47 protein-coding genes (1 of these 47 running past the window's edge) are annotated in these 47,049 nt (G+C 66.1%); 25 read left to right on the top strand and 22 right to left on the bottom strand.

The window, feature by feature from the left end:
- Positions 1 to 33 precede the first annotated feature (33 nt).
- Entirely contained in the window at positions 34 to 906 is an 873-nt protein-coding gene (locus tag ACU0DV_RS22805; protein WP_446243022.1) for an NAD(P)-dependent oxidoreductase, read from the bottom strand.
- A 104-nt stretch (positions 907 to 1,010) separates the two neighbouring features.
- On the opposite strand from ACU0DV_RS22805, the gene ACU0DV_RS22800 reads away from it, so the two are divergent.
- A complete protein-coding gene (locus ACU0DV_RS22800; protein ID WP_446243021.1) occupies positions 1,011 to 3,479 on the top strand; it encodes a penicillin acylase family protein in 2,469 nt (822 codons plus the stop codon).
- Positions 3,476 to 4,381 carry an aminoglycoside phosphotransferase family protein gene (locus ACU0DV_RS22795; protein ID WP_446243020.1) on the top strand — a complete coding sequence of 302 codons (906 nt, stop codon included), beginning with the start codon at positions 3,476 to 3,478 and terminating at the stop codon, positions 4,379 to 4,381. Before ACU0DV_RS22800 ends, ACU0DV_RS22795 begins: the two co-directional genes overlap by 4 nt.
- Before the next feature lie 284 nt (positions 4,382 to 4,665).
- Here ACU0DV_RS22795 and hflX read toward each other — a convergent pair whose 3' ends face one another.
- From hflX to dusB, 10 genes are all read right to left on the bottom strand, one after another.
- Positions 4,666 to 5,919 carry a GTPase HflX gene (gene hflX / locus ACU0DV_RS22790; RefSeq protein ID WP_198521785.1) on the bottom strand — a complete coding sequence of 418 codons (1,254 nt, stop codon included), beginning with the start codon at positions 5,917 to 5,919 and terminating at the stop codon, positions 4,666 to 4,668.
- Positions 5,920 to 5,936: 17 nt separating this feature from the next.
- Positions 5,937 to 6,173 (bottom strand): RNA chaperone Hfq, encoded by a 237-nt coding sequence (gene hfq / locus ACU0DV_RS22785; RefSeq protein WP_005860899.1) that lies wholly within the window; start codon positions 6,171 to 6,173, stop codon positions 5,937 to 5,939.
- A 127-nt stretch (positions 6,174 to 6,300) separates the two neighbouring features.
- Positions 6,301 to 7,809, bottom strand: coding sequence for a TrkH family potassium uptake protein (locus tag ACU0DV_RS22780; protein WP_100930731.1), 1,509 nt, complete (start codon positions 7,807 to 7,809; stop codon positions 6,301 to 6,303).
- Between the two features lie 57 nt (positions 7,810 to 7,866).
- Complete coding sequence (trkA, locus tag ACU0DV_RS22775; protein ID WP_100930732.1) at positions 7,867 to 9,243, bottom strand: Trk system potassium transporter TrkA; 1,377 nt, start codon at positions 9,241 to 9,243, stop codon at positions 7,867 to 7,869.
- 125 nt (positions 9,244 to 9,368) lie between these two features.
- The gene (locus tag ACU0DV_RS22770) at positions 9,369 to 9,977 is read right to left on the bottom strand and encodes a hypothetical protein (RefSeq protein WP_446243018.1); all 609 of its coding nucleotides are present in this window, start codon (positions 9,975 to 9,977) and stop codon (positions 9,369 to 9,371) included.
- Between the two features lie 31 nt (positions 9,978 to 10,008).
- Positions 10,009 to 11,427, bottom strand: a complete 1,419-nt coding sequence (ntrX, locus tag ACU0DV_RS22765; RefSeq protein WP_100930734.1) for a nitrogen assimilation response regulator NtrX — start codon at positions 11,425 to 11,427, stop codon at positions 10,009 to 10,011.
- Positions 11,424 to 13,625, bottom strand: a complete 2,202-nt coding sequence (locus ACU0DV_RS22760) for an ATP-binding protein (protein ID WP_446243017.1) — start codon at positions 13,623 to 13,625, stop codon at positions 11,424 to 11,426. The genes ntrX and ACU0DV_RS22760 overlap by 4 nt, the downstream gene beginning before the upstream one ends.
- 228 nt (positions 13,626 to 13,853) lie before the next feature.
- Positions 13,854 to 15,224: a response regulator gene (locus ACU0DV_RS22755; protein WP_100930736.1), complete on the bottom strand. Its 1,371-nt coding sequence runs from the start codon at positions 15,222 to 15,224 to the stop codon at positions 13,854 to 13,856.
- Positions 15,224 to 16,309, bottom strand: coding sequence for a two-component system sensor histidine kinase NtrB (locus ACU0DV_RS22750; protein ID WP_100930737.1), 1,086 nt, complete (start codon positions 16,307 to 16,309; stop codon positions 15,224 to 15,226). The genes ACU0DV_RS22755 and ACU0DV_RS22750 overlap by 1 nt, the downstream gene beginning before the upstream one ends.
- Positions 16,309 to 17,292: a tRNA dihydrouridine synthase DusB gene (dusB, locus tag ACU0DV_RS22745; RefSeq protein ID WP_446243016.1), complete on the bottom strand. Its 984-nt coding sequence runs from the start codon at positions 17,290 to 17,292 to the stop codon at positions 16,309 to 16,311. Before dusB ends, ACU0DV_RS22750 begins: the two co-directional genes overlap by 1 nt.
- Positions 17,293 to 17,491: 199 nt before the next feature.
- Between dusB and ACU0DV_RS22740 the strand changes: the two genes are divergently transcribed.
- The 4 genes from ACU0DV_RS22740 (at position 17,492) to ACU0DV_RS22725 (ending at position 20,963) form a co-directional block, all read left to right on the top strand.
- Positions 17,492 to 18,622, top strand: a complete 1,131-nt coding sequence (locus tag ACU0DV_RS22740) for a bifunctional 2-C-methyl-D-erythritol 4-phosphate cytidylyltransferase/2-C-methyl-D-erythritol 2,4-cyclodiphosphate synthase (RefSeq protein WP_446243015.1) — start codon at positions 17,492 to 17,494, stop codon at positions 18,620 to 18,622.
- Positions 18,619 to 19,101, top strand: a complete 483-nt coding sequence (locus ACU0DV_RS22735; RefSeq protein WP_100930740.1) for a phosphatidylglycerophosphatase A family protein — start codon at positions 18,619 to 18,621, stop codon at positions 19,099 to 19,101. Before ACU0DV_RS22740 ends, ACU0DV_RS22735 begins: the two co-directional genes overlap by 4 nt.
- Positions 19,098 to 19,565: a CinA family protein gene (locus ACU0DV_RS22730; protein ID WP_446243014.1), complete on the top strand. Its 468-nt coding sequence runs from the start codon at positions 19,098 to 19,100 to the stop codon at positions 19,563 to 19,565. Before ACU0DV_RS22735 ends, ACU0DV_RS22730 begins: the two co-directional genes overlap by 4 nt.
- Before the next feature lie 219 nt (positions 19,566 to 19,784).
- Positions 19,785 to 20,963 (top strand): ammonium transporter, encoded by a 1,179-nt coding sequence (locus ACU0DV_RS22725; RefSeq protein ID WP_446243013.1) that lies wholly within the window; start codon positions 19,785 to 19,787, stop codon positions 20,961 to 20,963.
- A gap of 45 nt (positions 20,964 to 21,008) precedes the next feature.
- Here ACU0DV_RS22725 and ACU0DV_RS22720 read toward each other — a convergent pair whose 3' ends face one another.
- The 4 genes from ACU0DV_RS22720 to ACU0DV_RS22705 all read right to left on the bottom strand — a co-directional run bounded on the left by ACU0DV_RS22720 (position 21,009) and on the right by ACU0DV_RS22705 (position 23,954).
- Positions 21,009 to 22,274: an MmgE/PrpD family protein gene (locus ACU0DV_RS22720; protein ID WP_446243012.1), complete on the bottom strand. Its 1,266-nt coding sequence runs from the start codon at positions 22,272 to 22,274 to the stop codon at positions 21,009 to 21,011.
- Between the two features lie 67 nt (positions 22,275 to 22,341).
- Positions 22,342 to 22,887 (bottom strand): hypothetical protein, encoded by a 546-nt coding sequence (locus tag ACU0DV_RS22715; protein WP_446243011.1) that lies wholly within the window; start codon positions 22,885 to 22,887, stop codon positions 22,342 to 22,344.
- A gap of 143 nt (positions 22,888 to 23,030) precedes the next feature.
- Positions 23,031 to 23,393, bottom strand: coding sequence for a hypothetical protein (locus tag ACU0DV_RS22710; RefSeq protein WP_446243010.1), 363 nt, complete (start codon positions 23,391 to 23,393; stop codon positions 23,031 to 23,033).
- Positions 23,394 to 23,510: 117 nt separating this feature from the next.
- A complete protein-coding gene (locus ACU0DV_RS22705) occupies positions 23,511 to 23,954 on the bottom strand; it encodes a type II toxin-antitoxin system RatA family toxin (protein ID WP_100930746.1) in 444 nt (147 codons plus the stop codon).
- A gap of 81 nt (positions 23,955 to 24,035) precedes the next feature.
- Here ACU0DV_RS22705 and hpt point away from each other — a divergent pair, with 81 nt between their 5' ends.
- The 3 genes from hpt (at position 24,036) to ACU0DV_RS22690 (ending at position 26,060) form a co-directional block, all read left to right on the top strand.
- Complete coding sequence (gene hpt, locus ACU0DV_RS22700) at positions 24,036 to 24,593, top strand: hypoxanthine phosphoribosyltransferase (RefSeq protein WP_446243009.1); 558 nt, start codon at positions 24,036 to 24,038, stop codon at positions 24,591 to 24,593.
- Positions 24,594 to 24,737: 144 nt separating this feature from the next.
- On the top strand, positions 24,738 to 25,190 hold the full coding sequence (locus ACU0DV_RS22695; RefSeq protein ID WP_100930748.1) for a c-type cytochrome: 453 nt from the start codon (positions 24,738 to 24,740) through the stop codon (positions 25,188 to 25,190).
- Positions 25,191 to 26,060, top strand: coding sequence for a c-type cytochrome (locus ACU0DV_RS22690; RefSeq protein ID WP_446243008.1), 870 nt, complete (start codon positions 25,191 to 25,193; stop codon positions 26,058 to 26,060).
- Between the two features lie 122 nt (positions 26,061 to 26,182).
- Here ACU0DV_RS22690 and lipA read toward each other — a convergent pair whose 3' ends face one another.
- A complete protein-coding gene (gene lipA / locus ACU0DV_RS22685) occupies positions 26,183 to 27,133 on the bottom strand; it encodes a lipoyl synthase (protein ID WP_100930750.1) in 951 nt (316 codons plus the stop codon).
- A gap of 209 nt (positions 27,134 to 27,342) precedes the next feature.
- Between lipA and ACU0DV_RS22680 the strand changes: the two genes are divergently transcribed.
- Positions 27,343 to 28,833 (top strand): catalase, encoded by a 1,491-nt coding sequence (locus ACU0DV_RS22680; protein WP_446243007.1) that lies wholly within the window; start codon positions 27,343 to 27,345, stop codon positions 28,831 to 28,833.
- A gap of 91 nt (positions 28,834 to 28,924) precedes the next feature.
- On the opposite strand, the gene ACU0DV_RS22675 is transcribed toward ACU0DV_RS22680, so the two are convergent.
- Positions 28,925 to 30,040, bottom strand: coding sequence for a DUF6456 domain-containing protein (locus ACU0DV_RS22675; protein ID WP_446243006.1), 1,116 nt, complete (start codon positions 30,038 to 30,040; stop codon positions 28,925 to 28,927).
- A gap of 244 nt (positions 30,041 to 30,284) precedes the next feature.
- On the opposite strand from ACU0DV_RS22675, the gene ACU0DV_RS22670 reads away from it, so the two are divergent.
- Entirely contained in the window at positions 30,285 to 30,605 is a 321-nt protein-coding gene (locus ACU0DV_RS22670) for a DUF6477 family protein (RefSeq protein WP_446243005.1), read from the top strand.
- Between the two features lie 39 nt (positions 30,606 to 30,644).
- Here ACU0DV_RS22670 and ACU0DV_RS22665 read toward each other — a convergent pair whose 3' ends face one another.
- The 3 genes from ACU0DV_RS22665 to ACU0DV_RS22655 all read right to left on the bottom strand — a co-directional run bounded on the left by ACU0DV_RS22665 (position 30,645) and on the right by ACU0DV_RS22655 (position 33,201).
- Complete coding sequence (locus ACU0DV_RS22665) at positions 30,645 to 32,192, bottom strand: trimethylamine methyltransferase family protein (RefSeq protein WP_446243004.1); 1,548 nt, start codon at positions 32,190 to 32,192, stop codon at positions 30,645 to 30,647.
- A 377-nt stretch (positions 32,193 to 32,569) separates the two neighbouring features.
- Positions 32,570 to 32,866: a hypothetical protein gene (locus ACU0DV_RS22660; protein WP_446243003.1), complete on the bottom strand. Its 297-nt coding sequence runs from the start codon at positions 32,864 to 32,866 to the stop codon at positions 32,570 to 32,572.
- Positions 32,863 to 33,201: a Lin0512 family protein gene (locus ACU0DV_RS22655; RefSeq protein WP_446243002.1), complete on the bottom strand. Its 339-nt coding sequence runs from the start codon at positions 33,199 to 33,201 to the stop codon at positions 32,863 to 32,865. Before ACU0DV_RS22655 ends, ACU0DV_RS22660 begins: the two co-directional genes overlap by 4 nt.
- Before the next feature lie 52 nt (positions 33,202 to 33,253).
- On the opposite strand from ACU0DV_RS22655, the gene guaA reads away from it, so the two are divergent.
- From guaA to bmt, 4 genes are all read left to right on the top strand, one after another.
- A complete protein-coding gene (gene guaA / locus ACU0DV_RS22650) occupies positions 33,254 to 34,825 on the top strand; it encodes a glutamine-hydrolyzing GMP synthase (protein WP_370315974.1) in 1,572 nt (523 codons plus the stop codon).
- A gap of 115 nt (positions 34,826 to 34,940) precedes the next feature.
- On the top strand, positions 34,941 to 35,333 hold the full coding sequence (locus ACU0DV_RS22645) for a hypothetical protein (protein ID WP_283983180.1): 393 nt from the start codon (positions 34,941 to 34,943) through the stop codon (positions 35,331 to 35,333).
- Between the two features lie 6 nt (positions 35,334 to 35,339).
- A complete protein-coding gene (locus ACU0DV_RS22640) occupies positions 35,340 to 35,966 on the top strand; it encodes a YdcF family protein (RefSeq protein ID WP_446243001.1) in 627 nt (208 codons plus the stop codon).
- Positions 35,967 to 36,075: 109 nt separating this feature from the next.
- On the top strand, positions 36,076 to 37,092 hold the full coding sequence (bmt, locus tag ACU0DV_RS22635; RefSeq protein ID WP_100930760.1) for a betaine--homocysteine S-methyltransferase: 1,017 nt from the start codon (positions 36,076 to 36,078) through the stop codon (positions 37,090 to 37,092).
- A 47-nt stretch (positions 37,093 to 37,139) separates the two neighbouring features.
- Here the strand turns inward: bmt and ACU0DV_RS22630 are convergent, their stop codons facing one another.
- Complete coding sequence (locus ACU0DV_RS22630) at positions 37,140 to 38,225, bottom strand: PA0069 family radical SAM protein (protein WP_446243000.1); 1,086 nt, start codon at positions 38,223 to 38,225, stop codon at positions 37,140 to 37,142.
- A 179-nt stretch (positions 38,226 to 38,404) separates the two neighbouring features.
- Between ACU0DV_RS22630 and ACU0DV_RS22625 the strand changes: the two genes are divergently transcribed.
- The 3 genes from ACU0DV_RS22625 to ACU0DV_RS22615 all read left to right on the top strand — a co-directional run bounded on the left by ACU0DV_RS22625 (position 38,405) and on the right by ACU0DV_RS22615 (position 40,143).
- Positions 38,405 to 39,109, top strand: coding sequence for a corrinoid protein (locus ACU0DV_RS22625; protein WP_100930762.1), 705 nt, complete (start codon positions 38,405 to 38,407; stop codon positions 39,107 to 39,109).
- Positions 39,110 to 39,341: 232 nt separating this feature from the next.
- A complete protein-coding gene (locus tag ACU0DV_RS22620) occupies positions 39,342 to 39,518 on the top strand; it encodes a hypothetical protein (RefSeq protein ID WP_198521788.1) in 177 nt (58 codons plus the stop codon).
- Positions 39,496 to 40,143 (top strand): DUF1638 domain-containing protein, encoded by a 648-nt coding sequence (locus tag ACU0DV_RS22615; RefSeq protein ID WP_446242999.1) that lies wholly within the window; start codon positions 39,496 to 39,498, stop codon positions 40,141 to 40,143. Before ACU0DV_RS22620 ends, ACU0DV_RS22615 begins: the two co-directional genes overlap by 23 nt.
- Before the next feature lie 18 nt (positions 40,144 to 40,161).
- Here the strand turns inward: ACU0DV_RS22615 and ACU0DV_RS22610 are convergent, their stop codons facing one another.
- A complete protein-coding gene (locus ACU0DV_RS22610) occupies positions 40,162 to 41,592 on the bottom strand; it encodes a divergent polysaccharide deacetylase family protein (protein ID WP_446242998.1) in 1,431 nt (476 codons plus the stop codon).
- A 190-nt stretch (positions 41,593 to 41,782) separates the two neighbouring features.
- Here ACU0DV_RS22610 and ACU0DV_RS22605 point away from each other — a divergent pair, with 190 nt between their 5' ends.
- From ACU0DV_RS22605 to lexA, 7 genes are all read left to right on the top strand, one after another.
- Positions 41,783 to 42,364, top strand: a complete 582-nt coding sequence (locus ACU0DV_RS22605) for an anthranilate synthase component II (protein ID WP_283983175.1) — start codon at positions 41,783 to 41,785, stop codon at positions 42,362 to 42,364.
- Entirely contained in the window at positions 42,361 to 43,380 is a 1,020-nt protein-coding gene (gene trpD / locus ACU0DV_RS22600; protein WP_446242997.1) for an anthranilate phosphoribosyltransferase, read from the top strand. Before ACU0DV_RS22605 ends, trpD begins: the two co-directional genes overlap by 4 nt.
- Complete coding sequence (locus ACU0DV_RS22595; protein ID WP_446242996.1) at positions 43,377 to 44,021, top strand: uracil-DNA glycosylase; 645 nt, start codon at positions 43,377 to 43,379, stop codon at positions 44,019 to 44,021. The genes trpD and ACU0DV_RS22595 overlap by 4 nt, the downstream gene beginning before the upstream one ends.
- On the top strand, positions 44,018 to 44,821 hold the full coding sequence (trpC, locus tag ACU0DV_RS22590; protein ID WP_446242995.1) for an indole-3-glycerol phosphate synthase TrpC: 804 nt from the start codon (positions 44,018 to 44,020) through the stop codon (positions 44,819 to 44,821). Before ACU0DV_RS22595 ends, trpC begins: the two co-directional genes overlap by 4 nt.
- 8 nt (positions 44,822 to 44,829) lie before the next feature.
- Positions 44,830 to 45,306: a cyclic pyranopterin monophosphate synthase MoaC gene (moaC, locus tag ACU0DV_RS22585; protein WP_446242994.1), complete on the top strand. Its 477-nt coding sequence runs from the start codon at positions 44,830 to 44,832 to the stop codon at positions 45,304 to 45,306.
- The gene (locus ACU0DV_RS22580; protein ID WP_446242993.1) at positions 45,303 to 46,472 is read left to right on the top strand and encodes a molybdopterin molybdotransferase MoeA; all 1,170 of its coding nucleotides are present in this window, start codon (positions 45,303 to 45,305) and stop codon (positions 46,470 to 46,472) included. Before moaC ends, ACU0DV_RS22580 begins: the two co-directional genes overlap by 4 nt.
- Positions 46,473 to 46,592: 120 nt before the next feature.
- Positions 46,593 to 47,049 carry the 5' portion of a transcriptional repressor LexA gene (gene lexA / locus ACU0DV_RS22575; protein ID WP_446242992.1) on the top strand. It continues 239 nt past the right edge of the window, so only the first 457 of its 696 coding nucleotides appear in the window; it begins with the start codon at positions 46,593 to 46,595; the stop codon falls past the right edge of the window.

The following is a 47,049-nucleotide window of genomic DNA, read 5'->3' as shown; positions in this document are numbered from 1 at the left end:
CGGGTCGGCGGGCCGGAGGCCCGGCGAAAGCCCTCAGCCCAGCTTGCGCAGCCGCGCAAAGAGCGACGACGTGTCCCAGCGGCCGCCGCCCATGTTCTGCACGTCCTTGTAGAACTGGTCGACCAGCGCCGTCACCGGCAGGGAGGCGCCGTTTTCCTCCGCCGTCTTCAGGCAGATGGCCAGGTCCTTGCGCATCCAGTCGGTGGCAAAGCCGTGTTCGAAGTGACCGTCGAGCATCGTCTTGTAGCGGTTGACCATCTGCCAGGATCCCGCCGCGCCGCCGCCGATGACGTCGACCACGTCGCGCCCGTCGAGACCCGCCTTCTCGGCAAAGTGCAGCCCTTCGGAAAGGCCCTGCACCAGCCCCGCGATGCAGATCTGGTTCACCATCTTGCAAAGCTGGCCCGAGCCGCTCTCGCCCAGCCGTTTGCAGAGCTTGGAATAGGCGTCGATGACCGTCTCCGCCTCGGCGTAGGCGTCTTCCTCGCCGCCGCACATCACCACGAGCTGGCCGTTCTCGGCCCCGGCCTGCCCGCCGGAGATCGGCGCGTCGACGAAGGCCACGTTCTTCTCTGCCGCCGCGGCGTGCAGTTCGCGGGTGACCTGGGCGGACACGGTGGTGTGATCGACGAAGATGCTGCCCGCGTCTATCCCGGCAAAGGCGCCGTCATCGCCAAGGCAGACCGAGCGCAGGTCGTCGTCGTTGCCGACGCAGGACATCACGAGGGTCGCGCCCTTCGCCGCCTCGCGCGGGGTCGGCGCCCATGCACCGCCATGTTCCGCGGCCCATTTCTCTGCCTTGGCGGCGGTGCGGTTGTAGACCGTCACCTCGTGCCCGGCCTTCGCCAGGTGTCCCGCCATGGGGTATCCCATCACCCCCAGACCCAGAAATGCAACTTTTGCCATGCTCAGCCTCCATTCGCCGGTCGCGGAGCCGCCCCTTGGCAAGCGCCGCCGGTCAAGTTAAGTCCCGTCCCGGTCCACGTAACCCGAAACGGCAGGAGAAGGAAATGGCCACACTGTTCCGCTGGCTCCTCCGTCTGACCACCGCGCTGCTGATCGTTGCGCTGGTCGGGATCCTGCTGGTCCGCCATCTCGCCGTGCGCTCCCTGCCCGAGTACGACAAGACCCGGCCCACCGCCGGGATCACCGCCGACATCGAGATCGTGCGCGACAACAACGCCGTGCCGCACATCATGGCGCTGTCGGACCGTGACGCCTTCTTCGGGCTGGGCTACGTGCACGCGCAGGACCGCCTCTGGCAGATGATGCTGCTGCGGCGCACCGCGCAGGGCCGCCTGTCCGAGATCTTCGGGTCGAGGACCGTGCGCACCGACACGCTCTTGCGGCGGCTCGACCTCTACGCGCTCTCGGTCGCCTCGGTCCAGCACCAGGACCCGCGCACCCTCGACGCGCTCGAGGCCTATGCCGCCGGCGTCAACGCCCGCATCTCCGAGATCAACGCCGAGGCGCTGGGGCGCGGCGCGCCGGAGTTCTTCCTCTTCGACGCGAACCTACCGCCATGGCAGCCCGCCGACAGCATCGCCATCGTCAAGCTGATGGCCCTGCAACTGACCGGCCACATCGGCGAGGAGGTGCTGCGCGCCCGCACCTCCCTGATGCTCGACGACGACACGCGCCTTTCCGACATCCTGCCCGACATCCCCGGGGAAGCCATCGCCGCGCTGCCGGAATACGCCTCGCTCTTCCCCGACAGCGACCTGCCGCGCTACGCCGCAGCCACCACCCCGCCCGACCCGTTCCTGCCCGCTGTCCCGCTGCGCGGGCTTGCCGGCGCGTCGAACGCCTGGGCCGCGGCGCCGGACCGCTCCGCCTCCCGCGGGACGCTGCTGGCCAACGACCCGCACCTCGGGCTGACCGCGCCCTCCGTCTGGTACCTCGCGCGGATGCAGCTCCAGTCCGGCGGGGTCATCGGCGGCTCGATCCCCGGCATCCCCGCGATCATGGTCGGCCGGTCCGAGCACATCGCCTTCGGCCTCACCTCCTCCTACCTCGACGACCAGGACCTGCACATCGAGCAGGTGAACCCCGACAATCCCGAAGAGGTGCTGACCCCCGAGGGCTACAAGCCCTTCCGCACCCGCAAGTCGATCATCGACATCAAGGACGAAGCGCCGATCACCATCACCCTGCGCTTCACCGAGAACGGCCCCGTCCTGCCCGGCTCGCAGTACGACCTCGAAACCATCACGCCGCCGGGGCACGTCGTCTCGCTCAACTGGACCGCGCTCTCGGCCGAGGACACCTCGATCTCCGCCGCCGTCGGCCTGATGATGGCGCAGGACGTCTCCGAGGCGATCGAGGTCTCGCGCGCCTATGTCGCCCCCTCGCAGAACCTCACCCTGATCGACGACACCACCGTCGCCATGAAGCTGGTGGGCCAGATGCCCCGCCGCGACCCCAATCATCAAAGCCAGGGCCGCCTGCCCTCGCCCGGCTGGATCGCGGCGAATCGCTGGCAGGGCATGCTGCCCTATTCGCAGAACCCCGAATTCCTCGCCCCGCGCGGCGGCATCGTCGGCAACACCAACAACAAGACCGTCGACCGGCCCTTCCCCGACCACGTCTCCTTCGACTGGGGCGACAGCCAGCGCATCCAGCGCTGGAAGACGCTGATGCAGGGCCGCAAGGTGCACACCCGCGACAGCTTCATCGAGGCGCAGCTCGACACCGTGTCGCCCGCCGCCCGCACGCTCCTGCCGCTCATCGGCCGCGACCTCTGGTACACCACCGAGGCCGCCCCCGAGGGCACGCCCGAACGCCGCCGCCAGCGGGCGCTGGCGCTCCTCGCCGAATGGAACGGCGAGATGAACGAACACATGCCGGAACCGCTGATCTACGCCGCATGGCTGCGCGCGCTGCAGGAACGGCTGATCCGCGACAACCTCGGCCCGCTCGCCGACGAATACACCCACGTGGAGCCGCTCTTCATCGAGCGTGTCTTTCGCAACATCGACGGCGCGGCGTGGTGGTGCGACGTGATCCGCTCCGCCAAGATCGAAAGCTGCTCCGACATCGCGCGGCTGGCGCTGGACGACGCGCTGATCTGGATCGACGAAACCTACGGCACCCAGCTCGAGGCGCTGCGCTGGGGCGACGCCCACGTGGCGATCCACCGTCACACGGTGCTGGGCGACATCCCCCTCGTGCGGACCTTCGTGAACATCCGCCAGAACACCTCTGGCGGCGACTTCACCCTGCAGCGCGGGCGCACCGCGGGCACCGGGCCCGAACCCTTCGCCAACGTGCACGCGGCGGGGTATCGCGGCGTCTACGACTTCGCCGACCCCGACAGCTCGGTCTTCATCATGTCGACCGGGCAATCGGGCCACCCGCTCTCGCGCCATTACGACGACCTTGGGCAGCTCTGGCGGCGCGGCGAATACATCCCCATGTCGCTCGACATCAACCTCGCGCGCGCCGCGGCCACCGGCATCACCCGGCTCGTGAAGCCGTGATCTCCCCGGCGGAGGCGGAGCCCGGGGCCGCAGCCGCGCTCAGGGCCATGGGCCTGCGTGACACCCTCCGGCCGCTCCGCCCGGACGCCCCGCCGGGACAGGCGCAGCTCTTCCGCGCAGGCACATTGCTGGTAAAGGTCTACAGCCCCGAGGCCGCCGACCGCGCGCTGCGGCAGGCCACCCGGCAACAGGCTCTGGCAGAGGCGATGGCCGACGGCCTGCACCGCGTGCCCCCTGTGCTGCACGCCGCAGACGCCACCCTCGTGATGCCATGGATCGACGGGACCGACCTCGCCACGCTGCACGGCGCAGGCACCGACACCGGCACGCTTGCCGGTCGCTGGCTCGACCGCTTCCACGGCCTCACCCGCCGCCGTTTTCCCTTCCGTCCGGCGGGCCACGTCAACTGGCTCGACCGGCTGGTGGAGCAGGCGCAGGCAGGCGACCGGACCATCCCCGACCTGCCCGCCTTCACCGACGCCGTCCGCCGGACGCAGGCCATGGCCGACGCCGCGCGCAAACAGAAGGCCACCCGCGCCGTCACCCACCGCGACATGACGCTCTCGAACCTCCTGCACGACGGCAGCGTCACATGGGGCATCGACGTGGAGAACAGGCGCGAGGACGAGCCACTGCGCGATCTCTTCACCCTCGCGCTCGACCTCGCCACTCTGCCCGTCCCGCGCGGCCCGGGCACGCTGGTCGCGGCCTACGGCGACACGCACACCGCGCCGCCGGTGCATGCCTTCCTGCAACGCTGCTTCTGTCACTGGGTCTGGGCCAACACGCCCCCCGCGCCCTCCCGCAGACAGGCGGCCCGGCTGGCCGCCGCGCGCAGCCACCTCGAGACCGGGCAGCCGGTCTTCACGCAGGTGCCGGGGGCCGGTGCGGCGTTTTCGTAGGGTGGGCGTTCCGGCCCCACGGGCCGGGTTGGCCACCATCCCCCGCCGCGCCCGATTGCCGCGTTAACCACGTTTTCCGACGCCCGGGGGCAAAAGGTTACCAACCGGCCGGTTCGGACCCCCGAAACGGCCGGTTCACCCCTTACAGGCCGGAAACCTTGCTGAAAAAACCGGAAATCGTTGTGGGGCTGCCGCGGCTGTCCCACAAGACCTGCGCGTTGCATCGTCCCCGCGCGGCGTCTTAACCCCGCCGCGCGCACCGTTAAGAATGTCAGGGTTAACGCCTAGAGCTGACCGAAACGCGCCCGGTCGCGCGCCGACCATGTCACGGTCACCTCGTAGCCGTCGTCGGTCTGGTGCTCTTCCTCGACCAGCCCCTTCTCGAACAGCCACGCCCGCTTGCGTCCCTCGTCGAAGCCAAGCGTCAGCGCATCCGTCCGGCGCTCTTCGCCAAGCGCCTCCGTCACCGCGTCGAGGAAGCCGTCCAGCCCCTCTCCGGTCACGGCCGAGACCGCGAAAATGCTCTTGTCCCGGTCCGCGCGGGCTTCGGTCGCGACTTTAACGTCGCCTTCCAACCGATCGATCTTGTTCCACAATTCGATTTGCGGCGTATCCTCGTCGACGCCCAGTCCGGTGAGGATCGTGCGCACGTCCTCGGCCTGCGCCTCGGTCTCCGGATGGGAGATGTCGCGCACGTGCACGATCACATCGGCGGCCAGGACCTCCTCCAGCGTGGCCCGGAAGGCCGCCACCAGTTCGGTCGGCAGGTCGCTGATGAAACCCACCGTGTCCGACAGGATCACATCTGCGCCCGTGGGCAGGCGCACCGCCCGCATGGTCGGGTCGAGCGTGGCGAAAAGCATGTCCTTCGCCATCACCTCTGCACCCGTCAAACGGTTGAAAAGGGTGGATTTTCCGGCGTTCGTATAGCCCACCAGCGCGACGATCGGATAAGGCACCTTGGCCCGCGCCTTGCGGTGCAGCTCACGGGTTTTGACCACCTTGTCGAGCTGCCTACGCAGCCGCACCAACTGCTCGTCGATGGCCCTCCGGTCCGCCTCGATCTGCGTCTCGCCCGGACCGCCGACGAATCCCAGCCCGCCCCGCTGCCGTTCGAGGTGGGTCCAGGCCCTGACCAGCCGAGTCCGCTGGTAGCTGAGCGCCGCCATCTCCACCTGCAGCACGCCTTCCCGCGTCGCCGCACGGTCGCTGAAGATCTCGAGGATCAGACCCGTCCGGTCCAGCAGCTTGACCTTCCACTCGCGTTCCAGGTTGCGCTGCTGCACGGGCGTCACCGGGCCGTCGACCAGCACCAGCTCCACCTCGTTTTCGAGGATCAACTCCTTGAGTTCGCTGATCTTTCCCGAACCGAACAGCATGCCGGGATGCGGGTCGCGCAAGGGCACGACGGTTTCCCCCACGACCTCCAGGTCGGGGAGCGCGCGCGCCAGCGACACCGCCTCCTCCAGCGCCATTTCGGGATCGCGACGCCGGTCCGGAGTACGGATGTTCGGATGCAGAACCCAGGCGCGGGTCAAATGAGGGTCATGTTCCCTCAGTTGTCTTCCCCGTCGTAGAGGTTGATCGGCTGACCCGGCATGATCGTGGAGATCGCGTGCTTGTACACAAGCTGCGACTGCCCGTCCCGGCGCAGCAGGACGCAGAAGTTGTCGAACCAGGTGATGACACCCTGCAACTTCACGCCGTTGATCAGGAACACCGTCACCGGCACCTTCGTCTTGCGAACGTGGTTGAGGAATGCGTCCTGAAGGTTCTGTCTGTCGGAAGCCATTGGTTTGCCTTTGTTCTTGCCTTTGGCCCGTCCCTCGGGGCCGCCCACACCTTCGGGAGTATGCGTTGCCACCTCCGGAGTTTCCAGACGCAATTTCAAGGTTTTTCGCACCCGCGGTGCCTCTGTGTCATCCACGCCAACTCTCCGGGCTAAGCATCACGATCACGGCCAGCAGTTCAAGCCGGCCAAGCACCATCGCACCGCACAGGATCACCTTTGCATGCCACGCATGGGCGCCGAGGTCTATGGCCGTCGATGGCGCAACGTCAATCAGCGGGCCGGTGTTGGCCAGAGTGGCAATCGTCAGCACCGTCGCCTGCTCGAAGTCCAGCCCATAAAGCCCTAGGATCATTGTCAAAAGCGACAAGGTGACGGCAAAGAGCATGAAGAAGACCCAGGCGATGAAGGCACCCTCCCGCCGCATCCTCCGCCCCAGAAGCCCGGCCCCGCCGACGGAGGACGGGTGCACCAGCCGCTCGATCTCGCGCTGGCCGTTGAGGTAGAGCGCATAGACCCGCAGAAGCTTCACCCCACCCGCGGTCGTCGCCACGCCACCGCCCAGCAACGCCAGCCCCATCAGGATGATCCCCGGCGTCGACAGGCCCGACCAGTCCTGCGCCGTGGCCCATTCGGAGCTGAGAAAACCGTTAGTCGTCAGGAAGCTGGCCGCGGTGAACAGCCCGCCCCACAGCGCCTTCAACCCCGCCAGCGCGTTCTGTTCGTCGCCGATCTCCAACGCCGCCGACCAGTGCCGCGCGAACAGCACCAGCGGGACGACGACGATGATCAGCAAACCCAGCCGGAATTCCGCGTCGTAATACAACCCCCGCTCGTTCCGCGTGTCGGAGGAGAACGTCTGCCGCGACAAGGCGAAGGCGAGGAACAGGAACAGGATCGCCTCGCCCCAGATGCCGCTCGGCGCATTCTCGACGCCGCCGATGGGGGATATGCCCGAGGTCGACATCACCGACATGGCGTGGGTCAGGGCCACCAGCGGCGGATCGCCCGCCACCAGCAACATCACCGCCAGCGCCATGGTCAGCCCGATGTAGAGCGGCACAAGCGCCTCGACGCTGCGCATCAGACGGTGGCCGGGGTTCGACGTCGTGCTGCGCGCCACCCCCGGCAGGATCGCCTGCCCCGGTTCACCCGCCGCCGTCACCTCGAACCCACCCAGTGCCAGAGGTGCCAGGATGGCGGAGGCCGCGACCCACATCAGCATCCCGCCCAGCCAGCCGACCTGCGCGCGCCACAAGTGCTCCGGCCCGGACAGGCGCGTCGGGTCGAACAGGGTGGCGCCGGTGGTCGTGAAGCTCGACACCATCTCGAAGTAGGCGCTGTCGAATGTGGTCGTGCGCACCGCCTCGTAGAACGGCACAGCCATCATCAGCGGCAGCAGAAGGAACCCTGCGGCCAGCGCAAGCAATTGACGCATAGCGCTTTTGTTGTGCTCGCGGTTGGACATCGCGACGGCGATCAGCGTGGTCAGCACCAGCCCGATGATCGCCGCGTAGAAGAAGCTGCGGGAATCGTGGAATTCCTCGATCGCCAGCGCGTAGGCCGCAGGCAGGAACATCGACACCGAGGTCAGCCCCATCAGCAACAGGAACAGCGGCAGGCGCAGCAGCACGGTCATGCGCCGGTCTCCGCCGGGCGCCGTTCGGACGGATGTGCTGCGCGGCCGGCCATGGGCTCAGAAGAAGTCGATGGAGACCTGCAGAAGGCGTTCGACCTCCGGCACGTCGCCCGACAGGCTGAAGAGCACGATCTGGTCGCCGTCCTCGATCCGCAGCCCGCCGGTGGGTTTGACCACCTTGTCGCCCTTGCGCACCGCACCCACCAGCACACCTTCGGGGAAGTCGATGTCGCGGATCATGGCGCCGGCGATGGGCGAGGTGGAGAGGACCTCCGCCTCGATCACCTCGGCCTCCGCATCGCCGATGGAGTAGACCGCGCGCACCTTGCCGTGCCGGATGTGGCGCAGGATCGACGAGACGGTGGTGGAGCGCGGGTTGATGTAGGCGTCGATGCCGAGCGGCTCCATCAGCGGCACCAGCGTCGGGTCGTTGATGAGGGCGATCACCATGGGACAACCCGCGGCCTTGGCGCGCACCGCCGCCAGCAGGTTCACCTTGTCGTCGTCGGTCACGCAGAGCGCGGCGTCGGCCCGTTCGATCCCCGCCTCCGACAGCAGCGCGCGGTCGAGCCCGTCGCCGTGCAGGACGATGGTCCGTTCCAGTTCCTCGGCGGCGCGTTCGGCCTGCTTGCGGTCCCGCTCGATGACCTTGGCGCGGATGCGTTCGGTCTTGTTCTCGAGTCGCCGGGCCACCGCCAGGCCGACGTTTCCGCCGCCGACGATCACGACCCGTTCCTGCTTGCGGTAGGTCTTGCCGAAGATCTCCAACGCGCGGCCGATGTCGTCGGCATGCACCATGACATAGGCGCTGTCCCCGGCGAAAAGCTGGTCGCCGCTTTCGGGGGCGAACAGCGTGCCCTCGCGCCGGATGCCGACCACGACCGCCCGCAGGGTCGAGAACAGGTCGGTCAGCTGCCGCAGCGGCGTATTGATGACCGGCGACTCCGGGTCGATGGACAACCCCATGAGCTGGGCCTGACCGTCGAGGAACTTTTCCGTATCGAAGGCGACCGGTGCCGCAAGCCGTTGCAGCGCCGCCTCCGCCACCTCGCGTTCGGGCGAGATCACCACGTCGATGGGCATGTGATCGCGCCGGTAAAGATCGGAGTAGATGGCGGTCAGGTAGCTTTCGGCACGCAGGCGCGCGATCTTGCGCGGCACGGCAAAGACCGAATGCGCCACCTGGCAGGTCACCATGTTGACCTCGTCCGAATGGGTCGCGGCGATCACCATGTCGGCGTCGCGTGCACCGGCACGGTCCAGCACGTCGGGGTAAGAGGCGAAACCGGCGATGCCCTGCACGTCGAGCGAATCCGTCGCGCGGCGTACGAGATCGGGGTTGCTGTCCACCACGGTCACATCGTTTCGCTCACCGGACAGGTGCCGCGCGATCTGCCAACCGACCTGGCCCGCCCCACAGATGATGACCTTCATGGCCCGACCTCACAGGTTTTCCACCGGCATGACACGCACACGACACCTCGTCAACGTCTTGGGCGTGTGGCGCGTCGGCCCGTTCCCGCACCGATCCACCAGTGCCCGGACCGCCGCAATCGGGATCACCGTCCTTCGGCGACCCGTGCCTGCCATTCTCGTTTCCAGGCAAAGACTTCCTCGCGCGAATCCCAGTGGTAGCGCGGGTCTTCGAGCGTCTTGCTCCACCACAGCCGACCCATGCCCTGCCGCCAAGGATCCAGCACGATGCCCTGCTCGAAACTGGCCCCCTTGGCCGAGACGATCAGCACCGAATGCTCCAGCGAGATGTTGCGCGAATTGGCGATGGCGCGGTGCAGGTCGATGGTCTTGAGGTCGAGGCGCCACATGGCGCGTTGCAGGTCGTCAGCCCAGTCCTTGCACAGCCCACGCGGCTTCAGCCCGTGGTTCACCTTCATGTTGTGGATCAGCGGGGGATCGACGACATCCCATTCCTTCGCCCAGACCAGCGGTTCCCGCACCGCGACCTCGGCCACGCGCTGCGCCTCTGCCGGGTCGATGCCCGGTCCGAGGGCAAGGATGTCCCGCTTGAGCGACTCGATCTTCGCCGCCTCGGCCGATTGCGTCGCGGCAAAGTTCATCGCCTCCGCCGGCACACGCTGGTCCGTGGGCATGCCGCAACCTGCCAGCCCCATGCTCAGCAGGCACAGGCCCGCCACCAAAGTCCGTTTCATCACTGCCTCGTCTGCCTCTTCCGCGCGCCGCTCAGGACGCTTCCGACATGCGGTCCTCGTCCACACGCGCCACGCGCCCGCCGGACTTGGCCGAGGTCACCACGCCGAGAGACTTCAGCTTCCGGTGCAGCGCCGACCGCTCCATACCGACAAACGACGCCGTGCGCGAGATGTTCCCACCGAAACGGTTGATCTGGGTCAGCAGGTATTCGCGTTCGAAAGCCTCGCGCGCCTCGCGCAGCGGCAGCGTCGCCAGTGTGCCCGAAAGCACCACGCGGCCCTCGCCATCTTCGCCCGGCACGCTTTCCTGCGGCAGCTCGCGCGCCTCGATGGGGCCGTGCCCGTCGCCGAGGATCAGCACCCGCTCAACCAGGTTCTTCAACTGGCGAACGTTGCCCGGCCAGGTCATCGTCTGCATGAGCGCGATGGCGTCCTCGGTCAGTTCGCGCAGCGGCAGGCCCTGAGTCAGGTTGCAGCCCTCGATGAAGTGACGCGCCAGAACCGGAATGTCCTCGCGCCGCTCCGCCAGCGACGGCACCGCGATCGGAACCACGTTCAGGCGGTGGTACAGTTCCTCGCGGAACCGGCCCATGGCGATTTCCTCCTGCAGATCGCGATTGGTCGACGAGATCACCCGCAGGTCCACCCGCACCTTGTCGTTGCCGCCGACGCGCTGGAACTGCTGGTCGACCAGCACGCGCAGGATCTTGGACTGCGTACCGACGGGCATGTCCGCGACTTCATCGAAATAGACGACGCCGCCGTGGGCCTGTTCCAGCAACCCGGGCTCGATCCCGCGCTTGGCGCTTTCGCGACCGAAGAGCATGGCCTCCATCATCTCCGGCTCGACGCCCGCGCAGTTCACCGTCACGAAAGGCGCCTGCGCGCGGTTCGAATTGGCGTGGATGTAGCGCGCGGCCACTTCCTTGCCACAGCCCGCGGGGCCGGTCAGCATCACGCGGCCGTTCGACTTCGTCACCTTCTCGAGCTGCGACACCAGCGTGCGGAACGACGCGCTTTCGCCGATCATCTCCGCCTGCCGCACCTCACCGCGCTTGAGCTGCTGGTTCTCGCGGCGCAGCATGGACGCCTCCATCGCGCGGCGGATCACGACCAGCAACTGGTCGATGTTGAACGGCTTCTCGATGAAGTCGTAGGCGCCCTGCTTGATCGCCGCCACGGCGATCTCGATATTGCCGTGACCGGAGATGATCACGACCGGGATGTCGGGGTTGTCGCGCTTGACGGTCTTGAGGATGTCGATCCCGTCCATCTTGCTGTCCTTCAGCCAGATGTCGAGGATCAGGAGCGCGGGCGGCTCGGAGTTGATTTCAGCCATGGCATCGTTCGAGTTGCCTGCCAGCCGGGTTGTATAGCCCTCGTCCTCGAGGATATCCCCGATCAGCTCGCGGATGTCACGCTCGTCGTCGACAATCAGGATGTCGCTCATGCCGTCTTCTCCATGTTTTCGTTATTGAATTCCGGTTGCGGCTGCTCTGCCGCGGGTCTCAGCGGCAGCCGGACGACCGCCATCGCGCCACGGTGGGCGCCATCCGAAAACGGCGGTGCATCTTCCAGATGCAGCGTGCCGCCATGTTCCTCGATGATCTTCTTGACGATGGGCAGGCCAAGGCCGGTGCCCTCGTTCCGGGTGGTGACGTAGGGCTCGAACAGGCGCGCGCGGTCCTCGGGCAGGCCGATGCCGTTGTCCATGATGCGGATCACCGCGTCGTTGCCGTCGATCTCGCCCTCGACCCGGATCTCCGGCCTGTAGCCCTCTGGCGCGCCCTTCAGGATCAGGCTTTCCGTGGCCTCGCCCGCGTTCTTGATCAGGTTGGTGAAGGCCTGCCCGATCATGCCCGCGTCAAGTTCCGACGGCATCTTCTGCCTCGGGAGGTCGGTGCGGAAGGTCACGTTGGGCTGGCCGCTGTCCTGCAGCAGGATCGCCCCGCGCAGCAGGTCGCCCAGGTCCTCCGGTCGCCGTTCCGGTTCCGGCATGCGCGCGAACTTGGAGAATTCGTCGACGATCCGCCGCAGCCCGTCGGTCTGTCGGACGATCACGCCGGTCATCTCCTCCAGCTTCTCGGCGTCGGCCTCATCCAGCTGGCGGGCGAACTTGCGCTTTATCCGTTCCGCCGAAAGCTGGATCGGGGTGAGCGGGTTCTTGATCTCGTGCGCGATGCGCCGCGCCACGTCGCCCCAGGCCGCCATCCGCTGCGCGCTGACAAGGTCGGTCACGTCGTCGAAGGCAACCACGTACCCTTCGAGAGAGCCGTCGGCGCGGCGGCGCGTGGACAGGCGCACCAGCAGATGTTCCAGCCGGCCTTCGCGGATGACCTTGACCTCCTGCTGAACGACCTCCCGGCCCTCGTTGCGCAGGCGGTCGAACACCTCGCCGAACTCCGGCACGGCCACCATGATCGGATCGGCACGATGGGTTTCGTGCCAGCCCAGCAACCGTTCGGCCGAGCGGTTCACGAAGGCCACGGTCCCGTCCGGATCGAGACCGACGACACCCGAGGTGACGGAGGTCAGCACGGAGTCGAACAGCCGTTGCCGCCGCTCGATCTGGCGCGTGTTCTCCAGCAATGTCTCGCGCTGCGCCTTGAGCTGGCGGGTCATCTGGTTGAACAGGCGCCCGAGCATCGAAATCTCGTCGTCGGTCTCCTCCTCGATCACCTGCACGTCGAGGTCGCCCTTGCCGACCTGCTGCGCCGCCCCCGCCAGACGCCCCACCGGGCGCGACAGCCGTTCCGCGAACCAAAGGCCCGCCCATGTCGCGGCGAGGATCAGCAGCACCGCAAAACCGAGATACAGCATGGCGAAGTCGAACAGCCGCCTGCCCCGCTCGCTTTCCTGCTGCTGGTAGAAGCGCGCGGTCTCCTGCGTTTCGTCCAGCAGGTTCAGGATCGCACCGTCGACCTCGCGGCTGATGTAGAGGTAGCGGTCCACGAAGGCGGCAAGCGGCACCAGCGCGCGCAGTTCGTTGTTGTCGTAATCCGGGATGATCGCGACCCCGGTTTCCTCCGCCTCCGCGAAGTCGGAGACCCGAGGTTCCTCGTAATTGAACAGGTAGGAGCGTTCGCCCCGCGCCCGTATCTCTCCGGCGCCGTCGATCACGTAGGCCTCGCGCAGGCCCCGCTGGATGCGCCCCTGCCCCTGCCCCAGCAACCGCCGCAGCGCCCCGTCATCGATCATGAAGGCGGCGCGGCGGCTGGAATCGAGGAATTCCGCCAAGGCTTCCGCATCCTGCACGAGGCCCTCGCGGCTTTGTTCGTCATAGGCTTCGGCCGCGGCGCGCGACGCGCTCACCACGTTCTGCACGCGGGTGGAGAACCACGTCTCCAAGCCGATGTTGATGGTCAGCACCGCGAAGACGGCAACCGTGATCGTCGGCAGAAGCGCCATCATCACGAAGGCGGTGGTCAACCTCAGGTGCAGTCGCGACCCCGCCGATTGCGCCCGCCGGGCCGACACCATCCGGCTGACCCGCATCAGCACGAGCGCCGCCAGAAGCAGGACGTAGACCAGGTCGGCCAGCAGCACCATGCGCAGGCTGGATGTCGACGAGCCCTGGTCCAGCGGGCCAAGCACGAGGAACGTGGAAAACGCGAGGATCGGCCCAAGCGCCACAAGCAGGAAGGTCATCAGGTTCGAAAACCAGCGACGCCGCCTCAGCCGAATGAGCAGTGCCCATGTCGGCGACCGGAACGTGATACGTGCCCGCGTGGCCACAGCCAACCCTCGTCAATGTAGCGCAGCCCGCCTCTTTCTAGAGGTCATCACAACGCAAACCGCCATATCTGGTGACCTTCTCACCCCATGACGCAGCGTTAACGCGGATCATGGCGACGGGGTCACACCTATGTGGTCTTTTTACATCAACTTTCGGCGGCGTGTCACGCGAATATCCAGATCCGTGATCTTCTTGCGCAAAGTATTGCGGTTTATTCCCAGAAGGTCGGCGCATTTCGCCTGATTCCCCCCGGTTGCCTCAAGGGCAATCTCGATCAGCGGGGCCTCGACCTCGCGGATGATACGCCCGTGCAGACCCGGCGGCGGCAGCATCGCGCCATGCAGGTCGAAATACCGGCGCAGGTGGCGCGCGACGGATTCGCCCAGCTTGTCGCTGTCGCCCCCGCGCAGCACAGGTCCGGTTTCCGGCTGGTTGCCCAGAACCGCCTCGACCTCTGCCCTTGTGATCTCTTCGGACCGCGAGGTCAGCGACAGCCGCCGCACAGCGTTCTCGAGCTGGCGCACGTTGCCCGGCCAGGAATACACCCGGAACAGGTCCGCCGCGCCTTCGGACAGCCAGCGCTTCGACGCGCCTTCACGCTCCGCCCGCGCAAGGAAGTGGTCGGTCAGGAGCGAGATGTCCTCAACCCGCTCCCGCAGCGAAGGCACAGCGATGGCCGCGCCGTCGAGGCGGTAGAACAGGTCCTGCCGCACCTTGCCGCCCTCGATCAGCGACTGCGGGTCCATCTGGCTGGAGGCGAGGAAGCGCGGCACGTGATCGCCAGGCACATCCATCATGCGCACGATCCGGGCCTGGATCTCGTCCGGGACATCGGCGATCTCGTCGATCAGCAGCGTCCCGCCCTTCACCCGCGCCAGCACCCGCGCCGGACCGTCGAGGTCCTGCAGGTCGCCCGCCGTCACGGTGACGAAGGGCAGCGTCCGCCGGTCGGAAAAATCGTGCAGCGCCTTCGCGATCAGCGACTTTCCCGTGCCGCTTTCGCCGGTGATCAACACCGGGAGGTCGGTGTTCATCACCTTGGCGACAAGCCGGTATAGCGCCTGCATCGCCGGGGTCTTGCCCACCAGCGGCAGCTCGTCCGGCTCGTCGGCGCCGACCACCGTCTCTTCTCGCCGGGGCGCGCGGTTGCGGTTCTCCAGCGCCTTGGCCGTGCGCTTCATCAGGTCCGGCAGGTCGAAGGGTTTGGGCAGGTAGTCGTAGGCTTCCGCCTCCGCCGCCTGGATCGCCGTCATGATGGTGTTCTGCGCCGAGATCACGATCACCGGCAGGCCGGGCCGGTCCTCGGAAATTTTCGGCAGCATCTCGAGCCCGTTTCCGTCGGGCATCATGACGTCGGAGATCACCACATCCCCCTTGCCCTCGCCGACCCACCGCATGAGCGTGGTCAGCGAAGAGGTTGCGTGCACCTTGCAGCCCGCGCGCGTCAGCGCCTGGGTCAGCACGGTGCGGATCGTGCGGTCGTCGTCAGCGACAAGAACGGTGCCGTCCATCACTTGGTCTCCTTCTTCGCCCGGGGGGCCCGGGGCAGCGAAATGCGAAAGACCGTGCGGCCGGGGACGGAGTCCACCGAGATCCAGCCGTCGTGGTCCGAAATGATCTTCGACACCAGCGCGAGGCCAAGCCCCGTGCCGTTCTCCTTGCCCGAAACGAAGGGATCGAAGATGTCGCCCTTGATCGCCTCGGGCAGGCCGGGACCATCGTCGATGATCTCGATCTGCAGCGGCAGCGTCTGGCCGGAGCCGTCCGCGCGCCGCAGGCGGAAGCTGTGTTCGTAATAGGTGTGCAGCGTGATGTGGCCGCCGTTGATCGGATCAGCCGCCTCGGAGGCGTTCTTCACCAGGTTCAGCACCACCTGCAGCAGCTGGTCCGGGTCGCCCCAGGCCATCGGCAGCGAGGGGTCGTATTCCTCGTGGATGCGCATGTGCGCACCGAACCCCAGAAGCGCCGATCTGCGGGCCCGGTCCAGAACATCGTGGATGTTCACCTCGCGCCGGTCGGGCGCCGAGAGGTTACCGAACTGTTCGACCTGCTCCAGCAGCTTCACGATCCGCCGCGTCTCGGCGACGATAAGGTCCGTGAATTCAAGGTCTTCCTTGGGCAAGTTCATGCTGAGAAGCTGGGCCGCGCCGGTGATCCCCGCCAGCGGGTTCTTGATTTCGTGGGCCAGCATCTCTGCCATGCCGATGGCAGACTTCGCGGCGGATTTCACCGAATGGCTCTGCGTCATCCGCCCGGCCAGCTCGCGTGGCGAGATCAGCATGACCATCCAGCCCTCGCGCCCCTGAAGCGGCGCGATCTGAAGGTTGCACACCAGCGGCGGCCGGCTGCCGGTGCCCACGTCCACATCGTTGACGAAGAGCGGCGTGCCGTTTTCCCGGGCGCGGCTCAGGCTCTCCTCCAGCGGCGCGTCGATGGCGAGCCGGTCCCAGATCGGCTGCCCCTGCAGCCACTTGGCGGAGTTGTTCAGGAAGCCCTCGGCCGCCGGGTTCAGGTCGCCGATCTTCTCGTCCGGATCGATCAGCACCGCCGGGACCGGCAGCGAGGACCAGATCATCATGTCGCGGTCATCCATCATCACGCCGCGTCCTTGTCTTGCGTCAGTACCGCCTCGCGCAGATGCGATAGGACCCGCGCCGGGTCACGTTCCGTCAGGACCGTCTTGCGCAGCGCCGCCGGCGTGCCCGCGCGATCCATGTACCAGCCGAGGTGCTTGCGTGCGACGCGGTTGCCCAGCGTGGGCCCGTAGAAGTCGAGCATCGCCTCGTAGTGTTCGGCAACCAGATCGGCCAGGTCCTCGCCTTCGGGGATCTGCGGCGCCGGGGCGCCATGCAACTTTGAGGCGATCTCGGCCAGAACCCAGGGCGCGCCCTGCGCCCCGCGACCGACCATCACACCGTCCGCGCCGGAAAGGTCGAGCGCTTGCTGCGCCGTGTCCGCGTCGGTGATGTCTCCGTTGGCGACGACAGGGATCGACACCGCCTCTTTCACCGCGCGGATCGCCGCCCAGTCGGCGCGGCCCTTGTAGAACTGGCAGCGTGTCCGGCCGTGGATCACGATCATACGGACGCCCGCGCCCTCGGCCCGCCGCGCGAGATCCGGCGCGTTCAGGTCGGCGTCGTCCCAGCCCAGCCGGGTCTTCAGCGTCACCGGCAGATCGACCGCGGCCACCACCGCCTCGATCAACCGCAGGGCGTGGTCGGGCACCCGCATCAGCGCCGAGCCAGACCATCCGCCCGTCACCTTCTTGGCCGGGCAACCCATGTTGATGTCGATCACCCGGGCGCCCATGTCCGCGACCATCCGGGCGGCTTCGGCCATCGGCTCCGGCTCGCGCCCGGCGATCTGCACGGAGGTGTTTTCCACCTGCGCGCCCAACTCCGCCTTTTCCCGCGTTCCGGGTCTCGCCGTCAGGAATTCACCCGATGCGATCATCTCTGAAACCACGAGTCCGGACCCGAACCGGGACACCAAAGTCCGGAACGGGAGATCCGTGATTCCCGCCAGCGGTGCGAGCAGCACCGGCGGTTCAATTTGTCGTTTTCCGATGGAAAGCACCAAATGCCTAGTCCTTGTGCGACGTACGGGAGTAAAGCACATCTCCGGTCGGAGTTAGCCTCTGTATTGTATTCCTTCAATGTTTCCGACGCCCTTTGCACCGCACCCACTGAAAATTGCCTAAAAAAAAGGCATACCGTCGGGAAGATTGCAACCGCACCACACCCCCCTTATGAGAAGGAAGCCAAAGGATTTCAGACGTATGCGCACAGCAATCCTCATCGTTGCGGCCGGTCGCGGAACCCGTGCCGGGGGCGCGCTGCCGAAGCAGTGGCAAGACGTTGCGGGCCGTCCAGTGGCGCGCTGGACGCTTGAGGCGATGTCGGGATTCGGTTCGCTCGCGATGGTTATCCATCCCGAAGATCAGGCCCGCGCCGAAGCGGTCTGCGTCGGGCTGGACGTCCGGCTGGTCCACGGTGGCGCGGAACGGTCGACCTCTGTCCGCAATGGCCTGGAGGCGCTGAGCGGCGAAGGCTTCGACGCCGTTCTGATCCACGATGTGGCCCGCCCCTGTGTGCCCGCGGAGACCGTGCAGGCCGTGCTGGACGCGCTTCACACGGCACCGGCTGCGGCACCTGCTCTTGCCGTCACCGATGCGCTCTGGACGGCCGAGGACGGCCATGTCAGCGGCACCCGCGACCGCAGCGGGCTGTTCCGCGCACAGACGCCTCAGGGGTTCCGCTTCGACGGCATTCTTGCCGCGCATCGCGCCTTTGTGGGCGTGGCCGCCGACGATGTGGAGGTCGCCCGCGCCGCCGGTATGGAGGTCCGGGTCACACCCGGCTCCGAGCGCAATATCAAGATCACGACGCCAGAGGATTTCTCTCGCGCCAGCAACATGTTACGAGGCACCATGGACGTAAGGACCGGCAACGGATACGATGTGCACGCTTTCGAGGAGGGCGACCACGTCATCCTCTGCGGCGTGCGCATCCCGCACACCCGAAATCTGAAAGGCCATTCGGACGCCGACGTGGGCATGCATGCCGTGACGGATGCACTGTATGGAGCGCTGGCGGAGGGCGACATCGGGCGGCATTTCCCGCCCAGCGATCCGCAGTGGAAAGGCGCCGCATCCGAGATATTCTTGACACACGCGGTCGACCTGGCACGGACGCGCGGCTTCCGTATCGGCAACGTCGATCTGACGCTGATCTGCGAACGCCCGAAGATCGGCCCGCATGCTGCTGAAATGACGAAGGAAATGTCCCGGATCATGAACCTCGAACCTGACCGCATCTCGATCAAGGCGACCACCTCCGAACGGTTGGGGTTCACCGGGCGCGAAGAGGGAATCGCTGCCATCGCCACCGCGACGCTGGTGTCGATATGAAGTGGATCGCATCCGTCGGCGGCATCGGCTTCCTGCGCCCCGCCTCCGGCACCTGGGGCTCGCTCGCGGCGCTGCCCATGGCCTACGTCATCCACCTGATCGGCGGCTTCTGGCTGCTGCTGGCGCTCAGCGTGGTGGTGTTCTTTGCGGGCCTCAAGGCGACAGAGGCGCTGACCCGCACGGGCGACCACGACCCGTCATGGATCGTCATCGACGAGGTCGTGGGCCAGTGGATCGCAATCATGCCGGTCAGCTTCGGCGCGGGCATGATGGGGATCGAGGTCTGGCGGCTGTGGCCCGGCTGGGTCTCCGGCTTCGTGCTGTTCCGGCTGTTCGACATCTGGAAACCGTGGCTGGTGGGCCGTGCCGACCGGCGCGGCGATGCGCTTGGCGTGATGCTCGATGACGTGATCGCAGGCGTCTTTGCGGCACTCGTCTCCATCGTTCTGGCCGCCCTCTACCACGGGACATTGATGTGAAGATTGCAGAGCACATTCTTGAAAAGGCCAGGGGAACCTTCAGAACCGTGACAGCGGCGGAAAGCTGTACAGGCGGCAAGGTGGCGGCGGCGCTCACCGATGTGCCGGGATCCTCGGCGATCTTCGAGCGCGGATTCGTCACATACTCCAACCTCGCCAAGCAGGAGATGCTGGGTGTCCGCGCCGCAACCTTAGAGGCGCACGGCGCGGTGTCGGAAGAGGTCGCGCGCGAAATGGCGGAGGGCGCGCGTCAGGCTGCCCGCGCGGACGTCGCAGTGGCCATCAGCGGCATCGCGGGTCCGGGCGGATCCGAGTTCAAGCCGGAAGGCCGGGTCTGTTACGCCCTCGCCGATGCGTCAGGCACGAGGTCAGAGACGATCGAACACGGTGCGCTCGGACGCGACAAGGTGCGGAACGCGGCGACGGAACACGCACTGGCGATGCTGCTGGCGGCGCTGTCCTGACCGCTCAAATCCGCAAAACAGCCACCATACAATTTCCGACCAATTATTGTGCGATTGTCGAAAATATGGATAATTTCAGCGCCGTTATGAAAACCGCACACGAATTGCCCGCCTTTCGCATTCATTGACCGTTTTTTCCGCAGAGGTTTTACGCCAGAGACCGCCCTCATCGCGAAACGCCGCCATCGCAGGCGTTGAAATATCGAGGGAGGAAAACTCATGGTCGGAGCGGATACCGCCTGGATCATCGTTGCCACGGCACTTGTGCTGTTCATGACATTGCCGGGGCTCGCCCTGTTCTACGGCGGGCTGGTACGCGCCCGCAACGTGCTCAGCGTCTTCATGCATTGCTACGCCATCGCCTGCCTGATGAGCGTGGCCTGGTTCGCGCTTGGCTATTCTATCGCTTTCGGCGGCGACGGCATGATCTGGGGCGGGCTCGACCGGGCGTTCCTGAACGGCGTGACCGCCGACACGCTGTCCGGCACGATCCCTGAAGTGCTGTTCTTCGCCTTCCAGATGACCTTTGCCATCATCACGCCCGCGCTTATCGTCGGCGCCTACGTGGAGCGGATCGGCTTCGGCTTCGTGCTGCTGTTCTCGCTCCTCTGGATGCTGCTGTGCTACGCCCCGGTGGCGCACTGGATCTGGGGCGGCGGCATGCTGGCCGACGGTGGCATCTTCGGTGAGACCGGCGTAAAGGACTTTGCCGGCGGGATCGTGGTGCATGAAACGGCGGGTCTGGCGGCCATTCTGATCGCCGTCTTCCTCGGCCCGCGCAAGGACCACTCGAAGCCGCCGCATAACCCGGGATTCGTCATGATCGGTGCGTCCATGCTGTGGGTCGGATGGTTCGGCTTCAACGGCGGATCGCAGCTTGCAGCCGACGGCGGCGCGGCGATGGCAATGACCGTGACGCATATCTCGGCGGCGGCGGCCTCGCTCACCTGGGCGCTCTGGGAAAAGATCAAGTTCGGCAAGGCGAGCCTTGTGGGCATGGTCACCGGCACCATCGCGGGGCTGGCCTCCATCACGCCTGCATCGGGTTTCGTCGGCCCCGTCGAGGCTCTGATAATCGGTCTCGTTGCAGGTGTGCTCTGCCAGGAGGCGGTGAACTTCGTGCGCAATAGGCTGAAGATCGACGACACGCTCGATGTCTTTGCGGTGCACGGTGTCGGCGGCATCTTCGGCACGATCATGATCGCGGCTTTCGGTGCGGGGTCTTGGGTTGCCCAGCTTGGGTCGCTGCTCATCGTCGGCGTCTTCACCGTTGTCGTGACGGTGGTTCTGATCGTGGTGGTCCGGGCGATCACCCCGCTGCGCGTCGACGCCGAGACGGAGGTCAACGGGCTCGACCTGTCGGTGCATGGCGAACGCGCCTACGATCACGTCAGCTGAGGCCGGGCGTTTGATGCACGAAAACGGGCCCTGCGGGGCCCGTTCCTACATCAGGGCGGAGATCGAAGGCAGATCGTCGGCTTCGATGGCCTGCCAGATCGCATCTGCCACATCCTCGCCGACCAATGCGGCCACCTTCCCGGCAAGCCGTGCCTTGCGACTGTCGACAGACATGGGCGCATCCAGATCGTGGTGCGCTTCGGTGATGCCACCGGGTGTCTCGATGCGGACCACGGCTTCCGTCTCTGCGAGGGTCTCATCGGCGCGGACCTCGACCTTGTCGCGCAACGCGACGAGACCGGCATCGTGGCAAAGCGCATCCGTGTAGGTGTCCAGCCGGGCGGTGTCGTGTCCCAGCAACGCGGCGGCGACGATGGCCCGGTAAGAGAACTTCAGTTGCAGGCCGGTCTGCGGTTCCGGGATGTGACAGACGGTCAGCCAGCGCGGATGCGTGATGACCTCGATTGCGCTGATGGATGCCGGATCCGTGCCCGGCAGAGTGGCCAGGGCCTCCAGCGTGGCGTGCAGACCGTGGCAACATGCGTGAAACTTGTGGCTGATAGAGAGCATCCACGGATCGGCCTGTTGCTCTGCCATGCCGTCGCAGTGATGCGTAGCCAGGAAACCGCTCATACCGTCCAGAGCCTGCGACGCAGAGGTGAAGCCCGCCTGCGCCAGAAGTGCGGCCTCTACCCCGTTTGAGGCGGCAATACCGGCATTGAAGGGCTTTCCCATCGTGCCGAACTGCGACTTCAGGCCGGAGGCGCGGGTCGTGACCAACGACAGCGCATGATTGGTGGCGTCGGACGAGAGGCCGAGCAGACGGGCGGCGGCCACGGTTGCGCCGAATGCGCCGGCGGTCGCGGTCTGGTGGAACCCCGCCTGGTAGTGCGCACGACCGAAGAGCACGCCAAACCGGATCGACGCTTCGCAACCGACAAGCGCCGCGTCGATGACCCCGGACAGGCGTGCACCCTGCATCTCGCCGACGGCGAGCGCGGCGGGCAGTACGGCCACCGATGGATGGCCGATGTGAGCAAAATGGGTGTCGTCGTAGTCGAGCGCGTGCGAGGCCGCGCCATTCAGCAGGGCCGCCGCGCGCGCAGGCGCCCTGCCCGCTCCGAACAAGGTCGCGTGGCCCTGCCCACCTTCGCTTTCGACCAGCGCGCGCACGCTCTGCGCGACGGGTTCGTGGCGCCCGGCGATGCCGCAGGCGAGCCAGTCCGCTGTCGACAGGCGCATGACCTCGCGCGCGTCGGGATGGTCCAGGGCAGCAGCCGCGGCAGTCAGAATCTGATCGGTTGCGGACATGGTTCCTCCCGGCACGTCGTTGCCGTGCAAGGAACCACCCTCTGCGCCGGAAGCCAAGAGCCTCCGGTCAGGCGTCCATCAGCAGCCGCGCCGGTTCTGCGGCGGAAGTGGTCTCATTCGCATCTCGGTATTTCTCCGCCGCCTCGCGGGCCGGATCGGTGTCTTCCGAGGTGCCGGCGATGCTGCGGGCCAGATCGTCTTCGCCGCGGAGGTCCTTGCGCTCGTCGAGACGCGTGAGGGTGGCCTGATCCGTGCCGCGCGGCGTCGCGCTTTCGCGGATGGCCTCGGCTTCGGCGGCTTCGCTCTCTGCGGCCTTGCCCGCCGCGTCCTCGGCCTTCCGCTCGGCCTGGAGTTCGATGGTGACCGCCGCCAGACGTCCCGCCTGCGACGTCGACACCGGCGGCGGCGCGGCGGGCGCGGGCTGGATGGCAGAGGGCCGGACGGTGGCGCCGGTCGCAACAGGTGCGCCCGCCCCTTGCGGCGCGTCGCCAAAGGCGGCGCCGCCCGGGGCGGTCCGGCTTTGCGAGGCCGGGGTGCGCTCGACCTCCTGCACCGGGCGCGGCGGAACACTCGCCCCCGGTGTATGGGCCGATATGGAAAACAGTGAGGGCATTTCGTTCGTCCCTTCTTAGTCTCTATGAACTGGTCCGAAGAAATGCCCGAAAAATCGGGCCAAAAGGCGGCACTGTCGCCGGCACCGGCCCGGATTCGCGCTCAATGGTTAATGCTTGGTTCAGGCCATCCCGACGCGGCGCGTCACACCGTGGCGTTCACCGCAGGCGACATCGGCGCGCCCGTGAACGCGGTGGCCTGACCATACTGCGTCGCGGCCATGAGCATGGCCTGGTTCCTGACCGTTACCACGGCATCGTTGTAGGCGGGATCGCCCGTGCTGCCGGTGGGCGCTTCGCCCGACTGTCCGGGGGCGCCCGAGGTGGCGGTCGGGGGCGAGTATATCCCCATCGCCATCAGGTTCGGAACGCCGGTTCCCTGAGAGGTGGCCGGGATATAGGCGGCGGCCTCGGGTTCCGGTTTCTGCAGGCCCGGTTTCGGGTCCGCCGGGGTCAGGCGCGCCGCATAAAGCGACGACTGAACCACGCTGGAGCTTGGATTGATCATGACGGTCTCCCTTTGCTGCAACAGGAAGTCACGTGATGACGCTTAAATTTGACACAAATCGGGCACGTCCGGGCCTTAGGGACTACGTGGTTAACGCAGGCGAAGGCCGTTTACCGATCAGCCGTAAAGCTCGGCGGCGCGGCGTTCGAAGGCCCGCACGATCCGCTGCATCGCTTCGTAGAAAAACATGCCGGCCGCGCCCTGAAGGATGCGGTTGCGGAACTCGAAATCCACGAAGAAGGAGACCTCGCAGCCGCCGTCGACATCGGTGAAGCCCCACTTCGATTCCATGTGATGGAACGGGCCGTCGAGGTATTCGGTGTGGATCCGCATGTCGTCCGGCCAAAGCGTCACGCGCGATCCGAAGCGTTCGCGGAAGACCTTGAACGAGATCACGAGGTCCGCAAGCATCACTTCGTGGTCGCCCTCCGTCTGGTGCGACCGAATCCGGGCGGCAGCCGTCCACGGCAGGAACTTCGGGTAGTTGGCCACGTCGGCGACCAGATCGTACATCTGCTGGGCGGTGTACGGGAGTTTGCGGGTCTCGGAATGGGTAGGCATGAGTCTCCGTCTGGGTCGCTCGTAGCGGGTGACACTGTCGCTGGATGTCGTATGCTGCGCGCAGGAAATCAAGGGGTTGTGATGTCAGACCGTCCTTATGTCGTAGACGAGATGATCTCGGCCAAGGCCATTGCCGCACGGATCGAGGCGCTCGCACAGGAAATCACCCGCGCTTTCGCCGGCACTGAAAAACTGGTCGTCGTCGGGCTGTTGCGTGGCAGTTTCGTCTTCATCGCCGATCTGGTGCGCGAGCTGCGCCTGCCCGTCGAGGTCGATTTTCTAGAGGCGTCCTCATACGGAAACACGATGGAATCGAGCCGCGAGGTGCGCATCCTGAAAGACCTGCGGTCCGGGATCGAAGGGCGCGACGTGCTGGTGGTGGAGGACATCGTCGACACCGGCCACACGCTGAACCACGTCATGCACCTTCTGCGCGGACGCAAACCGGCGCGGCTGAAGACCATCGCCCTGCTGGACAAGCCTGCGCGGCGCGAGGTCGATTTCAAGGCCGACTGGATCGGCTTCGAGATCCCGGACGAATTCGTGGTAGGCTGCGGAATCGACTATGCGCAACGCAACCGTAACCTTCCCTACATCGGCAAGGTCCGGTTTACCGAAGACATGTCGAAAAGCGCGTGATCCCGCCGTCCGGCTGTGAAAAAATCGCCCGGGATGCGATGCCTGTTCGGGCAGCGCGTCCCCCGATCTCTGCACACGCAGAATTTGTTTGTCACAATTCTCAGCGACATTAAGCTGGCCACATTGAAAACAGGGAGACACCCAATGAAGAAAACCATTACCGTTCTCGCAGCGCTGGCCGTTTGCGCCACAGCCGCAACCGCGCAGGATCTGCCGCAGCCGGTCAAGGCACGGCAGGGTCAGTTCAACATCCTCGCATTGAACCTCGGCGTGCTGGGCGGAATGGCAAAGGGCGCGGTCGAATACGATGCGGAGGCTGCACAGGCGGCCGCCGACAACATCGCCGCCGTCGCCAGCCTGCACCAGGCCGCGATGTGGGCCGAGGGCACCGATACCATGTCCATCGACGGCACCCGCGCGCAGCCGGTGATCTGGGAACAGATGGACGACTTCAATTCGAAGTGGGAAGACCTCGGCACCGCGGCGACCGAGATGGCCTCTGCCGCTGGCACCGGGCAGGAAGCGCTCGGGCCGATGCTGGGCAAGGTCGGCGGCGCCTGCAAGGCGTGCCACGACACGTACCGCGCGCCGGAATAAATGCGCAGCTTTCTGAAAGTCCTGGTCCCGATCGCGATCATCGCGGTCGGGATCGGTTTGTGGCTGACCGCGCCGTCGCGCGTCGATGCCGCCCGGTTCGAGGCGTTGACCGGTGATCCGGCGCGTGGCGAGACGGTCTTCACCGCCGCCGGTTGCGCATCGTGTCATCATGCGCCCGACAGCGAGGACAAGCTGGTTTTGGCCGGCGGTCAGGCCTTCCCGTCCGATTTCGGAACCTTCTACGCGCCCAACATCTCGCCGTCAGAGGCGGGAATCGGCGGCTGGTCCATCGTCGACCTCGCCAATGCCGTGACCCGGGGTGTGTCGCCGGAAGGAGAGCACCTGTACCCGGCCTTCCCCTACACCTCCTACACCAAGATGGAGGATCAGGATGTCGCGGACCTGCACGCCTACATCATGTCGCTGGAACCGTCCGACACCGCGTCCCAACCGCACGATGTCGGCTTTCCGTTCAACATCCGGCGGTCGCTGGGGGGCTGGAAGCTCCTGTTCTTCTCGGACGACTACGTGATGCCCGCGGGCGACAACGAGCGTGGCCGCTACCTGGCCGAGACCCTGGCCCATTGCGGCGAATGCCACACCCCGCGCAACGCGCTTGGCGGGCTGGACAAGGGACGCTGGCTGGCTGGCGCGCCCAACCCGTCCGGACAGGGCACGATACCGGCGTTGACGCCGGACAAGCTGACCTGGTCGGCGACCGACGTGGCCTACTACCTCGAAACCGGGTTCACACCGGACTTCGACAGCGTGGGCGGGCACATGGCCGAGGTGGTGGACAACTTCTCCAAGCTCTCGGCAGAGGACCGGACCGCCGTTGCCAACTACATCAAGGCGCTGCCCGCGCCCTGAGGCCGAGCCTGGTGGTTGAACGCATGCGCCGGCGCGGATCCAATCCGACGCCGGCGCATTTATTTCAGGAGCGTTTGCGTTTCCGGACAAACCGCCGATTTCGGACGGCTATCCGCGCGCCCTCAGGCCCGACCGAGTTTCGCCTGCCGGGCATCGCGCAGCCGGGCAAAGTCGTCGCCCGCATGGTACGACGACCGCGTGAGCGGCGTGGCCGAGACCATCAGGAACCCCTTGCCGAAGGCCGCCTTCTCGTAGGCCGCGAACTCTGAAGGTTCGACGAACCGGGCCACGCGGTGGTGCTTTGGCGTCGGCTGCAGATACTGGCCGATGGTCAGGAAATCCACGTCGGCCGCGCGCATGTCGTCCATGACCTGTCGCACCGCCTGTGCCTCTTCACCGAGGCCGACCATGATGCCCGACTTGGTGAATATGCCGGGATCCAGCTCCTTCACACGCTGCAAAAGCCGCAGGGAGTGGAAGTAGCGCGCGCCCGGACGGACCTCCGGGTAGAGACCCGGCACGGTTTCGAGGTTGTGGTTGAACACGTCCGGCTTTGCCGCGACCACGGTTTCGAGCGCGTCCGGCCCGCACTTCAGGAAATCGGGGGTCAGGATCTCGATGGTGGTATCGGGCGAACGGTGCCGCACGGCGCGGATCGTCTGGGCGAAGTGCTCTGCCCCGCCGTCGTCCAGGTCGTCCCGGTCGACGGAGGTGATGACCACGTGGTTTAGCCCCAGCTTCTGTACCGCATCCGCAACGCGCCCCGGCTCGAACACGTCGAGCGCGTCGGGCCGGCCGGTCGCCACGTTGCAGAAGGTGCAGCCGCGGGTACAGATCTCGCCCATGATCATCATCGTCGCATGCCCGAGGTTCCAGCACTCGCCCGCGTTGGGGCACCCGGCCTCCTCGCAGACGGTCACCAGCTTGTGTTCGCGCATGATCCGCTTGGTCTCGTTGTATCCCTGCCCGCCGGGCGCTTTGACGCGAATCCAGGAGGGTTTCTTCGGCTGGGCATTGTCGGCCCGATGGGCCTTTTCGGGGTGGCGCTCCCCGGGGATCTTCAGATCGCGCATGTCACTGACCTTTCGCAACAACGGCTTTCACCTCTCCTACGCCTGATCGGTCCGCGAATCCACCCCGCTGCCATGCGTACCGGGCAAGCCGCGTGGGCGTCATCGCAAAGGCTGGCGATAACCGCAGGCTATCGCGGCCAGAATATCATACAATGAAACTTTAAGATGGTGCGGCGCATTGGTCGGCAGGAACAGCAAGGAGAGGCTTCATGTCCAAACGTCAGACCACAACCGCAGGTGCACCAGTCCCGACGAACGAAACATCGCGGACCGCCGGACCGCGCGGCCCGCTGCTGCTCGAGGACTACCAGCTGATCGAGAAGCTGGCCCATCAGAACCGCGAGCGCATCCCCGAACGCGCTGTCCACGCCAAGGGCTGGGGTCTGCAGGGCACTTTCACCGTGACGCATGACATCACGAAGTATACCCGCGCGGCGCTGTTCTCCAAGGTCGGCAACACCTGCGACGTCCTTTCCCGCTGGTCCACGGTTGCTGGTGAGCTGGGCGCAGCGGATGCCGAACGCGACGTGCGCGGCTTCTCCCTGAAGTTCTACACTCAGGAAGGCAACTGGGACATGGTGGGCAACAACACCCCCATCTTCTTTGTCCGCGACGCCTACAAGTTCCCCGATTTCATCCGCACGCAAAAGCGCCACCCCAAGACCAACATGCGCTCGCCCGAGGCGATGTTCGACTTCTGGGCCGGGCAGCCGGAATCGGTGCACCAGGTCACGATCCTGATGTCCGACCGAGGCATCCCGAAGAACCCCGCGCATATGCACGGTTACGGCTCGCACACCTTCTCCATGTGGAACGACGCAGGTGAGCGGCACTGGGTGAAGTTCCACTTCCGCTGCCAGCAGCCGATCGAGAACTACACCAACGAGGAAGCCAAGAAGATCATCGGCGAGACGCGCGAGAGCTTTCAGGAAGACCTCTTCAACATGGTCTCCGAGGGCAAGTTCCCGAAGTGGAAGCTCTTCATTCAGGTCATGAAGGAAGGCGAGGAGGACAGGTTCCCGTTCAATCCCTTCGATCTCACGAAGGTCTGGCCGCACGCCGACTACCCGCTGATCGAGGTGGGCGAACTGGAGATGCACACCATCCCAGAGAACTACTTCCAGATGGTCGAGAACGCCGCCTATTCGCCCTCGAACGTGGTGCCGGGCATCGGTTTCTCGCCGGACAAGATGCTGCAGGCGCGGATCTTCTCTTACGCCGACGCGCACCGTTACCGGCTTGGCACGCATTACGAAGCACTGCCCGCCAACGCGCCCAAGGCACCCGTGGCGCACTACCACAAGGACGGGGCGATGCGGTTCTTCCAGAACGACACGGGCAATCCCAACGCCTATTACGAGCCGAACCAGTACGAGGACGCGCCGCGCCCAGATCCGTCGGTCACGGAGCCGCCGATGCGCATCGACGCCGAGGCCTACCGCCATCCGCAGGAGGTCACCGACGACGACTTTGTCCAGCCGCGCGCGCTTTATAAGGATGTCCTTTCGGACGACGAGCGCAAGCGCCTGCATCAGAACATGGCAGGCGCCATGGCGCCCTGTTCCGACAGTGTAAAGGAACGCTGGTACGCTGTGCTCGAACGTGTGCATCCGGACTATGCCAAGGGCGTCCGCGAGGCCGCGGAAAGCGCACCGGCGCTGCCCGTCACCCCTGACACGCCGATCAAGGCTGCGGAATAATCCAGCGCCTTTTGGTGAACGAAATTCGGCCCCCGCGTTCCTTCGCGGGGGCCGTTTCATGCATGTATTGCCGATTTTCGTGCAGGACGGGTCAGGAGATCAAGTCGCCACCTCCCTTGCCACGCTCTTCGTAATGTCGGCGCAGACGTTGCAGGGCGATCCGCAGGACGATCTTACCCGAACGTGCCGACCAACCCAGCTGCTTCTCTGCTTTTTCAAGCCCTTCAAGGTAACAGCAGCACCGAAGCGCCACGTCACCCAGGCCGGGACCCAGATCGCGCAGCGCCGCCTGAAGCCGCTCCTGCGCAGCCGACGCACTGCCGCCCGCATTCCCGGCGCGGGTCGAGACGCCGGGGGTCAGGAAATGATCCCAATTCTGCGTCGTGCGCTGCCCCATCTGGGCCAGTTCGAAGTCTTCGCGCAGACGTTCCCCGGCAGCGATCAGCACATCGGTCAGGAAGGGCGTGCCGTCCTTGTCCCGCCGCCGCCCGAGGGTCGTCAGCGGGCTTTCGGCCAGGGCGAAGTGTCCCTTTCGCAGCCTCGGGTCGCGCTCGACTTCTTCCAGGGCGGCATCGGCGGCGCGCCCCGTCTCGAACCCCGCCTGAGCCTCGGCAAAGCCGCGCACCCGGTTCTCCTGTGCCGCAACCATTCGGTTCAGCGCCACCCGCCCCACCGAAGTGATCCGGTATTTGGAGATACGCGCGGGGGCGTCGCATGTGATCCATTCCTTCAGGGCCATCGCCTGGGCAATGCCGACCTCGACGACGGCTGTGCGCGCACTGCCTCCGTCGCCGGTGTCGCGCACCACCACGGCCTTTTCCATCTCGGCCGCAACGGCCAGCACGGCACCCGGCTCGCACAGGCGGCGCAGCACCCGCCGCGCCTCACGCGCAAGTGTCGTCTCGTCCGGTGGGACCGGAGTGTTGATGGCAGCAGTCATCGGTTCATCGTCCTTTCTGGTCAATGTAGCCGGCGCCCCCGTGCCGGCTGCCCCCATGGTGCATAAGGCTGCGTCGATCAAAGGGTCGTCCCGCAGCGTTTCGATCTTCCGGATCTGACGCAGGACGGTCGAAGCGTGGCATCCCGCCTGGCGCGCAAGTTCACGGATCGACTTTCCACCCTCCACATGCGCCAGGTACACGAGCACCCGCTCGGGCATCCATGCGGGCACCGGGCCCGCGGCGTTGCAGGGTGGCGCGTCGATCATGCGTGACCTTTGCGTCGGGACGATTTGTTCACAGGTTTATCCCCATTTGATCGATCGCAACCTTCGCGTGTGCCGGTTACTCTTTGGTTAACACACACGCTTCGGGACGATCCTTCCTAACAATAGATAATCATGGGTAAATCGCTCGTTCGCGACCGTACGGTGCCGCGCAACACCCTTCATGAGTGTGCTTCTGTTCCGCCGTCGGCCGAACCGTTTCGGTCTTGCACAGGAGGTTGGACAGATGAAGGACGTGTTGGGAATGCTGAGCGATCTGCGCCGCCCGCGCCTGTTGATCCGCGCCGCCCGCATCGGCGCGCAGGAATACCGCAGGGTGCCCCACCTGCGTCGGGTTCTGGGATTTGCCGCCCTGCCCCGCTCGGGCGTGGCGCTGATGCGCCTGATGGAGATCGAGGCCGAGCTGGACGAACGGCGCAGGGGTGGCGATGCCGCCTACAGCGTCAGCCGCCATGTCGAGGTGCTGACCGCGATGATGGGAGAGGCCCGTCTTCTGCGGAGCGCCGCCGAACTGGTGGCGCCCGACGGACCGGCCGCGGCAGGCTGAAAGCGGCCCGCGGAACACAGGTTCCGGGGCCGCTCTGCCTCAGGTGAAGCTGTCGGTCATCGACGCCTTCTTGCGGGCGACATAATCGTTCAGCTGCTCCTCGATGGCGGGGTCCATCGCGGGTTTCTGGTAGGCGTCCAGCAGTTTCGCCATCCGGACCTGCGCCAGCGCCACGGTGTCCCGCGCACCATCCTCCGACCAGGTCTCATATGGTTTGTAATCAAGCACTTCCGAGCGCCAGAAGGCAGACTTGAAGTTCGCCTGCGTATGCGCGCAGCCAAGGTAGTGACCGCCCGGACCGACCTCGCGGATGGCATCCATCGCCTGCGCGTTCTCGTCGATTGAGACGCCCTTGGCCAGGTGGTGCAGCGTGCCGAGCTGGTCGGCGTCCATCACGAACTTCTCGAACGACGACACCAGTCCGCCCTCCAGCCAGCCGCAGGCGTGGAGCATGAAGTTGACCCCGGACAGCAGACCCATGTTGAGCGAGTTCGCGGTCTCGTAGGCGGCCTGAGCATCGGGCAGTTTCGATCCGCAGAACGATCCCGAAGACCGGTACGGAAGGCCTAGGCGACGCGCCAGCTGGCCTGCGCCGTAGGTGATGTGCGCGGCCTCCGGCGTGCCGAAGGTGGGCGCGCCGGAGTTCATGTCGATGGAGGTCACGAAGGCCCCGAAGATCACCGGCGCGCCGGGACGGATCAACTGGCTGTAGGCCACCCCTGCCAGCACCTCTGCCAGCACCTGCGTCAGGGTGCCCGCCACGGAAACCGGCGCCATCGCACCGCCCACGATAAAGGGCGAAACGATGCAGGCCTGCCCGGCCGCGGCATAGGTTTCCAGCGCCCCCATCATCACGTCATCGAAGGTTAGAGGCGAGTTGATGTTGACCAGGGAAGTCATCACCGTATGCTCGGAAACAAACTGTTTCCCGAACAAAATCTCGCACATCTCGACGGAATCGGCGGCGCGCGACGGCTCCGTCACCGACCCCATGAAGGGTTTGTCGGACAGGGTCATATGCGCCAGCAGCATGTCGAGGTGGCGCTTGTTCACCGCGATGTCGGTCGGTTCGCACACCGTTCCGCCGGAATGGTGCAGCCATTTCGACATCTGACCAAGCTTCACGAAGGTGCGGAAGTCCTCGATCGTGGCATAGCGGCGGCCGCCGTCGAGGTCGCGCACGAAGGGCGGGCCGTAGACCGGAGCCAGCACGAGGTTGCGCCCGCCGATCTCCACGTTGCGGTCGGGATTGCGCGCGTGCTGGGTAAACTGCGACGGCGCGGTGGCGCAAAGCGTGCGGGCCAGGCCCCGGGGGATGCGGACCCGTTCGCCCTGCACGTCGGCGCCGGCCTCTTTCCAGCGCGCCAGAGCGCCGGGGTTGTTCACGAAGTTGACGCCGATCTCTTCCAGCACGGTCTCGGCGTTGTGCTCGATGATTTCCAGGGCCTCCTGGGTGAGGACCTCGAAGTTCGGAATGTTGCGTTCGATGAACCTCGCCGTCTCCACCGCGGTGGAGGTCCGCTCCGCCCGCCGTGCGGCCCCGCCGCCCGTACCGCGCGCACGTCTGCGTGCCGTCGCTTCTGCCATGGATCCATCCTCGCATTTCTCGGGGCACGCCTGTCGCGCCCGGACCGATTTCCGCCTGAATAGCCGCTGAAGCCCGCGGGGATTGGCGCGTTAGCGGCGCTTGGCGCGAAAATACGACATACTAGGCCATGCAGGCGACCTGCCGCCGCTAAACAGGCGGATCGTTCGAATGTGTTCTGTCTTATCCCACAGGCTTTAGCAGGCGATTAAGGCGTTCAGCCCGGACAGTCCTGCGGCCGCACCAGTGCGCTGGCAATGTCCATCGCATTTTCCGTAATGCCTGTCGGCCTAAAAGACATAGGCACATCCCCGCCCGACGAATCGTCGCGCGCGCTGTTATGCCTTGCCGCGACACTGACCGCGCTGCCGTTCGCATATCATGCGGCGTTGGTTGGAACAAAAAGCTCCAGCGCCACGGTCGCCACGAAACGCTCGCCCACCGACAATCCGCCTGTCCGGCAGGTCACCTCCGCGGATTGGCCCAGGACCGCGACCAGCGCGGGTTCCGAAACCCCTTCGGCCTCCGGAACGCCGACCGTGACGCGCAACACACCGCCTTCGTGCGAAGCATGGACAACCGCCCGGCCCATCGCGTCGCGCAGACCTGCCTCCGCAGCCTCCTGCGCCGTCTCGCCCGTGCCCAGCCCCATGCGAATGATCAGCCGCTCCATCATGCGTCCTCCCCGAAAGAGACGGTGATCGACACCGCCGCCATGACCAGAGCCTCACCTTCGCCGGTCGGATGCGGCACCGAAAGGCCACCCTCGACCACCTCGATGTCCGGTGTGCCGTAGGGAAAGACCTCCCGCAGGGCCGCCACGTCGACGTCCTCCGGCACAGGCACACCGACCTTCACCGCCAGCCGCATCTCGGACTTGGCGCGGCCAAAGACCTCTGCCGCACGGATGGAGTTGCGCCACAGCGCATCGCGCAGCCCGCGCGCCGCCGCTTCCGTCTGGTCGCCGCGTCTGAGCGAGGACCCCATCCCGTATTCCGTCAAAACCCGCATCACGCCTCCCGAGCGATATTGAAACTTTCCCGGCCCCTGCGTACAGGAGCGCATGACCCAAGCCCAGCATGACCGCCTCCTCATCATCGACTTCGGGTCCCAGGTGACGCAGCTCATCGCGCGCCGCCTGCGGGAGCTGAACGTCTATTGCGAAATCCACCCCTATCAGAACGTGACCGACGCGTTCCTGGCCGATTTCGCCCCCAAAGCCGTCATCTTCTCCGGCGGCCCCGATTCGGTGACCCGTGAGGGTTCGCCGCGTCCGCCGAAGACCGTCTACGACCTGGGCGTGCCGATCCTCGGCATCTGTTACGGGCAGCAGGTGATGATGCAGGACCTCGGCGGTCGCGTCGAAGCCGGGCAAAGCCACACAGCGGAATTCGGGCGCGCCTACGTCATACCGACGGAGCGGACCACCGATTTCTTCAACGGCTGGTTCCTCGACGGTTCGGGCCGCGAGCAGGTTTGGATGTCGCACGGCGACCACGTGGCAGAGCTTGCCCCGGGGTTCGAGGTCTACGGCACCTCGACCGGCGCACCCTTCGCCATGACCGCCGACCTCGACCGCCGGTTCTACGCCGTGCAGTTCCACCCCGAGGTGCACCACACACCGAACGGCAAGACGCTCTACGAGAACTTCGTGAAGCTTGCGGGCTTCACCGGCGACTGGACCATGTCCGCCTACCGCGAGGAGATGATCGCCAAGATCCGCGAACAGGTCGGCGACAAGCAGGTGATCTGCGCCCTCTCCGGCGGCGTCGACAGCTCCGTTACCGGCATCCTGCTGCATGAGGCGATCGGCGATCAGTTGACCTGCGTGTTCGTGGATCACGGTCTGCTGCGCCTGAACGAAGCGGAACAGGTCGTGCAGATGTTCCGCGACAACTACAATCTGAACCTGATCCATGCCGACGAAAGCGACCTGTTCCTCGGCGCGCTCGAAGGCGTCTCCGACCCCGAGATCAAGCGCAAGACCATAGGCAAGCTGTTCATCGACGTGTTCCAGAAATACGCCGATCAGATCGAGGGTGCCGAATTCCTCGCGCAGGGCACGCTGTATCCCGACGTGATCGAATCCGTTTCCTTCTCTGGCGGCCCGTCGGTCACGATCAAGTCGCACCACAATGTCGGCGGCCTGCCGGAAAAGATGGGCCTGAAACTGGTCGAACCGCTGCGCGAACTGTTCAAGGACGAGGTCCGCGCGCTGGGTCACGAACTGGGCCTGCCCGCCTCCTTCATCGGCCGCCACCCCTTCCCCGGGCCCGGCCTTGCGATCCGCTGCCCCGGCGAGATCACCCGCGACAAGTTGGACATCCTACGCAAGGCGGATGCGGTCTATATCGACCAGATCCGCAAGCACGGTCTCTATGACGAGATCTGGCAGGCCTTCGCGGCAATCCTGCCGATGCGCACGGTGGGCGTCATGGGCGATGGCCGGACATATGACTATGCGCTGGCGCTGCGGGCCGTCACCTCCGTCGATGGCATGACCGCGGATTACTACCCCTTCAGCCACGAGTTCCTGGGCGAGACCTCGACCCGGATCATCAACGAGGTGAAGGGCATCAACCGCGTGTTCTACGACACGACCTCGAAGCCGCCGGGCACGATCGAGCTGGAATGAGCCTTTGCGGCACGTCATCGTGCCGCAAAGGCCCAAGTCACCCTTGTATGTGACCTGAAACGCCGACACTCTTGCAGCAAACGCCGCCCCGGCGGCCTTTGCCAAAGATCTTTCGATGACGTGTTCCGCTTTCAGGCTGTCTGCGCTGCTCCTTCCGCTTGCACTGGCGGCATGCCGTGCCGACGTGGAGCACCTGCGATCCCTGATCCCGGCAGATTTCACGGTGACCGAGACGCTGACATCCGAAGCCAAGCGCTTCAACTGCCAGCGCGCAACCTTCATCGCCAGCGCACCGGCGGGCGCAACCGAAGACTGGACGCGCCTTGGGCGGCTGTTCGACGCCAAGCTGTCTGCCTGCATCGATCTGGAGGAACAGTTGCGCTGGAAGCAGGCGATTGGCCGGCAAACCGCGTGGTGGCGCGTGATCCAGACGCCGGAGCGCGCGCACCTCTGGTACGACAGTGAAAGTGGCCGTCTCCAGGTGCTGACGCTGCAACAGGACAGGTAGCTCCAAATGCGCACGGTTCTGCGCCTTGTCGCCAGCTATTTGGCGTTATGCGTCCTGCTCACGACGATCTCGCAATTCGCGATACCCGCCTGCACATCGGTGTCCAAACCGCGCGATGTCGCCATCGTTCTGGGCGGGGGCAGCGCGCCGGACAAGCTGACACCCGACACGGCCATGAGAGTCGCCACCGCCGTCCGCTTGTATCGCGAAGGGATGGTAAAGAGGTTGCACATGACCTGCGGCAACACCCTGCCCGGCACCCGACCCGGGCAAGTCATGGCCGAGGCAGCGATCCGCGCCGGTGTGCCGCCTTCCGCCGTGTCGTGGGAGGGCCAGTCCCTGTCGACCTTGCAGAATGCGCTGTTTTCCCGTCCCGATCTGCCCAAAGGAGAGACCCGCATTGTCGTGACCGAACCCTTCCATGCCCTGCGCGGCGCCGCCAGCCTTGCCTGGGCCGGACGTCCCGCAGCAGCCTGCACGACGCCCGAGACCAGTGGCAAGGCGCCTCGCATGACAAAGGTCTTGCTGCGCGAGGTGGCTGCATGGGCGGTCAACATCCCGCGCGCGCTTGCCTACTCTCTCGCCTCCGCTTTGGGGCTCGGCGCGGTTTTCCCGGATATCCTGCTGGCCTGAACCGCCATGCCCCTTGGCTACAATCCTCATCAAGATGATGCAGATTATGAGTTTGCGTCATGCCAACAACTGTGAAACACGCGATGCCATCAGCGAAGGAGACCACAGCATGAGCGACGCATTGACCAAGGCCCTGGCAGAGCGCGACTGGCTGCTGGCCGACGGTGCCACCGGAACGAACCTGTTCAACATGGGGCTGATGTCGGGCGATGCGCCGGAGTTCTGGAACGAGACGGAGCAGGACAAGATCCGCGCGCTCTACAAGGGCTCGGTGGATGCCGGGTCGGATCTCTTCCTGACGAACTCCTTCGGTGCCAACGCGTCGCGCCTGAAACTGCACGACGCCGGGCACCGCGCCTACGAGCTGTCGAAACTGGCCGCCGAGCTGGGCCGCGAGGTGGCCGATGCCGCCGGTCGTCCGATCATCGTCGCGGGCTCCGTGGGCCCCACCGGCGAAATCATGGGCGCCGCAGGCAGCCTGTCCCACGAAAGCGCGGTGGAGATGTTCGAGGAAACCGCGCGCGGCCTGATGGACGGCGGCGCCGATGTGCTGTGGGTCGAGACGATCTCGGCCCCCGAGGAGTTCCGCGCCGCGGCCGAGGCTTTCGGCAACGTCGGCGCGCCGTGGTGCGGCACCATGAGCTTCGACACCGCCGGGCGCACGATGATGGGCGTCACCTCGCAGGACATGGTGGCGCTGGTCGACAGCCTGCCCAACCCGCCCATCGCCTTCGGCGCGAACTGCGGCGTCGGCGCGTCGGACCTGATGCGCACCGTGCTGGGTTTTGCCGCGACGGGGACCGATCGTCCGATCATCGCCAAGGGCAACGCCGGCATTCCGAAATACAGCGACGGCCATATCCACTACAACGGCACGCCGGAACTGATGGCGGATTATGCCTGCCTGGCGCGTGACGCAGGCGCGCGCATCATCGGCGGCTGCTGCGGCACCATGCCCGTGCACCTGAAGGCGATGCGCGAAGCGCTGGAAACCCGCGCACCGGGACCGCGACCGACGCTCGACGTCATCGCCGAGAAACTGGGCGGCTTCTCCTCCGCCTCCGACGGGACGGGCGACGACGAGGGCGCAGGCCGCGAACGCCGCGGGCGCCGCCGCAGGGGATGACAGACCCGGCCCCGCATGCAGCGCAGACGCGCCGTCGTGCCTGCCGGTCAGAACAGGCTCATCTGGTCACCGGCTTTCGGAGGCACGCGGAACAAGTCGCACCGCAGGTCGGGTTGCGGCTGATCGAGGTTCAGGCGCCGGACAGCGCGCCGGAACCGCTGGGCCAGAAGGTCGGCATAGACGCCCTCCCCCTTCATCCGATGGAACCACTTCGAGGAATAGACCTCTCCGCCGTGCATGTCGCGCAGGTGGCCTATGATCCGCGCCGCGCGGTCCGGGTAGTGCGCCTCCAGCCACTCCTGCCAGAGCCCGGCCACCTCCCGCGGGAGGCGCAGCATGATATAACTTGCCGCACTGGCACCGGCCTCCGCGCCCGCGGCAAGGATTGCCTCCAGTTCCGGATCGGTCAGCGCAGGCACCATGGGCGAGGCCATGACCCGTACCGGCACACCGGCGTCCACCAGCGCGCGGATGACGGCCAGCCTGCGCGCGGGACGCGGGCAGCGCGGCTCCATCCGGCGGGACAGCGTGTCGTCGAGAGTCGTGACAGAGATGCCCACGCGCGCCAGCCCCTGGGCGGCCATGTCAGACAGGATGTCGATGTCACGTTCGATCAGCGTGCCCTTCGTCACGATCGCCACCGGGTGCCGGAAGTCGCGCAGCACCTCGAGGCAGGCGCGCATGATCCCGCGATCCCGCTCCACCGGCTGGTAGGGATCGGTGTTCGTTCCGATGGCCAGCGGCGCGACGCTGTAGCGGCGGGCGGACAATTCGCGGGCCAGAACCTCCGGCGCGTTCGGACGGGCCACCAGCCGTGTCTCGAAATCCAGCCCAGGCGACAGGCCGAGGTAGGCGTGCGTCGGCCGCGCGAAGCAGTAGATGCACCCGTGTTCGCACCCGCGGTAGGGGTTCAGCGACCGGTCGAAGGGCAGATCGGGCGAGCGCACGTAGTTCACCACAGAGCGCGCGCGTTCCTCGCGCACCTCTGTCACAAACGCCGGACGATCCTCGGGAATGTCCCATCCGTCATCCGTTTCGACCCGGTCGAAACGCTCGAACCGGCCGGTGTCACGGCTCAGTGCGCCGCGCGCCCGGCGCCGGTCATCCGGCAGAATGCGATGCTCATGATCCATGCACGCACACTAGAACTTAACGTGAACACGCGCAATGTCGCGCCATTCGGCTTGCAGCGCGTCGGTAGAACTCTGCCCAATGTCGCAATCCGCCAATTGACGCGACTGGAAAACGACGATTAGTCGCAGGGAGGGCATCGCCCATATGCACCCTGCGCAACGCAGAAGGAAAGACATCCATGTCCGATGAAGACGACGACATCATCCTCTCCGAACTCGACGACGAGGAACTCGTCCAACAGATGTTCGACGACCTCTACGACGGTCTTAAGGAAGAGATCGAGGAAGGCGTCAACATCCTCCTGGAACGCGGCTGGGAACCCTACCGGGTCCTGACCGAGGCGCTTGTCGGCGGCATGACCATCGTCGGCCGCGACTTCCGCGACGGTATCCTGTTTGTGCCGGAGGTTCTGCTGGCCGCCAACGCGATGAAGGCGGGCATGTCGATCCTGAAGCCGCTGCTGGCCGAGACCGGCGCACCGCGCATGGGCAAGATGGTCATCGGCACCGTCAAGGGCGACATCCACGACATCGGCAAGAACCTCGTGTCCATGATGATGGAAGGCGCGGGATTCGAGGTCGTCGACCTGGGCATCAACAACCCGGTCGAGAAGTACCTCGACGCGCTGAAGGCGGAAGAGGCGGACATCCTCGGCATGTCCGCCCTGCTCACCACCACCATGCCCTACATGAAGGTCGTGATCGACACGATGAAGGAACAGGGCATCCGCGACGACTACATCGTTCTGGTGGGCGGCGCGCCCCTGAACGAAGAGTTCGGCAAGGCGATCGGCGCCGACGCCTATTGCCGCGACGCCGCCGTGGCGGTCGAGACGGCGAAGGAATTCATCGCCCGCAAGCACAACCAGATGCGCGCGGGCTGAGACCCGCCTGCATCGTTCCCACGCAAGACGGCGGCCCGCAACAGGCCGCCGTTTTCTCATTCGGGCCGTGTGCGGAGCCTAACCAACTCAACCCGCGCTCGTTGACGTAACGTCGTACAGCGCGATTGTTGAGCAATGTGCGACTTTGCCGATCCAACACACGAAGCGTTGACAAGATTACTGTTTTACTCCTGCCAGCTTTGCCTCATATTGGGGGAGAGAGGAGATCGGAATGCCAGTGACATCCTTCGCCATGATTGTCTGTTCCGCGATCTGCGCGGCGGTACTTGCGCTTTGGGCCTTGTCGAGCTGGGGCATCCTGCCCGTCGTACCGATCCTTCTTGTCCTCGTCCTCATCGCCCGCTGGGCGATGGCGCCCGTCCCTTATGACGACAGCACCTCTTCCTGACGACTCGACGCTGACCAGCGACGGGATGCTCCCTTCGGGCGAAGGGCGTGTCCTCCTGATTGCCTGCGGCGCGCTCGCCCGGGAGATCCTTGCGCTGAAACGGCTGAACGGGTGGGACCATATCGACCTCACCTGCCTGCCCGCCATCCTGCACAACGCCCCCGACCGCATCACCGACGCGGTGCGCGACGCGGTGGCCCGTCATGGCAAGGGCTATGACCGTATCGCCGTCGTCTACGCCGATTGCGGCACGGGCGGGCATCTGCAGGCCGCCTGCGCCGACCTCGGGGTAGAGATGATGGCCGGGCCGCACTGCTACGCCTTCTTCGACGGGCTCGACCGTTTCGCGCAGCGGGACGAGATCACCGCCTTCTACCTGACCGACTTCCTCGCCCGGCAGTTCGATGCCTTCGTCTGGAAGCCGCTCGGCCTCGACCGGCATCCGGAGCTTCTGCCGATGTACTTCGGTCATTACGAGACGCTGGTTTATCTCGCCCAGACCGACGACCCCGCGCTGACCGCACGGGCACAAGCCTGCGCCGACCGGCTTGGCCTCGCCTTCGAACGGCGCTTTACCGGATACGGAGAGCTGGCCGCGACACTGGAGCAGTGGGCCGCCGCCTGAGGCCGTCGCGATGGCGCGTCACTCGGCAGGTGCCAGCGATTCTTTCAGCACGGTCGAGATCGGCACCAGCTCAATGGTGTTGCCCCGGTCCTGCAGTCCCCAGAGCAGCAGCGCAGAGATCGTGTCCGCCCTGAGCCGCCCCAGCATGACCACCGCGCCTTCCTGCCGCGCCCGGAACGCCGCCTGGTCAAGCGTCCGCCTGATCAGGCCCTGATCCTGCCCGTCGCCATCGAGGTCCCGGAACAGCGTCGCCGAGGGCACGCCCTCCTTCGCCGCCAGCTTCTGCGCCGTGTTCAGACCTTTCGGCACCATGACAAGCCCATGACCCGTCGAGCCGAGGAAGGCCGCCGCCTGCATCGACACTTCCCGGCTGTCCTGCAGGCCCCCCGACGGATCTTCCAGCACGCCCACGGCTTCGGGAATCGTATCGAAGAGGCCGGTCAGGCTCACCTCGACATCCGACGCCACGGCACCTTCGGGCATGTCCGCCAGCGCCAGCACCTCGAACCCGCGCTCCCGGTATCCCTCGGCCGCGCCCGTGGGATCGGGGTGCGCGGGCGAGATCGCGAAGCTGACCGGAAAGGGGAAGGTTTCCAGTTCCTTCGGTCCCATCGGGCCGGACCCGTCGTCAATCAGGATCAGGGCCATGCGCGGCACATCGGCCTGAGGGGTGAAAGGCGACGCGAACCTGATCAGCGGACTGTCCGCGCCAAGCGGATCGTCAACGGTTTCTGGCGCTTCGGGTTCTTCGGTCACCGGCGGCGCGTCGGCCTCGGCCCCGATGGTGGGCAGGCGTCCTTCGGCCACGGCAGGTGCCCGATCAGCCAAGGAGCCCGCGGGCGTCCCGATGGAGGGCCTGTCGGATGCGTCTTCCGGATCCTCGGAGGCCAGCTCCGGCGCCTCCTCCGGTTCCAGCGTGACCGGCGCAGGGACCTCGGTCATGTCGGTTTCGACCGGCGGCGGCGCGTCTTCGGCAACTTCCGGCTCGTCCTCCGCCGCAGGTTCCGGCGGTGTGGCGACAGCAGCCGGGGGCGCGACGGGCGCTTCCCCTGTCACCGTGACCTGGGTGTCCGGTTCCGGCTCGACAGGAGGCCGGGGCGCATCGGGGCTTTCGCCAACATCCGGCGCGGGCGCGGCATCGGGCGCCTCGTCAACGGAGTCGGTCGTTTCAAGCACGGAAGCCGGCGCTTCAGGCACGATGGCAGGCACTTCGGGGGCGCTTTCCTCTGCCGGAACGACAGCGACAACATCTTCTTCGGCTGGAACGTCGGGCGACGGCATGTCCCCGGCATCCGTCACCGGTGCCGCGATGGTCTGGGACGGCGACGGCGTCGGCAAGACCCGTGCCCGGACATCCTCCGGGACGCCCGTGGCCAGCGACAATACCCCAGCTCCAAGGCCGGAGACGACGATGCCCGCCACCGCTCCTGCCAGAAATCCCCGTGCCATGCGCCCGTACTCCCCTCGCTGCCCCGTTCACCTGCGGTCCTGCCGCTCACGCGTCGTGTCACGGATGCATTCTGCGGCACCCGTTGCCCCATGCCCATACCGTGGCCTCAAGCCCTTGACGCCGCAAGACCCTCCTGCGCATTTATACCGCGACCGAAGTGCCGCCCGCCACCCCCAGAAAGGCCGCGAAATGTTGCTCCTGATCGACAATTACGACAGTTTCACCTACAACCTCGTGCACTACCTCGGCGAACTGGGCGCCGATGTGCAGGTCTGGCGAAACGACGCGATCGACGTGCAGCAGGCCATCGCGATGAACCCCGCGGGCATCGTCCTCAGCCCCGGCCCCGGCACGCCCTCGCAATCCGGCATTTGTTGCGCACTGACCGAGGCGGCCGCCGAAACCGGCACGCCGCTGTTCGGCGTGTGCCTCGGACACCAGACCATCGGACAGGTCTTCGGCGGTATCGTGCAGAGACATACCGAAATCGTGCACGGAAAGATGGGCGAGATCCATCACAAGGGCGAAAGCGTCTTCGCGGGACTGCCCTCTCCGCTGCAGGCCACCCGCTACCATTCGCTTGTGGTCGACCGGGAAAGCCTGCCGTCGTGCCTCAAGGTGACGGCAGAACTGTCCGACGGCACGATCATGGGGCTGGCGCATGAAAGCCTGCCGATCCACGGCGTGCAGTTTCACCCCGAAAGCATCGCGTCGGAGCACGGTCACGCCATGCTCCGAAACTTCCTCGACGTCCTGAAGGTGCCGGCATGAGCGACGATCTCAGACCGCTGATCGGGGCCTCCGCCGACCGTGCCCTGACCCGCGACGAGGCGGAGCGCGCCTTCAGCATCCTGTTCAACGGTGAAGCCACTCCGGCGCAGATCGGCGGGCTTCTGATGGCGATGCGCACGCGGGGCGAGACGGTGGACGAATACGCCGCCGCCGCCGCGGTGATGCGGGCGAAATGCAACAAGGTCCGCGCGCCGGAGGGGGCGATGGACATCGTGGGCACCGGCGGCGACGGCAAGGGCACGCTCAACATCTCGACCGCGACCGCCTTTGTCGTGGCCGGGGCCGGCGTGACCGTGGCCAAGCACGGCAACCGCAACCTGTCCTCGAAATCCGGCGCGGCGGACGCACTGTCCCAGCTCGGGATCAACGTGATGCTGCCCGCCGACCGTGTCGAGAAGGCGCTGGAAGACGTCGGCATCTGCTTCATGATGGCGCCGATGCACCATCCGGCCATGGCGCATGTCGGCCCGGTCCGGGCTGAGCTCGGTACGCGGACAATCTTCAACATCCTGGGGCCCCTTACGAATCCTGCGGGCGTGAAACGGCAGCTGACCGGGGCCTTCACCCGTGACCTGATCCGCCCGATGGCAGAAGTCCTCGGTAAGCTCGGGTCAGAGCGGGCATGGCTGGTGCACGGTTCGGACGGCACCGACGAACTGACCATCACGGGCGTGTCGTGGGTGGCCTCTCTGGAAGAGGACGGCAGCATCCGGGAAGTGGAGTTGCACCCCGAAGACGCAGGCCTGCCCGAGCATCCGTTCGAAGCAATCATCGGCGGCACCCCGGAACAGAACGCCAAGGCCATGGCGGCGCTGCTGGACGGCGTGTCTTCGGCCTACCGCGATGCGGTCCTGCTGAACGCCGCCGCTGCGCTGACCATCGCCGGCCGGGCCGCCGACCTGCGCGAAGGCGTAGCCCAAGCGGCCGAAAGCATCGATTCAGGCGCGGCGAAAGCGAAGGTCGCAGCTCTGACGGCGGCCACTCAGGCGGCATGACCCCGCCCGAGAGCTGGAGCCATCTGCCGTTTTTCGTGCAAGATCTGCCTCGTATCGCGGCGGATCTTGCCGGAAAGTCCGATATTCTGCCCCACGACGCCCAACGCTTCGCGGCGCTGGAGGCCTGTGCGCCCGACGAGGTGAAGGTGGTGATCCTGGGACAGGATCCCTACCCCACGCCGGGTCACGCCCATGGGTTCGCGTTTTCGGTCGCGCCGGATGTCGCCCTGCCGAGGTCGTTGAACAACATCTACAAGGAAATGACCGACGATCTCGGGTCCTGTCCGGCCAACGGCGATCTGCGGTTCTGGGCGGACCAAGGCGTGCTCTTGCTGAACACCGCGCTGACCGTGCCGGCCGGCCAGGCGGGCGGACATGCAAGGCTCGGATGGTCCGAACTGACGCGGCAAGTGCTGCATACCCTGTCCGACAGGCCGCGCGCCTTCCTGCTCTGGGGCAAACACGCGCAGGGGTTCGCCCGCGACATTCGAGGCGAAGGGCATCTCGTTCTGCAGACCGCACACCCCTCGCCCCTGTCCGCCCGTCGCGGCTTTTTCGGCTCGCGGCCCTTTTCCCGCATCAACGACTGGCTTAAGACGCAAGGCGCCGCACCTATCAACTGGACCGGAGAGGCGCCATGACCCAGACGATCCTCGACAAGATCAAGGCCTACAAGCTGGAAGAGGTCGCCGCCGACAAGCGCGCCAAACCGCTGTCCGAGGTGGAGGCCGAAGCACGCGACGCGTCGCCCGTCCGACCCTTTGCCAAGGCGTTGTACCTGGCCGCCAAAACCGGCTACGGCCTGATCGCAGAGGTGAAGAAAGCCAGCCCCTCCAAGGGTTTGATCCGCGCCGACTTCGACCCGGCGCGCCTGGCCCAGGCTTATGAAGCCGGGGGCGCCACCTGCCTGTCCGTGCTGACTGACACGCCGTCCTTCCAGGGCGCGAAGGAATTTCTTGTCGACGCCCGCGCGGCCACCACCCTGCCCGCCTTGCGCAAGGATTTCATGTACGACACCTACCAGGTGGCCGAGGCGCGCGCGCTTGGCGCGGACTGCATCCTGATCATCATGGCCTCCGTATCTGACGCGCAGGCCGCCGAGCTCGAGGATGCCGCGAACGCCTGGGGCATGGATGCCCTGATCGAAGTTCACGACGGTGACGAACTCGACCGCGCGCTGGCCCTGAAATCGCCGCTGATCGGGGTGAACAATCGCAACCTCAAGACTTTCGAGACGACGCTGGACACCACGCGAACCCTGTCGAAGCGCGTCCCCGAAGGCCGCTTCCTGATCTCCGAATCCGGGCTCAACACGCCCGCCGATCTGGCGGACATGGCCGGCTATGGCGCCCGCGCCTTCCTGATCGGAGAAAGCCTCATGCGACAGGAAAACGTGCAGGAAGCGACCGAAACCTTGCTGAAAAACCCCGTCCCGGCCTGAGAGTGACCATGAGCGACCTGACGCATTTCGACGACCGCGGCGCAGCCCACATGGTGGATGTCTCCGACAAGGCGGTGACCGCCCGCGTCGCCACAGCCGAAGGCTGGGTCCGCATGGCGCCGGAGACATTCGCTCTCATCACCGAAGGCAACGCCAAGAAGGGCGACGTGATCGGTGTTGCACGACTGGCCGGGATCATGGGCGCGAAGAAGACGCCAGAGCTGATCCCGCTGTGTCATCCCCTGCCCGTGACAAAGGTGTCCGTCGATCTGGAACCCGATGCCGACCTGCCCGGTCTGCGCATCACCGCGACGGTCAAGACCACCGGGCAGACCGGGGTTGAGATGGAGGCGCTCACCGCAGTCTCGACCGCAGCGTTGACCGTCTACGACATGGTGAAAGCCGTGGACAAGGCGATGCAGATCGGCGGCATCCGTGTCGTCCTGAAAGATGGCGGGAAATCAGGGCGTTACGAAGCGACATGATCTCGGTAGCGGAAGCCCTCGCGCAGCTCTTCTCGCTCGTGCGGCCGATGGAGATCGAAGAGGTCCCGTTGGTGTCCGCATCGGGCCGGACGCTGGCCCGCGCGGTTTCCGCAAGACGCAGTCAGCCGCCCTTTCCATCCTCGGCCATGGACGGCTATGCGGTGACCGACGCTGCGCCCGGCATGACATTGAACGTGATCGGCGAAAGCGCTGCGGGACACCGTTTCGACGGCACAGTGGCGGCGGGCCAGGCCGTGCGCATCTTCACCGGCGCCCCCGTCCCGGACGGTGCGACCCGAGTTGTGATCCAGGAGGACGTGACGCGCGACGGTGACCGCATCACGCTTGGCGACCGGCTGAACGAAGGCACCAATATCCGGCCTGCGGGCACCGACTTTGCGGAAAACACCCGTTTCGATGCACCGAAGACCCTTAGTCCGTTCGACATCGCACTCCTTGCCTCCATGAATGTCGACCGGGTGCCCGTCGCGCGAAAACCGCAGGTTGCCCTGATCTCCACCGGGGATGAGCTGGTGATGCCGGGCGAGACGCCGGGACCAGACCAGATCATCGTGTCGAACACCTTCGGCCTGCATGCCTTGCTGAGCGCTCACGGGGCCGCGCCTCGCATCCTGCCCATCGCGCGGGACGACAGGGCCTCTCTCCGGCACGCCTTCTCGCTGATCGACGACGCCGATCTGGTCATCACCATCGGCGGCGCGTCCGTCGGCGACCACGACCTTGTCGCCCCGGTGGCCGAGGAGCTGGGGATGGAGCGCGCCTTCCACAAGGTGGCGATGCGGCCCGGCAAACCGCTGATGTCCGGCCGGCTTGGCGAGACGATGATGATCGGTCTGCCCGGCAATCCGGTCTCGGCAATGGTTTGCGGACAGGTCTTCGTGCTGCCGGTGATCCGTGCCATGCTGGGCCTTCCCGCGCAGGCGGCCCCCCGCCGCTCTGCTCCGCTAGCCGAACCGCTGCCCGCGAATGGCGGTCGCGAGCACTACATGCGGGCCGTTCTGGACGAAGACGGGTTGCGGGCGGAGACACGTCAGGACTCCAGCCTGCTGAGCGTTCTGAGCGGTGCCAATGCCCTGCTGGTGCGCCCCGTGGATGACCCCGCCCGCGAGGTGGGGGAGCGTGTGGATTACCTTCCGCTTACCTGACAGCAGGTCCCTCCGGCCCCAAAACCGTTGACACAAAACGGGAACATGCGTAGAACAAAAGTTAACGCAGCCTGCAAACGTTGGCTTGCGACGCAACAGACCGGGTATGGGGGCGCGAGCATGTTGACCAAGAAACAACTGGACCTGCTGGATTTCATCAACAAGCGGATGACGCGTGACGGCGTGCCGCCCAGCTTCGACGAGATGAAGGATGCGCTCGACCTGCGGTCCAAGTCCGGCATCCACCGGCTGATCACCGCACTGGAAGAGCGCGGCTTCATCCGCCGCCTTGCCCACCGTGCGCGCGCCATCGAGATCGTCAAGCTGCCCGAGAGCCTCGGTGGTGCGCCGGCGGGCTTCTCTCCGCGCGTGATCGAGGGCGACCGCCCCGACAGCACGCCGGGCCGCGCGTCCGAGGTCAACACGCTGGACGTGACCGAACTGCCGATCATGGGCCGCATCGCGGCCGGTGTGCCCATCGAGTCGATCAACGATGAACCGCCGGGCATCGCCGTGCCGGGCATGATGCTGCAGGGTCAGGGCCGCCACTACGCGCTTGAGGTGCGTGGCGACTCGA

It is taken from the genome of Sagittula sp., from assembly GCF_052825245.1.
This window is presented reverse-complemented; position numbering and strand designations above follow the sequence as displayed.

Bases quoted from the DNA above. Each gene is read 5' to 3' on its own strand.
- ACU0DV_RS22805 (WP_446243022.1), bottom strand. From the start codon at position 906: ATGGCAAAAGTTGCATTTCTGGGTCTGGGGGTGATGGGATACCCCATG.
- ACU0DV_RS22800 (WP_446243021.1), top strand. From the start codon at position 1,011: ATGGCCACACTGTTCCGCTGGCTCCTCCGTCTGACCACCGCGCTGCTG.
- hfq (WP_005860899.1), bottom strand. From the start codon at position 6,173: ATGGCTTCCGACAGACAGAACCTTCAGGACGCATTCCTCAACCACGTT.
- ACU0DV_RS22780 (WP_100930731.1), bottom strand. From the start codon at position 7,809: ATGACCGTGCTGCTGCGCCTGCCGCTGTTCCTGTTGCTGATGGGGCTG.
- trkA (WP_100930732.1), bottom strand. From the start codon at position 9,243: ATGAAGGTCATCATCTGTGGGGCGGGCCAGGTCGGTTGGCAGATCGCG.
- ACU0DV_RS22770 (WP_446243018.1), bottom strand. From the start codon at position 9,977: ATGAAACGGACTTTGGTGGCGGGCCTGTGCCTGCTGAGCATGGGGCTG.
- ntrX (WP_100930734.1), bottom strand. From the start codon at position 11,427: ATGAGCGACATCCTGATTGTCGACGACGAGCGTGACATCCGCGAGCTG.
- ACU0DV_RS22760 (WP_446243017.1), bottom strand. From the start codon at position 13,625: ATGACCTTCCTGCTTGTGGCGCTTGGGCCGATCCTCGCGTTTTCCACG.
- ACU0DV_RS22755 (WP_100930736.1), bottom strand. From the start codon at position 15,224: ATGGACGGCACCGTTCTTGTCGCTGACGACGACCGCACGATCCGCACC.
- ACU0DV_RS22750 (WP_100930737.1), bottom strand. From the start codon at position 16,309: ATGATGGATGACCGCGACATGATGATCTGGTCCTCGCTGCCGGTCCCG.
- ACU0DV_RS22740 (WP_446243015.1), top strand. From the start codon at position 17,492: ATGCGCACAGCAATCCTCATCGTTGCGGCCGGTCGCGGAACCCGTGCC.
- ACU0DV_RS22735 (WP_100930740.1), top strand. From the start codon at position 18,619: ATGAAGTGGATCGCATCCGTCGGCGGCATCGGCTTCCTGCGCCCCGCC.
- ACU0DV_RS22725 (WP_446243013.1), top strand. From the start codon at position 19,785: ATGGTCGGAGCGGATACCGCCTGGATCATCGTTGCCACGGCACTTGTG.
- ACU0DV_RS22720 (WP_446243012.1), bottom strand. From the start codon at position 22,274: ATGTCCGCAACCGATCAGATTCTGACTGCCGCGGCTGCTGCCCTGGAC.
- ACU0DV_RS22715 (WP_446243011.1), bottom strand. From the start codon at position 22,887: ATGCCCTCACTGTTTTCCATATCGGCCCATACACCGGGGGCGAGTGTT.
- ACU0DV_RS22710 (WP_446243010.1), bottom strand. From the start codon at position 23,393: ATGATCAATCCAAGCTCCAGCGTGGTTCAGTCGTCGCTTTATGCGGCG.
- ACU0DV_RS22705 (WP_100930746.1), bottom strand. From the start codon at position 23,954: ATGCCTACCCATTCCGAGACCCGCAAACTCCCGTACACCGCCCAGCAG.
- hpt (WP_446243009.1), top strand. From the start codon at position 24,036: ATGTCAGACCGTCCTTATGTCGTAGACGAGATGATCTCGGCCAAGGCC.
- ACU0DV_RS22695 (WP_100930748.1), top strand. From the start codon at position 24,738: ATGAAGAAAACCATTACCGTTCTCGCAGCGCTGGCCGTTTGCGCCACA.
- ACU0DV_RS22690 (WP_446243008.1), top strand. From the start codon at position 25,191: ATGCGCAGCTTTCTGAAAGTCCTGGTCCCGATCGCGATCATCGCGGTC.
- lipA (WP_100930750.1), bottom strand. From the start codon at position 27,133: ATGCGCGATCTGAAGATCCCCGGGGAGCGCCACCCCGAAAAGGCCCAT.
- ACU0DV_RS22680 (WP_446243007.1), top strand. From the start codon at position 27,343: ATGTCCAAACGTCAGACCACAACCGCAGGTGCACCAGTCCCGACGAAC.
- ACU0DV_RS22675 (WP_446243006.1), bottom strand. From the start codon at position 30,040: ATGATCGACGCGCCACCCTGCAACGCCGCGGGCCCGGTGCCCGCATGG.
- ACU0DV_RS22670 (WP_446243005.1), top strand. From the start codon at position 30,285: ATGAAGGACGTGTTGGGAATGCTGAGCGATCTGCGCCGCCCGCGCCTG.
- ACU0DV_RS22665 (WP_446243004.1), bottom strand. From the start codon at position 32,192: ATGGCAGAAGCGACGGCACGCAGACGTGCGCGCGGTACGGGCGGCGGG.
- ACU0DV_RS22660 (WP_446243003.1), bottom strand. From the start codon at position 32,866: ATGATGGAGCGGCTGATCATTCGCATGGGGCTGGGCACGGGCGAGACG.
- ACU0DV_RS22655 (WP_446243002.1), bottom strand. From the start codon at position 33,201: ATGCGGGTTTTGACGGAATACGGGATGGGGTCCTCGCTCAGACGCGGC.
- guaA (WP_370315974.1), top strand. From the start codon at position 33,254: ATGACCCAAGCCCAGCATGACCGCCTCCTCATCATCGACTTCGGGTCC.
- ACU0DV_RS22645 (WP_283983180.1), top strand. From the start codon at position 34,941: ATGACGTGTTCCGCTTTCAGGCTGTCTGCGCTGCTCCTTCCGCTTGCA.
- ACU0DV_RS22640 (WP_446243001.1), top strand. From the start codon at position 35,340: ATGCGCACGGTTCTGCGCCTTGTCGCCAGCTATTTGGCGTTATGCGTC.
- bmt (WP_100930760.1), top strand. From the start codon at position 36,076: ATGAGCGACGCATTGACCAAGGCCCTGGCAGAGCGCGACTGGCTGCTG.
- ACU0DV_RS22630 (WP_446243000.1), bottom strand. From the start codon at position 38,225: ATGGATCATGAGCATCGCATTCTGCCGGATGACCGGCGCCGGGCGCGC.
- ACU0DV_RS22625 (WP_100930762.1), top strand. From the start codon at position 38,405: ATGTCCGATGAAGACGACGACATCATCCTCTCCGAACTCGACGACGAG.
- ACU0DV_RS22620 (WP_198521788.1), top strand. From the start codon at position 39,342: ATGCCAGTGACATCCTTCGCCATGATTGTCTGTTCCGCGATCTGCGCG.
- ACU0DV_RS22615 (WP_446242999.1), top strand. From the start codon at position 39,496: ATGACGACAGCACCTCTTCCTGACGACTCGACGCTGACCAGCGACGGG.
- ACU0DV_RS22610 (WP_446242998.1), bottom strand. From the start codon at position 41,592: ATGGCACGGGGATTTCTGGCAGGAGCGGTGGCGGGCATCGTCGTCTCC.
- ACU0DV_RS22605 (WP_283983175.1), top strand. From the start codon at position 41,783: ATGTTGCTCCTGATCGACAATTACGACAGTTTCACCTACAACCTCGTG.
- trpD (WP_446242997.1), top strand. From the start codon at position 42,361: ATGAGCGACGATCTCAGACCGCTGATCGGGGCCTCCGCCGACCGTGCC.
- ACU0DV_RS22595 (WP_446242996.1), top strand. From the start codon at position 43,377: ATGACCCCGCCCGAGAGCTGGAGCCATCTGCCGTTTTTCGTGCAAGAT.
- trpC (WP_446242995.1), top strand. From the start codon at position 44,018: ATGACCCAGACGATCCTCGACAAGATCAAGGCCTACAAGCTGGAAGAG.
- moaC (WP_446242994.1), top strand. From the start codon at position 44,830: ATGAGCGACCTGACGCATTTCGACGACCGCGGCGCAGCCCACATGGTG.
- ACU0DV_RS22580 (WP_446242993.1), top strand. From the start codon at position 45,303: ATGATCTCGGTAGCGGAAGCCCTCGCGCAGCTCTTCTCGCTCGTGCGG.